Source organism: Citrobacter amalonaticus (assembly GCF_037053465.1).
Taxonomy (GTDB): Bacteria; Pseudomonadota; Gammaproteobacteria; order Enterobacterales; family Enterobacteriaceae; genus Citrobacter_A; species Citrobacter_A amalonaticus_H.
In genome coordinates this window covers 57,672-98,328 of sequence record NZ_JBALIF010000015.1, presented here as the reverse complement: position 1 = coordinate 98,328, position 40,657 = coordinate 57,672, and the positions used below count along the sequence as shown (strand labels likewise).

At 52.4% G+C, this 40,657-nt stretch carries 37 protein-coding genes; 9 read left to right on the top strand and 28 right to left on the bottom strand.

The genetic code is table 11. The features are described from left to right. The first annotated feature begins 80 nt into the window (after nucleotides 1–80). Complete coding sequence (locus WB371_RS19870) at nucleotides 81–1,607, top strand: Ig-like domain-containing protein (RefSeq protein WP_336221767.1); 1,527 nt, start codon at nucleotides 81–83, stop codon at nucleotides 1,605–1,607. Between the two features lie 781 nt (nucleotides 1,608–2,388). Here the strand turns inward: WB371_RS19870 and WB371_RS19865 are convergent. After that, complete coding sequence (locus WB371_RS19865) at nucleotides 2,389–2,721, bottom strand: FaeA/PapI family transcriptional regulator (RefSeq protein WP_336221766.1); 333 nt, start codon at nucleotides 2,719–2,721, stop codon at nucleotides 2,389–2,391. A 166-nt stretch (nucleotides 2,722–2,887) separates the two neighbouring features. Here WB371_RS19865 and WB371_RS19860 point away from each other — a divergent pair, with 166 nt between their 5' ends. The 3 genes from WB371_RS19860 to WB371_RS19850 all read left to right on the top strand — a co-directional run bounded on the left by WB371_RS19860 (nucleotide 2,888) and on the right by WB371_RS19850 (nucleotide 5,300). After that, nucleotides 2,888–3,616 carry a winged helix-turn-helix domain-containing protein gene (locus WB371_RS19860; RefSeq protein WP_336221764.1) on the top strand — a complete coding sequence of 243 codons (729 nt, stop codon included), beginning with the start codon at nucleotides 2,888–2,890 and terminating at the stop codon, nucleotides 3,614–3,616. Next, nucleotides 3,609–4,076 carry a FidL-like protein gene (locus tag WB371_RS19855; RefSeq protein WP_336221763.1) on the top strand — a complete coding sequence of 156 codons (468 nt, stop codon included), beginning with the start codon at nucleotides 3,609–3,611 and terminating at the stop codon, nucleotides 4,074–4,076. Before WB371_RS19860 ends, WB371_RS19855 begins: the two co-directional genes overlap by 8 nt. Nucleotides 4,077–4,178: 102 nt before the next feature. After that, the gene (locus WB371_RS19850) at nucleotides 4,179–5,300 is read left to right on the top strand and encodes an HD domain-containing protein (protein ID WP_420704069.1); all 1,122 of its coding nucleotides are present in this window, start codon (nucleotides 4,179–4,181) and stop codon (nucleotides 5,298–5,300) included. Between the two features lie 40 nt (nucleotides 5,301–5,340). Here WB371_RS19850 and WB371_RS19845 read toward each other — a convergent pair whose 3' ends face one another. The 24 genes from WB371_RS19845 to WB371_RS19730 form a co-directional block, all read right to left on the bottom strand. Next, the gene (locus tag WB371_RS19845; protein ID WP_336221761.1) at nucleotides 5,341–6,078 is read right to left on the bottom strand and encodes an SDR family oxidoreductase; all 738 of its coding nucleotides are present in this window, start codon (nucleotides 6,076–6,078) and stop codon (nucleotides 5,341–5,343) included. Nucleotide 6,079: 1 nt separating this feature from the next. Next, nucleotides 6,080–6,331 carry an acyl carrier protein gene (locus tag WB371_RS19840; protein ID WP_336221760.1) on the bottom strand — a complete coding sequence of 84 codons (252 nt, stop codon included), beginning with the start codon at nucleotides 6,329–6,331 and terminating at the stop codon, nucleotides 6,080–6,082. Nucleotide 6,332: 1 nt separating this feature from the next. Then, nucleotides 6,333–7,121, bottom strand: a complete 789-nt coding sequence (locus WB371_RS19835; protein ID WP_336221759.1) for a protein dehydratase — start codon at nucleotides 7,119–7,121, stop codon at nucleotides 6,333–6,335. Then, nucleotides 7,118–8,371, bottom strand: coding sequence for a beta-ketoacyl-[acyl-carrier-protein] synthase family protein (locus WB371_RS19830; RefSeq protein ID WP_336221758.1), 1,254 nt, complete (start codon nucleotides 8,369–8,371; stop codon nucleotides 7,118–7,120). The genes WB371_RS19835 and WB371_RS19830 overlap by 4 nt, the downstream gene beginning before the upstream one ends. Next, nucleotides 8,358–9,737 (bottom strand): TolC family protein, encoded by a 1,380-nt coding sequence (locus WB371_RS19825; protein ID WP_336221757.1) that lies wholly within the window; start codon nucleotides 9,735–9,737, stop codon nucleotides 8,358–8,360. Before WB371_RS19825 ends, WB371_RS19830 begins: the two co-directional genes overlap by 14 nt. Beyond that, on the bottom strand, nucleotides 9,734–11,665 hold the full coding sequence (locus tag WB371_RS19820) for an ABC transporter permease (protein WP_336221756.1): 1,932 nt from the start codon (nucleotides 11,663–11,665) through the stop codon (nucleotides 9,734–9,736). Before WB371_RS19820 ends, WB371_RS19825 begins: the two co-directional genes overlap by 4 nt. A 3-nt stretch (nucleotides 11,666–11,668) precedes the next feature. Beyond that, nucleotides 11,669–12,820: an efflux RND transporter periplasmic adaptor subunit gene (locus WB371_RS19815; protein ID WP_420704068.1), complete on the bottom strand. Its 1,152-nt coding sequence runs from the start codon at nucleotides 12,818–12,820 to the stop codon at nucleotides 11,669–11,671. Further along, nucleotides 12,817–14,925 carry a peptidase domain-containing ABC transporter gene (locus tag WB371_RS19810; protein WP_336221755.1) on the bottom strand — a complete coding sequence of 703 codons (2,109 nt, stop codon included), beginning with the start codon at nucleotides 14,923–14,925 and terminating at the stop codon, nucleotides 12,817–12,819. Before WB371_RS19810 ends, WB371_RS19815 begins: the two co-directional genes overlap by 4 nt. Nucleotides 14,926–14,933: 8 nt before the next feature. Beyond that, nucleotides 14,934–15,884 (bottom strand): ABC transporter, encoded by a 951-nt coding sequence (locus tag WB371_RS19805; protein ID WP_336221754.1) that lies wholly within the window; start codon nucleotides 15,882–15,884, stop codon nucleotides 14,934–14,936. A gap of 5 nt (nucleotides 15,885–15,889) precedes the next feature. Beyond that, nucleotides 15,890–16,561 carry a DsbA family protein gene (locus WB371_RS19800; RefSeq protein WP_336221753.1) on the bottom strand — a complete coding sequence of 224 codons (672 nt, stop codon included), beginning with the start codon at nucleotides 16,559–16,561 and terminating at the stop codon, nucleotides 15,890–15,892. Between the two features lie 60 nt (nucleotides 16,562–16,621). Next, nucleotides 16,622–16,822, bottom strand: coding sequence for a DUF4762 family protein (locus WB371_RS19795; RefSeq protein ID WP_336221752.1), 201 nt, complete (start codon nucleotides 16,820–16,822; stop codon nucleotides 16,622–16,624). Nucleotides 16,823–16,912: 90 nt separating this feature from the next. After that, entirely contained in the window at nucleotides 16,913–17,572 is a 660-nt protein-coding gene (locus WB371_RS19790; RefSeq protein WP_336221751.1) for a DNA-binding response regulator, read from the bottom strand. A 23-nt stretch (nucleotides 17,573–17,595) separates the two neighbouring features. Continuing rightward, nucleotides 17,596–18,144: a fimbrial protein gene (locus WB371_RS19785; RefSeq protein WP_336221750.1), complete on the bottom strand. Its 549-nt coding sequence runs from the start codon at nucleotides 18,142–18,144 to the stop codon at nucleotides 17,596–17,598. A gap of 10 nt (nucleotides 18,145–18,154) precedes the next feature. Next, a complete protein-coding gene (locus WB371_RS19780) occupies nucleotides 18,155–19,210 on the bottom strand; it encodes a fimbrial protein (protein ID WP_336221749.1) in 1,056 nt (351 codons plus the stop codon). Then, nucleotides 19,210–19,833 (bottom strand): fimbrial protein, encoded by a 624-nt coding sequence (locus tag WB371_RS19775; RefSeq protein WP_336221748.1) that lies wholly within the window; start codon nucleotides 19,831–19,833, stop codon nucleotides 19,210–19,212. Before WB371_RS19775 ends, WB371_RS19780 begins: the two co-directional genes overlap by 1 nt. Nucleotides 19,834–19,851: 18 nt before the next feature. Further along, nucleotides 19,852–20,595, bottom strand: coding sequence for a molecular chaperone (locus tag WB371_RS19770; protein ID WP_420704067.1), 744 nt, complete (start codon nucleotides 20,593–20,595; stop codon nucleotides 19,852–19,854). Nucleotides 20,596–20,638: 43 nt separating this feature from the next. Then, the gene (locus tag WB371_RS19765; RefSeq protein WP_336221747.1) at nucleotides 20,639–23,113 is read right to left on the bottom strand and encodes a fimbria/pilus outer membrane usher protein; all 2,475 of its coding nucleotides are present in this window, start codon (nucleotides 23,111–23,113) and stop codon (nucleotides 20,639–20,641) included. 61 nt (nucleotides 23,114–23,174) lie between these two features. Then, the gene (locus WB371_RS19760) at nucleotides 23,175–23,723 is read right to left on the bottom strand and encodes a fimbrial protein (protein ID WP_336221746.1); all 549 of its coding nucleotides are present in this window, start codon (nucleotides 23,721–23,723) and stop codon (nucleotides 23,175–23,177) included. 74 nt (nucleotides 23,724–23,797) lie between these two features. Beyond that, nucleotides 23,798–24,328, bottom strand: a complete 531-nt coding sequence (locus tag WB371_RS19755) for a fimbrial protein (protein WP_336221745.1) — start codon at nucleotides 24,326–24,328, stop codon at nucleotides 23,798–23,800. Nucleotides 24,329–24,794: 466 nt separating this feature from the next. Then, nucleotides 24,795–25,346, bottom strand: a complete 552-nt coding sequence (gene napF / locus WB371_RS19750) for a ferredoxin-type protein NapF (RefSeq protein WP_336221744.1) — start codon at nucleotides 25,344–25,346, stop codon at nucleotides 24,795–24,797. Next, nucleotides 25,343–25,939 (bottom strand): molecular chaperone, encoded by a 597-nt coding sequence (locus tag WB371_RS19745; protein ID WP_336221743.1) that lies wholly within the window; start codon nucleotides 25,937–25,939, stop codon nucleotides 25,343–25,345. Before WB371_RS19745 ends, napF begins: the two co-directional genes overlap by 4 nt. A gap of 44 nt (nucleotides 25,940–25,983) precedes the next feature. Next, a complete protein-coding gene (locus WB371_RS19740) occupies nucleotides 25,984–26,757 on the bottom strand; it encodes a dimethyl sulfoxide reductase anchor subunit family protein (RefSeq protein ID WP_336221742.1) in 774 nt (257 codons plus the stop codon). Beyond that, complete coding sequence (locus WB371_RS19735; RefSeq protein ID WP_336221741.1) at nucleotides 26,750–27,376, bottom strand: DMSO/selenate family reductase complex B subunit; 627 nt, start codon at nucleotides 27,374–27,376, stop codon at nucleotides 26,750–26,752. The genes WB371_RS19740 and WB371_RS19735 overlap by 8 nt, the downstream gene beginning before the upstream one ends. A gap of 11 nt (nucleotides 27,377–27,387) precedes the next feature. After that, complete coding sequence (locus tag WB371_RS19730; RefSeq protein ID WP_336221740.1) at nucleotides 27,388–29,820, bottom strand: DMSO/selenate family reductase complex A subunit; 2,433 nt, start codon at nucleotides 29,818–29,820, stop codon at nucleotides 27,388–27,390. A 272-nt stretch (nucleotides 29,821–30,092) separates the two neighbouring features. On the opposite strand from WB371_RS19730, the gene WB371_RS19725 reads away from it, so the two are divergent. The 4 genes from WB371_RS19725 (at nucleotide 30,093) to fumA (ending at nucleotide 36,142) form a co-directional block, all read left to right on the top strand. Next, complete coding sequence (locus tag WB371_RS19725; RefSeq protein WP_336221739.1) at nucleotides 30,093–31,724, top strand: sensor histidine kinase; 1,632 nt, start codon at nucleotides 30,093–30,095, stop codon at nucleotides 31,722–31,724. Further along, a complete protein-coding gene (dcuR, locus tag WB371_RS19720; RefSeq protein WP_336221738.1) occupies nucleotides 31,721–32,440 on the top strand; it encodes a two-component system response regulator DcuR in 720 nt (239 codons plus the stop codon). The genes WB371_RS19725 and dcuR overlap by 4 nt, the downstream gene beginning before the upstream one ends. 638 nt (nucleotides 32,441–33,078) lie before the next feature. Then, nucleotides 33,079–34,419, top strand: a complete 1,341-nt coding sequence (dcuB, locus tag WB371_RS19715; protein ID WP_336221737.1) for an anaerobic C4-dicarboxylate transporter DcuB — start codon at nucleotides 33,079–33,081, stop codon at nucleotides 34,417–34,419. A gap of 76 nt (nucleotides 34,420–34,495) precedes the next feature. Next, nucleotides 34,496–36,142 (top strand): class I fumarate hydratase FumA, encoded by a 1,647-nt coding sequence (gene fumA, locus WB371_RS19710; protein WP_336221736.1) that lies wholly within the window; start codon nucleotides 34,496–34,498, stop codon nucleotides 36,140–36,142. Between the two features lie 89 nt (nucleotides 36,143–36,231). Here fumA and WB371_RS19705 read toward each other — a convergent pair whose 3' ends face one another. The 3 genes from WB371_RS19705 to melA all read right to left on the bottom strand — a co-directional run bounded on the left by WB371_RS19705 (nucleotide 36,232) and on the right by melA (nucleotide 39,364). Then, a complete protein-coding gene (locus WB371_RS19705; protein WP_336221735.1) occupies nucleotides 36,232–36,489 on the bottom strand; it encodes a SemiSWEET transporter in 258 nt (85 codons plus the stop codon). Nucleotides 36,490–36,491: 2 nt separating this feature from the next. Then, nucleotides 36,492–37,922, bottom strand: a complete 1,431-nt coding sequence (gene melB, locus WB371_RS19700; RefSeq protein ID WP_336221734.1) for a melibiose:sodium transporter MelB — start codon at nucleotides 37,920–37,922, stop codon at nucleotides 36,492–36,494. 86 nt (nucleotides 37,923–38,008) lie between these two features. Further along, entirely contained in the window at nucleotides 38,009–39,364 is a 1,356-nt protein-coding gene (melA, locus tag WB371_RS19695; RefSeq protein ID WP_336221733.1) for an alpha-galactosidase, read from the bottom strand. A gap of 268 nt (nucleotides 39,365–39,632) precedes the next feature. Here melA and melR point away from each other — a divergent pair, with 268 nt between their 5' ends. Next, nucleotides 39,633–40,565, top strand: coding sequence for a transcriptional regulator MelR (gene melR, locus WB371_RS19690; RefSeq protein WP_336221732.1), 933 nt, complete (start codon nucleotides 39,633–39,635; stop codon nucleotides 40,563–40,565). Nucleotides 40,566–40,657: the final 92 nt, after the last annotated feature.

The window sequence follows — 40,657 nt, the reverse complement described above, 5'->3', positions numbered from 1 at the left end:
TCAGGTGCATATGTCACCCAGTCGTTGTCCTTTGTTGCGCCTTTTGGTGCTTCACTTTAAATGCAAATCAGGAAAATACTATGTCAAAGCAGAATATGGCTACCGGAAGCCTGATTTTTTACACCGGAAAGAACTACGCTGGCACTCCTGCTCAGGTTGTACACGGTAGTACTGGCCAACTGGCTTCACAGACTGGCGAATGGTATTACCAGTCCGTTGCCACTTCCGGGATGCATGCTTTTATCCAGAGCCAAGTAAACACCGCTGTCAGTAGTACCAGCTATCTTTCCCATGTGGAGGATATCATCAGCGCAAATATTTCCGATCTGAGTGCGCTCTATCCTTCCGTTCAGTACCCCATGCAGTATCTGGGCATTGACCCCGCGATTGTCGTTCCAGTCTGGCTGGAAATAGATGCCAACCAGACGGCACCGAATGCTGTAGCGGCGACTTCTCTGGTGGGGGCAAGTCATGAAAATATAACCTCTCTGGCCCTTCCTGGCCGTCAGGGAGTTCTCGGATTCGTTTCGCTGGACAATGGTAGTTCAGTGGTGGCTAATTGCCGCTATGGCGATTACTCCTCATCTGATGGAACTGTAAACTGGAACGGTAATGGTACGGTAACGCTGGAATACCTGAGCGGAGCAATCCAGATTGTCAGCACCGCCGGTTTCCCGGCTGACTGGCGTTTTGGGACACCACAGATACAGAGCGACGGAAGCTGGAAAGTAGACCTGAACGGCGGTTCTTCATCAACCAATGTCATCAGCGCGCTGACGTCAGACAAGGCCAGTATTGTTGACGATGGAACAGATACAGCCAGACTGACGGCAACGGTGATTAACAGCGTCAACAGTCAGCCCGTCAGTGGAGTAACGGTCAGTTGGACGACATCTTTAGGTAATCTAAGTGTTGCTTCATCAGTAACGGACAGTAATGGACAGGCGATGGTATTGTTAACGGACGCCGGACAACCAGGCACAGCCACAGTGATCGCAAGTATCAGTGGGGACAGCGAATCAGTGAATATCGGCGTCGGGGAAAATGCAGGATTTAAGATGTATTGTACGACCGGTGCGCCGACAACCGCTCTGCAGCCGAACGCTGTCAACCCGGTAGGATTGCATGGTACGCCAGGGCAATCCATTCGAGTAAGCGTATCAGGTTCAGCGGTGATTTATGGCGTCAATCCGGTAGTACTTGATCAATCCGGATACGGTCGGCTGGACATTGCTAATGCAATTGCAGAGCAAGTGACCGTCACTGCACAGACAGACGACGCTCAGGAAACTGGCGTGATGTATTTTGTTCCTGAGTACGCTTATCCAGTGTTTAGTTATGCCTATCAATTAACCCAAAATGCGCCGGCAGACGGAAAGACGCCGAATATGATCTATTGCCAGAGTACTCATGGTATTAGCGGTTGGTTATCATTAAGTGGTAATGCGAAATTCAAAAACGGTTCAAATAGTTACCAGTTTAATTCTGCCACTGATCTGGCCGTCGAGGTATATGACTATTACCCTGAGACAGTTATGTTACAGGATAGTACTGTTACAGTAGGAAATATCGCATTTGCACCTGTAGTGAACGCTACTTTAGATTAATTTATCATCACAAAGAGACACTCCAATAATAATAAAAACCCTGAAAGTTATTTTTAATAAGTAAGGGTTTATTGCTCTCTCTATAGAGAGGGAATCAAAAATTAAATTCCATACAAATAAGTAGTCACTATGAACTGTTCCTCGTTAATTATCACACCGCGATGTGAGTAATACCCTCATCACTCACGAGAGTGATATGGCTCTCGCATGCTTTCGTGAGTTTATCAATTGACCCCTTCCTTTTTTACATTGGGTTAATGCTCAATGATGACAAATATCAATCGTTACTCCATAGCAAGAACATATTTATGCTACAGGCAATGTAAAACGGGGATGATAGTGGGTAAATCCGGAAGGCGAAGATACGCGAACTGGCGTTCGATATTCCAGTGGTACGAAGGTCTGCAAATGACCGGTTGCGAGGAGTTATACGTAACGGACATACCAGTTCTTATAAAGAGAGTGAATAACAAAATGATTGCCCGTGGAAATCATAAATCATGATCATGCAATAAGACCATTTATTAGAAAAAGTAATACGCAGTGTAAAATTGTATCACACTGTTCTTGCTTCAGTGACGAAGCATGAATTATAACACTCTTCCTGGACCGAACTTAAACAACACAGACAGAAGGCAATAGCCAAAATGCCGGAGCATAAAATTTTTATTGGGAATTTTCCGAACATTCTGCGAGATAATAATTATCCTTTTTCATGTTTTTAGGTTTATCCAATTGATTTTACTAGCATTATTGCAAACAAAAATACTCCTTGTTAGAATCAAGAATTAATTTCTATGGATTCCTTTGACAAAAACCATTGATGGTGCTTTTGCATTTTATCTCGTATAACTTGACCATATTTTTCCAGCGGAAGAAGCAAGTGTCTAACTTTATAAATGGATATGCCACATAGATCGGCAAGTTCTCTGGTCGACAGGCCGTGCGTACTGTGATCTTTTAATAGATTGAGAATAAACACTTGCTCCGGAACCCTGATCATCGCCAGACCACTTATCCCCATTTCCGCCGCTAACAACTGCAGATTGTCATGAGGTAAGTTGTAGCCTGGGTGTACTGCATCCGGGTTGTATGAATACAGTGAGAATTTCATTGCAGACTCCTGGATTTCAAAAGTGGTCGTAGTATGAAATCCAGTGCGTCACCCAGCAACATTAACTTTAGATGAGTGTAAAAACAGTATTTTTATCTAACATTCACTTTCTTTTATCAAAAACAGTCTGTGTTAGAGAAAAGCAGGACTTAGGATGGAGATGAACATGAGGTTCGACATTGAGGGATTTATCACTTTTGATACCGAGGATGCGTCTCTCGTTAACCTACTGACCGGGGATTGTATTGAATTATCCCAGACCTCTACACGCCTGCTGGCGGAATTGCTCAATCATCGTGGCGATATCCTTTCGCGGAACGAAATCTTTCAGTCTGTGTTTGATAAATATGGCGCCAGGGCATCGAACAGTAATCTGAATCAATATATTTCCACATTGCGCAGAAACCTGAGCGATCTGGGCATACAGAAAGAAATTATTTCTACTGTTCCTCGTATCGGTTTCAAAATAGCGGAAGATGCCATTATCCATAACGATCGTGAGTATCGCCCCCCCTTTCTTGAAGAAAAAGAGGCTGAACCGACGCCCGATGCACCACACTCGTTCTTTTTTCAGCACGTTGCTCGTGCTATCGCTCTGGCGAGCGCCTTTATTCTGCTTCTAATAAAACCAGAGGTCTTCAAACCCGACGCAGATATACATAGGGTTGTTAAGGATCAATGTGTCATTTTTATGCCTCCATCGCTGTCATTGCTGGATGTAAAAAAAAGCTTTGATTTTACCCCCCTCAAATTCGACTGCTCACAGGCAAAGGAGTTGTACGTCTACAAAAAGCAGGTAAAAGGAACCCTGGGTAATATTATGCAATTGTTACTCATTGAGTGTGATAAGGGTAGCTGCGTAAGCTTTTCTTACCGAGAAAAGAATAATGCCTAAACAAGCCCTTTTTCTTTTGATCTGCATCGGATTGATGTTGGCTGGCGCGTTTTACTGTTTTGCCAGAACCCCCGCGTTCTCCTGCGAGTCGCAATTTTCTGTCGTCCAGAGCATCAACAACGATAACATTCATGCGGAAGGGGTAATTTTCGTCAACATGGTGGATGACAATCTTCTTATCAATATTGATGGTTTTCTCACCCATAACGATCAAAAATTTTTAATCTCGCGTACGCTTAAGCTAAAATATAAAGCATACAATGCTGATGAACATCTGTATAAAATAACAAATAGCAAAACCACGCGTGACAATACTGACAATGTTGATGATAAGATTTCTGATGATTTGTTATTTGGCAAAAATCTGGACGGAAAGATAATTTTCCTTAAAAAATTCAATAATAATGCAATACTATTTGGTAACCACGCATTCCCGCAGTATGGTTGCAAACAACATTAATTTGTGTGGTTTTCTTTAACAAAGCACAGCGTAAGTTAGATTTTCACTATCATGAATATAAACTTAATAGAATTACTGGTTTGCATCTCAAAAATAATAGATATGATCAACCCACGCCTTAATCTGCATCATGTCAGAACGGCATTCATTGCCTGGCATCTGGCGCGGGAGTCTCAGTTCACACCTGCGCAATGTCGGAAAACCCTGCTGGCGGCTTTGCTCCATGATATCGGTGGATTGAATGAAGAGTCGCGTCTTCTGCCTTTAAGCTATTACGATAATGAACTCAACAACCACGCCGCGGTCGGTGCAGAATTGCTGGCAAGCGTTCCTTTACTGAACCCATTAAGCCCTATTGTGCGTTATCATCATACTCATTGGGATAATGGTAAAGGCGCAATTGTTAATGGTGAAAAAGTTCCCAAAGAAAGTCATGTTATCTATCTGGCAGATCGTCTGGATGTTTTAATCGCCCTCTACCGCACCAGCGATATAACATCGGTAAAAGATGAAATTAGTAATATAATAGTTGGTGGGGAGCACCTTCTGTATAAACCAGAATATATCGATGCTTTCAGAAAAGTATCCAACGGCGAACATTTCTGGCAAAGCATTACATCCATAGAATTTGATAATTATATAAAAGAAATCCCCCGTATTCATAACGACTCCGTCTCTTTGCACAATTTTCGTGACATCGCCAGAATGTTGGCCTTTATTATTGATGGATTCAGCCAGCACGGCGTTCAGCACTCTCTGGTGGTTGGCCGCATCTCAGGATATCTCGCCAGAGAGATGGGCGTTGACCCGATACAATGCCTGAAAATTGAAATTGGTGGCTTGTTACATAACCTTCCGTCACTGGCGCGGTGCGTCGCACCGGCACATACCGGTGACAGCAATGCGGTCTGGAATGAACTCTATCCCATTGAAGCAATAAGAGATATTTCTGGCTGGTGTCAAATTCAAAAATCAGTTGCCGCCAAATCCACCTATCCGCCGGAGGTAACGATCCTGAAAGCCAGCATCTGGCTGGCATCGTTACTAAAGGGGGACACATTGTCATCAGAATTTAAAGCACGCGTCGGAGAAACCGCAGAAATCGCTCCGGAGCTGGCGGGCATTGTGCAACAACACAGTGCTGTATTACTGCAGATCTTTCAGGAATCCGTCAAAGAACGACGCGCCCTGGTACAACGTATTAACCAACTTAGCCTGTCGTAAACCGCGAGAAATCTCTTCTCGCGGTTGCTTTTATCAGGCATCAGGCAGATAAGCCACCGTCCAGTACCAGCGTCTGCCCGGTGAGATAACGACTTTCTTCCCCAACCAGAAACGCAACGGCCTGCGCAACATCCTGCATACTCCCCAGCCGACGTAAAGGAATATTCTGCCGCATCGCTTTCAAGCGGGCTTCAGGAATCGCCTGGACCATGTCACCGTCAATCAGGCCAGGCGCCAGGCAGTTCACCCGGATACCGAAACGCCCCACTTCCCGCGTGAGTGAAAGCGTCAAACCCATCATTGCTGCCTTACTGGCAGCATAGGCTGTCTGGCCGCTGTTCCCCTTAATCGCCGTCACGGACGACATAAATACCATCGATCCGCTCCCTTGCGTCATCATGGCTGGCAGCAAAATCCGGTTCCAGTTAACGACAGAAACCAGATTATTCCCCAGCACCTCCTGCCAGTCGCTGGCGCTCTGGTGAATATGCAGGGCGTCGTTGGTCATTCCGGCATTATGGACAATGGCGGCTGGCGCGCCAAACTCATCAAGCAGAGATGTCGCGACCTGCCCGACACGTTCCTCATCGCTACCATCGCAGCGAACCCCCTTCACCCAGGTCGATGAACACTGGCTTTGCGCAGCTTCCAGCGTGCTCACAATACCCGCCTCGCTCCGGCCGGTAAAAACGATGTTCCATTCTGGCAGCAGGTGGCTCACCAGCGCCTGTCCAATTCCCCGACTACCGCCAGTGATCAGCATCCATTTCCGGGTCATATTAACCTGCCATTTCCTGCGCAATACATTTGCTTAATTCACCCAGCGTCATGTGAGGATTTTTCATAAACATTTCAGGTTTTAGCGTCACGTTAAATTCACGTTTCGCCAGTACCATCAGTTCGACGTAATCGAGGCTGTCCAGCTCCAGTTCCGGCAGCGTCGTCTCAGGCGTCAATGCCTGGGGGGGCAGATCTTTCGCGTCACAGATCATTTCACTGATTTTTTCGTAGATGATTTCATGCTGGCTCATTTTATTTTCCTTTTGTCAGCGCGCCGATTTTGAGCGTCACGGCGTTACTAATGGAGTGGTGTTGAAAACAGGTTCGTGCCGCAATGCGTACCACCGCGCCACGGGTGAGATCGCCCACAACAAGCGCGGGCAATGTCTCGATGACAAGATTTTCTGGCAATAACTCTGCCTGCCACGGAGCCAGCAGATGGCTGTCGAAAATAACTTCCTGATGCGTTTGCACGACAGGGAATTGAGAAAAAAGTGCGTCAAGCGAACGGCATTGCGGCAACATGTCGGCAATAACAGGCTGGCGTAACAACGCGGAGTCCTGCAAAAGGTGGCGAAAAAGCAGCGCATCAAGAAAATGCCATTGTTGCGCATCGGGAAGCAGCGGTAGAAATAGCTGATGCAACGTTGCGATCGCCGACGTCTCAAGCATCTGCTGACTCTCTGCGTCGGCAGAATCAAAATGGGTCTCCGGCGTGAGCTGACAGGAAAGGCAGGTCTCTTCCGTGGACAGTTCACGCACCGAGGCCGCAACACGCGAACTCGTATTGCGCATCAGGCGGTAGGCGGTGTCCCGCCACAGCGGTCTGCGCAAACGTACCGTGCATTTCATAAATGGCGAGCGTTCGGTTGGCGGACTGATAAAACGTTTCACATCCAGCAATGTGCGCATGCCATGAACGCTAAGCCTGTTGCCGCCCTGCGCGGTCACCCACGCTTCGTCGAAATGCACCGGATTGTAATCCCCGGAAAACGCGGCCCAGCGCCGGGCATCCTGATGACTGTAATGCAGCGGCATCATGCGTGCTTCTCCAGAATCAGCGCCGCATTCGCCCCACCAAAACCAAAGCTCAGGTTCAGTGTGCGTCGGATCTGGCCGGCACGATGGCCTTCGACGATATAATCGAGATCGCAGCGTTCATCCGCCTGTTGGAAATTGGCCGTTGCGGGCATAATTCCGCTGGCGATGGCCTGTAAACAGACGATGCTCTCAAAGGAGCCTGCGGCGGAAATTAAGTGTCCGGAGTAGGATTTCGTGCTGGAAACGGGCACCGAGTACGCCGCCTCCCCCAGCGCCATTTTTAGCGACTGTGTTTCATTGATATCGTTAAGGGGTGTCGACGTCCCGTGCGCGTTGATGTAATCCAGTTGTTCGGGTTCCAGCTTCGCCTGCTGTAGCGCGCAGATAATGGTCTGCACGCGGGCAAGACAATCTTCCGCAGGCGAGGTGAAATCCCAGGCGTCAGAGAAATTGGCGTAGCCGGTAATTTCCCCCAGAATCGTTGCGCCACGCGCCAGCGCCCCCTCGCGCTCTTCCAGACACAACACCGCCGCCCCTTCCGACAGCACAAACCCGCTACGGTGGGCGCTGAACGGACAACTGGCGCGTTGCGGATCGGATGCCTCTTTGCTTAAAGCGCCCAGCACATCAATGTTCCAGACCGCGCAATGACTGGTGAGAGACTCCCCTGCACCAGCCAGCATCATCTGCGCGCGGCCACTGCGGATCGCTTCGTATGCATCGCCAATGGCGATCGTCCCTGTCGCGCAGGCGGCAATAACCGTGTTCTGATAGCCATTCAGTCCCCAGAACTGGCTACAGGCAGCGGTGGTCACACTCGGCATCGAGTAAAAACAGTTAAACGGAGAGGCTACACCTGTCGCCGCAAACTCACTTTGCGCATCATAGCTTTCGTCCAGTCCCGCCCAGCCCGTGCCCATGATCACGCCACAATCGAGCGGGTTATAAAACTCCTGCGGCGGCTTATCACCAAAAGCCATTGCCATCGCCTGACGCGCCGCGCCGAGCGTGAGCCGGGCGAAACGAGGCAGGCGACGTCGAATGGCGGCCGGCACCCCAGCCAGGCTCGGCTCGTTATCCACCAGCCCAAGAAAATGGGTTTTAATATTCACAGCGGTTTTATCAACGTAGCGATAACCCAGCCGGTAATCCATGATCGCCTGCCAGCTCTCGTTCGCTGTCGCGCCAAGGGGAGTTACGGCACCATACCCGGTAACGACGACCCGCTTAAACTCATTATTCAACTTCATGTTTCATCATCCTGTATTGCGTTTCGCCACCCCCTTGCGCCAGCCAGTGTTGCATCGTGGCGTAGAGATAGTCGTATTGGGTTTGTGCGAGGGAATTCTCCAGAGTCAACAGATCGTCCTGGGCATTCAGCAAGGTCTGAAAATCCACTGCGCCCGCGCGGTAGCGACTCTCCGTCAGGGTTAAACGGCGCTGGCTGAGGGCCAGTGACTGGTGAAGCCTGGCGCGCTGCTCCTCGGCGCTCATCCGGTTTTCCATGGCGTCATCCACTTCAGCAAGTGCTTTATAAGCGGTGGTGCGAAAGGCGATCGCCGCCTGTTTTATCGCTAAATCCGCCTGCTCAACGGTGAGCTGCCGGGTGTTCCACTGGATAAACGGCAACGCCAACGTGCTGCCAACCGAGCGGATCGGCTCGCTAAACCATTGGCTAAACACCTGGCTGCCGGCATTGAGCGACGCATCCAGAGAAAGCGCGGGATAAAACTGCAACCGGGCGGCATCAAAGCCTGCGAGCACCGCACGCAAGCGAGACTCCGCCGCCTGAATATCAGGTCGATGGGCAATCACCCGCAGCGGTGTTTTTTGCGCGAGGGGCACCTGCTGGTTCACATCCAGCGCGGGAGATTCATCGGCATGTTGCTCGGCCGGTCTGTTGAGTAATAGCGCCAGCGCATTGCGCGCGCTCTGGCGTTGTTGAACCAACATTCGCAGTTGGTTTTGTCGCTCCAGCAAAGCCTGCTGCGACTGCAGTACATCAAGCTGGCCGACCTTTCCGGCGTTAAACCACGACACCACCTGCTGTACGGTCTGTTCGGAGATCGCCAGACCGTCACGTTGATTTCGAATCTGCTGGTTATACAGCGCAATACGCCAGTAAAGCTGGGCCGTTGTGCCGATAGTGGAGAGTACCGTCGCATAATAATCCTGCTCGCTCGCCACAGCCTGCCACTCACTTTGCTCACGGGTGCGCGCCAGTTTTCCCCACAGATCCAGCTCCCAGGCAATCGCGATGCTGCTGCTGTAGTTTTCCTGTGATGGCGTCCCGCGACGCACATTTTTGCTGTTACTGGCGGAACCGCTGACCGTCACGTCTGGAGTCATATTGGTATTGGTCAACCCCGCGGTAACCCGAGCCTGCTGCAACGTGATGGCGGCGGCAGCAAGATCGTTATTGCTTTCCAGTACCTGCTCAATCACTCGCGACAGACGGGGATCGCCGAAACGCTGCCAGCCATATTCCGCCGCCTCGTCCGTCGCAGACGGCCACTGGGTGGGCAACGACAGCAGCGGGCGCTGGTAGTCGCTGCGGGTCAGTGGGCTACACCCTGCCAGCAAAAGAAGGACGAAGAGAAAAAGATGTCTTTTCATTCGCGAGCCAGCGCCTCTGTCGGGTTGAGGCGAGCCGCTCTGCGCGCCGGGAAATAGCCAAACGTCAGGCCAGTCAGGGCGGCAAATCCGCAGGCCATCAGCAACGGGAAAGCGGTAAACACCATCCTGAACGCATCGGTGGCGAAAGCGAAAAGTTGTCCGATGCCCCACGAACCTAGCACCCCAATCAAACCGCCAAGAGCGCAGATCATCACCGCTTCAATCAGAAACTGGTTCATGATGTCCGAGGGACGCGCGCCAACGGATAAGCGAATCCCAATCTCATGCGTCCGCTCCGTCACCGAAACCAGCATGATGTTCATCACCCCAACGCCGCCCACCAGCAAGGAGATCGCAGCAATCGCCGTGATCAGCAGCGACATCGAATCAGAGGTTTTCTGCAGGGCATTCGCCAGTTGGTCGTCAGTCTGAATGAAAAAATCTTTCTGTCCGTGTTCCCGCAGCAGATGACGCTCCACACGTTGCGCCGCCTCATGCGGTTCCAGCGGAGGTTGAAAACGCAGGATCAACGATTCCAGGGGCTTTTCCCCTGTGAGCCGCTGTTGCAATGCGGTATGCGGAACCCACGCCGCCATAAATCCCCCGACCACTTTTGGACCCGGCCGGGAGGCCACGCCGATCACCCGCCACGGCGCGCCGGCAATCTGCACGATCTCGCCAAGCGGGTTTTCACCGCCAGGGAATAGCGTGTCGCGCCCGGTTTCATCAAGGATCAGCACAGGTTCACCCTCCGCCACATCGCGCGCTGTAAAGCCATTTCCCTGCACAAAGCGCAGCCCTTGCAGGGCGAAAAAATCCTGCGATACGCCGGACAGCATCATTGAAGAGTCCAGCCCCTTGCGTACCGCGAGCGTAGTGCTGCTGATAACGGGCGAAACGCCCATGATCCACGGCTGCGCCTGTAAGCTGCGCACATCATCCATTGACAGGGCGCGCTCCATATCCGGACGCTTACTGCCCCAACCGGTTCCCGGACGGATCTCCAGCGTCGTATTACCCAGCTTGCCGATCTCACTCATGATCGCCTGACGTGCCCCTTCCCCTACCGCCATTGAGGAGACCACCGACGCAATGCCGATGATGATCCCTAACATGGAGAGAAACGCGCGCATCCGGTGTCCGAGCAACGAACGCCAGGCCATGCGGACCGATTCACGAAGACTACGCCCCAACGAAGCGCGTCCATTATCCTGCTCCGGCAATGCCATCGGGCGACGCGCGGTGATGTGCTGCACATCGCTGAGGATGCGGCCGTCGCTGATTTCAATGATTCGCTGCGCCTGTCGGGCGACGTCACGATCGTGGGTAACGATGATGACCGTGTGCCCTGCCGCATGCAGTTGATGCAGGACATCCATCAGCGCTTTGCCGCTGACGCTGTCCAGCGCGCCGGTCGGTTCATCCGCAAGGATGATATGCGCGCCGTTGATCAAGGCCCGGCAAATACTCACGCGCTGCTGTTGACCGCCCGAAAGCTGTGACGGGCGGTGCTGCAACCGGTTTTCCAGCCCAAGCTGGCGTGCAAGACGCTGCATACGCGTTTTACGTTCCTGCTCCGACATGGCGGTGTATAGCGCAGGAATGGCAATATTCTCTTCCGCAGTCAGATAGGGCATCAGGTGATAGCGCTGGAAAATGAACCCCAGATAGCGACTGCGCAGATCGGCAAGGTGCAAAGCGTCGGCGTTATGCACCGGCGTACCATCAATCAACACTTCTCCCGAAGAAGGCTTATCCAGACAACCGATGATGTTCATCAGCGTTGATTTCCCCGAGCCGGAGGCCCCCACAATCGCCACCATTTCACCGCGTTGAATGGTCAGGGAGATATCGCTCAATACCGCCAGCGTTTGTGTCCCCGCGCTAAATGCCCGGCAGACCCGCCGTAAAACGATAATCGGTTCCATCCGTTATCCCCGCACCATGTCCTGTGCCAACACGACGCGATCGCCCGCCTTCAGGCCGTCCAGTACTTCAGCGTACTGGCGATCGTTAATCCCAATGCGGATCGTGCGGGACTGTGTTTTCCCGTTCTCAATGAGGGTTATCTTGTAGCGTTCGGTATCCAGCGCTTGTCCGAGTGCGGCGACCGGAACACGCAGCACATTTTTGGCTTCGGCAATCTGAATAAATACCTGCGCCGTCATCGACGTTTTGAGTTCACGCTCCACGTTAGGCACTTCAAAGGTGCCGGTGTAGTAAACCGCCGTCGCCTGTTGATTACCGCCCATGCTTTTTTCACTGGATGCCTCCAGCGCGTCCTGCGGCGCGGGTTGCACAAACCCCATGGTGCTGGTGTAGCGTTTATTCGGATTGGCAATGACATAGAAATGCAGCGGTTGACCGGGGCGGATTTTTTGCACGTCCGCCTCAGAGATACGGGTTTGTACCTGCATAGTATCGAGATTCGCCAGCACCAGAATGGTGGGGGCCATTTGGGAAGAGACGATGGTCTGCCCTTCGCGAGTCACAATGCCCAGCACCTCGCCGTCGATAGGGGCAACAATGCGGGTATAGCTCAGGTTGGCCTGCGCGGCTTTTACCGCCATTTCGGCCTGCACAATCTGTGCGTCACTCACTTCAATCTGTTGCACCTGCGCATCGTACTGCGCCTGGGCCTGTTCGAATTCGCTGCGCACGCCGGAGCCGTCGTGCAACATCATGCGCTGGCGGTTCAGCTCCTGGCGATAACGGAGCAGTGTCGCCTGCGCCGACAGTTTTTGCGCTTTGGCGCTGGCCAGTTGCGCGCGCGTATTATTCAGATCCGACTCCTGCAGCGTCGGGTCAATCTCCGCCAGTAGTTGCCCTTTCCGGACCTTCTCGCCCTGGCTAACATACAATTTACGCAACTGTCCGTTGACCTGCGCGCCGACGTTCACCTGCACCGCCGGTTTCAGGACACCCGTCACCAGTACGACTTTTTCGATGTCGCCAGTACCGATGGTCTCCAGCGGTAAATCAGCCTGTGGCGAAGGCGAAGCCATTATCACCCACGCGCCAGTGACCAGGGCGGCGAGGACCAGAAAACCGCCTGCCATGCGCCAACGCAATTTCTGCGTCATACGCTGACCTCCAGCGGGCTGAGCGTGCCCTCAACCAGTTGATAAACCCGCTGGAACCGCGACAGTACCTGGTCACTGTGGGTAACCACAATCAGCGACTTGCCGTTTTCCTGGCAATGCGCATGAATGGCCGCCATCACGATTGCCGCAGTGTCGTCGTCAAGATTGGCGGTCGGCTCGTCGAGCAGCAGCACCGGACGCGAACTGTAGAGCGCGCGAGCCAGCAGCAAACGCTGGCGCTGGCCAAGCGAAAGCGCCGCATGGCTTTCACGTATTAGGGCATCAATTCCCCCCGGCAAACCACGCACCACATCGCCCAGCGCGAGGGAATCCAGTAACGCCTCAATCCGTGCGCGATCGCGTTCACGGTAGTGCGCGTCAAACAAAGTAATGTTTTCGCGCACCGAGGTATTAAACAAAATGTCCTCCTGGCTTTGCAGGCAGACAAATTGCGCCAGGTGCTGCGCGTGAAGTTCCGTGTCGGCGGCATAACAGCCCCCCGCCTGCGGTAAGAACAACCCGGCAATCAGCCGCAATAAGGTACTTTTCCCTGCACCGGATTCACCAACAATCGCAATCTGCTCACCCGCGGCCAGCGACAACGAGACGGACGACAACACGGGCTTCACCGGATCGTAGCCGTAGCAGACCCCTTCAAACGTCAGATCCGGCACCGTATCAGCAGGCGGTAGCACCGCCAGCGATGCGGCTGCCGCCTCTTCATCGGGAGCAAATAGCGCATGGGCCCGGGTGTCGATCACGTTCAACTGCGATTTCTGAATAATGGCGTAGAAGATACGCGTGACGTAGGAGGTGAAGATTTGCCGCAGGAAGCTATAGGCAAAAAAATCGCCCAGTGAGATAAGCTTGCCATGGACCATCGGCAGAACGACCAGCATAAAGACCACCATTTCCAGGCTTCCGGTAAGCTGATACAGCCCCTCTTTTACCTGCTGATAGACTTTCTGGCGTTGCATACACGAAAACAGATCGCGACTGAATGTGGCAAACTGTCCTTGTCGTTGACCTTCCAGCCCGGCGGTTTTTACCGTCAAAATACCCTGAAGGGTCTCCATGAAGAAATCGTTCAACGTGGCGCTTTTCAACTGTAATTGTTGAGTGAACCAGCGATCGCGGATCACCGCCCAGATGCTGATGCCCCCCATTACGGTGACGCCAACGGCAGAGATCGCCGCCAGTACAGGGGCGATCCAGAACATAATCCCCAGCGCGATCGCACAGATCACCCAGTCGGATCGCAGACCGTTATCCAGCTCAATCTTTTGCAGCAAGCCCATCTGCCAGGCCGTAAAACGGCTGAAAATTTCACCCGGCGCGCGTTTTTCAAAAAAACGCAGCGGGTTATGAAGCAGGCGGGAAAATCCCACGCCGCTGTGAATCAACACAAAACGCTTAATAAAACGCTCGCTAATCACCCGTACGCCCAGCGCTATCAGGGACGACGCCACAAACGCCAGGATAAACCAGCCATACGGAAAGTCGCTGTTTTCCACGCTGGAGAAGGCCTGATTGATGGCGTTACTCACCATTGTTGGCATCAGAAACAGCGTGAGTGACACAAGGAAGGTCAACAGCATCAGCCGATAAATACCCGGTACTGCCGCCGTCTCCTGCATACTCATCATCTGCGGCGCACTCTGTGTTTTCGTCGCTAACGGTAAGTCTGGATCGGCTTCCAGAGCCTGCTCAGGTTCAACGATCAGCGCATAACCGCTGATCTCCTGCTTAAGCGCGGCAACTGGCAGCCATTGCTCGCCAATCGCCGGATTCATCACGCACACGTGGTTGCCTTTGCGCCAGGCCAGTAAAACATAGTGACTCGCGCCATAGTGCAAAATGGCGGGTAGCGGCAGATCGTTCAGTTCATGGTGATCAAACAGCACCGGCGTTGTCGCAATGCCCATTCGCGCCAGAATGGTCATTAACGTGTCCAGCGACGTGCCGTGATCGGAGGCCGGAAAAATCTCGCGCAGAGTGTCCAGAGAGACGCTCTGTCCCTGCGTTTGTGCCAGCATCGCGACACACGCCAGGCCGCACTCGTTAGTCTCTTCCTGAAAGATCAGATTCGGGATCGTGGTTTTCATTTTTATCATTAGTGGTTAATAAAGAAGAGCGAATGGCTGTGCCACAGGAGCCACTCCTGTGGGTGCGCCCGCAGTGTGGATTCAATAATGTCAGGTAGCGCGGTGGCGACGTTTTTGCTGCTCACCGGCGGGTGAATATGGATGCACAGCCCCCCGTCGTAGCTGAGGTGATAAAACACCACCTGCGCGCCAATCACCCCGGAAAGGCGAACCACACCATTGTGCAACTTCGCGCTGCGACCGAATAAACGACAGGACAGTTTTGCCGCCAGCGCCCCTTCCGCCTGCAGGGTATAGTCAGGTGAGATATCGGGAAAAATAATCATGTTCTGCTGCCCGACAGCGACATCGGTGATGAGTCCCATCAGGCTATTCGCCAGCGTTTTGCTCTCCTGATGAATGGAGCAGTAAGAGAGCGCAATGCCGCCAAGCGCACGGGTGTGGGCGTTATAAAGCTCCGCGCTGGAGGAGACCACCACGCTGGCGTTGCCGGGCGTGACGCAGGCACCGACCATCGCGGCCAGCACGTCCGAGACGGTATGTAGCGGCGCCAGGATGTAAGGCACTTTCTGTTGATGCAGCGGCGCGACCACCGCGTCCAGTTGTGCCGCACAGGCACGGATTTGCCAGAGCAGCGTCGGATTTTGCCCCCAGGTGGCGGCCTCTTCCAGCAGACGACGACGCATGGCAACCCAGGTCGCGTTCAACCGCCCTTTCTGTCCCGTCAGGCAACGATAGTTTTCATTTGCCACCGCCTGTTGTAAGCGAAACGATCGCCCCAGCAGCCGCATTGTGCAGAGCCCTTTCGTTACCAGCAACAGCAGAGAAAGTGGCACATAGCGCACGATTTTCCGCAGGAGTGACCCTCTTACCTGCGAAAGTAAACGCTTCACGTCAGCGAACCATTCCACGCTGTTTTTAAAACTAAACACGCTCCAGATAATAAAAAACCTGACCACTGGACTTATTTATCCTCTTTCAGCAATTGCAGCATGCGCTGCGCAAATTGAGGAAATTCGCTGTCCTGAGCGACAACATAACGTTTATTAATAATAAACACCGGCGTGGCGTTAATATTATAATGCGCCGTAATTGCCGCCATTTCGCTAAGGCGATCTTTTACTGCATCGCTCTGGCGTAATGTATTAAATTTAGTGACATCGATATTATTTTTTATCAGCCATTTTTTCAGCACATTATCATCGGTCAGATCAATATTTCGCGTAATGATGGCATTATAGGCGCTGTCGCGAACATTCTTTTCAATGCCCATCTCTTCCAGGGTGGCAAAAATCGGCGCATAAGCGGCAAGGCCATTATTTTCGCTGGTAATATGAACAGAGGTGAATGTAATGCCCGGCGGCAGGCTTTGAGAAAACTCAGCAAGATTTTCTTCGTTTGCAGCGCAATAATGACACGCGTAAGACATCACTTCGATAATACTGTGATCTTCCTTTATCGGGCTATTCGCTACTTGTTCAGCGCTGACTTCACGGAAAGCCTGGGTTTTTGAATCATCTGCGGCAAAGGTATTAAAGACAAAAATATGGTAACAAAGCACCGTCATCAGCGAAGAGATAACGATCAGGAACAATGAATAGCTAATAATGGTTATGCGTTTAAACTTAGTCGCCATAGTATTCTCACAGGGAAAAAGAAAAACCTGGAGGTGCGGACACCTCCAGGCCAGGGCCGATTAATAGCGGTTCGGGATCCCACCACATTGGCTGAAATCAGCATTTCTCATCGTGGTTGTGGTCCCGTATTTGTCAGTACAGGTCGTCACCTCTTTACAGGAGGTTACGCCACCAACGGTGACTTTCTGATACGAGATTACGCAGGTTTTACAAGTTCCACCTACAACGTTAGCAGCGTCGACAGCAGTCAGTTTTTTCATTTCTGTTTTCCTTACTTAGGTTTGAATGAGGTGCAATCATTTGCACCAATAGATCGGCGAACACATTCACCGAAAACACTTCCCGCGGGTTCAGGGCATAATTCTTCTGAACACCGCGAATAATGCAATATTGTTTTTGATATTGAGTCTTTTCATTAAATTGCGTTTGATATAACTCAGGCGGCGGATGTCAACATTCACCTCCCCGGAAATTTGCGACAACGATTTCCCTTTGAATATTTCTTCCATTAGCCACCACTCATGACCAGAAATCGTATAATCCGATTCCCGGTTACAGAGTTTTCGCCGCGTATAGTTCACCAGCGAGGTGCTAAAGCGACCGCCCTTGCGTCGTTGCGCCAATAAATCCTGAAAAAAAAAGGTAATATCCTCAATGTTTTCTTTTTTCAATAACCAGTGTGCCGTAGGCAATAATGAATAAAACGCAAAAAACAGCGGCATGTTGTGCTCGTTTAATAAAATAACCAGATTTTTATTTTCATGCTCATAGAAATCCTTCATTAACTGCATCGCATGAAACCGCTCCTGAGGCAGGCTGTCCAAATCACAGAGTATCCACCGACAACAACCGTCATTAACGCGGGTTTGTAGCTGTGTAATAAGCTGCGCATAATCATCTGTTAAGGAATATAAAAATTCCGTTTTCTCCGCCAATAAACCACTAATGACCGTTTTAATACCTTGCGAAAAAAAATAATCTTTACCGTAAAGGAAACACTGATACATCATGCCTCAATTTCCTGTTGATGCCGCTACTGATAGTTCAATGTGTAATTTGCGGTGGCGGTAAATGGCCCGGTGCTTATGGTTCCGTTTGCTAATGCCTGCGGTTCTGCTTCCACAAATGCCTGGAAATTAAGTTGCAAAACGGTGTCGTTGACAGGCGTGGGCGTGGTCGCCACGTTCAGCCGCACAGGCGTATTATCCGCCTCCAACAGACCAACCCCTACTCCACCCGCATTGCCCGGTGTAGTAGGTTTGATGGCCAGTCGGTCCGGCAGATTGCCGTTGGCCTCTCCACTAAACGTTACCGTCACGGTGCTAAAGACGCCCGGCGTACAATCCTGCAATGTGATGGTGAACGGAACTGGCGTCGTTTTCCCATTGATATACATGGATTTTGTCGATATTTTGCCAAAATCGACCGGTACCTGCTCTGACTCTGGCGCAATGCTGCACGGGTAAGCTATCACCATGCCTTTAAAGCTGAGATCGCCGCCAATCAGCTCTCCCTGTGCCCAGGATGGTGACACAGCGAAAATCGTCAGCAAACAGGCGAGGATAACCGTCATACGATGCATAATTCCCTCCTTACTGGAATTCAGCCACAACCGTTGCCGAGGCGTGGAATTCACCTTCCGGGATCATCGAAGTGACGCTTTTTGCCACCGGCGCGGCAGTCAGGTTCCAGTCGCCTTCGTTATTGGCAAATCCCGGCACGGTATAGAACGTGTTTGGCACCACAGGGCTACCGTGGGTATCACGTAGCGCGATGCCCAGCTCTGAACGGTCAGTTGTGCCCTGAGTACTCAGGTACTTACCGTCGACAAATGCCGGATTCGCCTGCTGGATCCCCAGTTTGATATTGAGCTCGCCCTGGGCAAAACTGCCGCCTTCGCACTTCACATGAATCGGTACGTTTTGGCTGTAGTTAACGCCGTTCAGTTGGCTCCCCGTTCCTGGAATATTGCCAAAGTCGACAACGATGGGCGTTCCCCGGTTGACGATACATTTATCCGGTACGGTGATGATGCCTGAGGCGATGGTGATCCGTGACAGCGGCGTCTGCCCCATTGCGCCAGGCCCGAGACGACCGTAGAGTTTGGCGATTTCAGACCCCTGTAAGTTCACCCCATTGATGATGGGTTTGGTGATCATAAAGGTCACCTTTCCTTTTGCACCGGAAGTAAACTGGTTGTCCAGCACCGTACTGGGCGGGTTACAGTTGTTCTGATTGACTTTGTTGGAGACGTTATCGAACGGCACGGTTACGTACTGTTGCAGTGCGCCGCCGATGTAGATCTCAATTTTGACATCCATGTAATCGTTGAGCTTAAGGTAACCCGGCGATGTACCTGACTGAGTTAACGTCGCCTGAGACATGTAGTAAACCGGCTGGTTTATCATCGGTTGCGAGCAGTACGCACGCCCCTGAAACATTCCGTCCAGATTGAATTCATCCGCTATCGTGGCGCCTGCCACGTTGTTGGTAATATCTTTATTAGCAATATTAATCAGATAATCGTAGGTGCCATTGACCGGCTCAATTTCACCGTCAACCACGGACCACGCGACACCCGGCTGTCCGAGTAAACACAGCGCCAACAGGACGGGCGATTGACGGCGTAACAGGTCTGACAGTTTCATTACAGATACTCCATCTTCAGGCGAACCAGACTGCTAAAACTCCCGGCGCTCACGTGCGGCCCCGTCGACTCCAGTGCGGCCATAAAATTGAGCTCGCTGTCACCAGGGTTGATAAGCCAGGGGGCGTGAGTCTGGCCGACATCCAGCGCGTTCCCGCTTTTATCGAGCAGACGTATCCCCGCCCCTTGAGTCGTTCCCGTGATGCGTAACAGTTGGGTGTTATTGATGTCGGATTCGCCGACAAACGTCAGTTGTACCGCTTGTTCCCCGGTACTGTAACCGCGCCAGTCATTGCCGGTGGTACGAGAGGCCAGGCTGCTCCGTGACTGAGACGCCCCTTTCAGGCAATCCTTCAGATACAGTTTGAAACGCACCGGTTGGCTGCGATCGCCGGCCTGGTGAAAGCGTCGGGCGCTGATCTCACCCATTTCAACGTCCTGAATACGCCCTTGCGTCATCAGGACGCAGGGAGAGGCAAACACCGAACCGTGAAACCGGACAATGCCGCTATCTTCACCGACATTTTCCTGAGCGAGATGTTGTGGCTGCACCGGTACATTCGCCCCACACTGAAACGTCATACCCATCACCAGCAGGGCAATATAAGGAAAAGGATTTTGCATTGTCAGGTTCCTTCCTGGTTAACCCTGCTGGGCAGGTGGTAATGCTTTACAGGTGTTGCCATCGCAACGATATTTCAGTTCCGGGTGTCCGCCATAATCGTTCACATACATCATGGAAAACTGGCTGACATTTGAGTTCGTTACCGCAAACTGCTGGCTCGACTTCGGCGCGATCATGATCCCAGGAAAACGGGTAATCTTCTGCCCTGCGCCTTCCGACAGCCCAAGGATCGTGACGTAGTAAGGCGTCGGATTCTCCACGGTCATCTGGCTACCGTTTTTATGGAACACTACCTGGTCCTGCCAGACTTCACCCTTCGTCTTCGGGATCACGGCTGCCGGGCGGTAAAACAGCTTGATGCGTGACTGCATCGCCAGTTGCAACGTGTTCGGTTTATCCGGCTTCGGCGGGATCTCCCTGACGTTGAGGTAGAACAGACTCTCTCTGTCCTGTGGCAGCTTTTCGATACCGGCCGTTTTGGTGACGCGCGCAATTCCTTTCTGGCCCCCGTTGATCCGCTGTAACGGCGGTAACACAAGCAGTGGCGACGTGATCTTGTTGCCTTTTTCATCCTCCACCCAGGACTGCGCGAGGAAAGGAATATCCGGGCTGGTGTTGGACAGGTTGGCACTCGAAGAAGCCTCTTTCTCCGTAATAATGACGCGGGTCCGATCCAAAGAGACCCCTGCCTGCGCGTAGCCGCCAGCCATACTCAGCACCCACGCCGCCATCAGATATCCGCTATGTGTTTTCTTGCTCATTTTTGGCCTTTTATTACAGTGAGATAACTCGTTCTTTCGGCAATTAACGGCACGGCAGAAGCATGTCCGAACGGCCGTCGTTTGCGTCTGGCGGTATGGTGATCTTGCATTGCTGTTTCCCGCCCCACATCACATTCAGTACTTCGTCGTCATTAACGCCCGCCAGCCAGGCTTTCCCGTCTTCCAGCACCATCGCGACGCTCACACCATCGGTGTTGTAAACTTCCGCGCCAAAGGGCGGGAAGCTGTTATCCGCGAGGCGCAGCGTGCCCATCATCTTCATCCCCTTCGCCATGCCGAAGGCCTGATAGCCAATGGCTCCTTCCGTCAGGGTGGTGGTGCTAATGGCTTTTGATGGTTCGATATCACTGTCCATCGCATCGACATCAACACGGGTATCAAAGCTGTTGTAGCTCACCACATCAGGCACCACGGCGATGCCGAAGCTGTTTGTCCGTGACTTCTCGCCGTTGAGTGGAACGCCGCCAATACCATTGGTATCGACCATGACGCGCGCCGTGTTCATTGTGGCGCCGCTGTTATGCATCGCTGCACCGTGTCGGGTCGCGGTGAAGCCGCCACGCAGGGTCGTACTCAGCGACATATACTCGTTTTGCTGGTAGCTGGCGTTAGTATTGATTTCCGCCAGTTGCGTACGACGCTGGTAATAGCCATCCATGCTGGCGTTACCGCTCTGGCTGGCGCCTGCGCGAATTCGCCACAAATTGTTGTAATCGCTGTTGTCGGTGTAAGACGCCATCGGGCTGGTTTTGCCGTTATTGGTCTGAACATCCAGTCCCGCCCATTTGTTGTCGCCAACGGGTACTGACACCGAGAAAGAGATCGAATCGTCTTTGCTCCCTTCGTAATCAGTACGATAGGCGGAGAGGTTAGCGGTAATACCGCTTATATTGCCGATGCGGAACGAACGTCCTACCGACAGGCCATACCGGTCCTGACTACGCTGGTCCCAGTAGTTCTGGTGCGTCCAGGTCAGAAATACGGTGGTCGCCTTGCTCGGGTCATCTGCCCAGAACGTTTTATTACCGGTGATGGTGTAAAGCTGTTTCTCGCGCCCGATATGGTCATATCCCTGATAACGCTCATCGAGGTATTGCGCCATAGAGCGGAAGTCTTCCTCCGTGAAACGGTATCCCGCGAAGGTAATTGCGCTGCTGTACTCATCGAAGGTTTTGGCGTAGCTCAGCTTGTACGAGGTTCCCTTCAGGCGATCGCCTTCAGGCGTGCGGCTCCACGATTCCGTGGCATCGAAGGAAATGGCGCCTAACGCACTGAGATCGCGGCCGATACCTACAGAGGTCGCGGTATATTCTTCACCCGATGACTGCAAGCCGCCGTAAAGCGACCATGCGTTACTCACCCCCCATGAGAAGTCGCCGGAGAGGAACGTGGGGCCTTGCAGCTTATGGTTATAAAGGGACGGCGTCCCCCCTGAGATGTTATACCGGACATAGCCCGGACGCGTGAGATACGGAATATTGGCGGTGTTGACCTGGAAACTGGAAACCGAGCCATCCTGCTCTTCGACGCGAACATCGAGCGTACCACGCACGGAACTGCGTAAATCCTGAATGTTGAACGGTCCCGCGGGCACGGTGGTTTCATAGATAACGCGCCCACTCTGGCTGACGGTCACTTTGGCGTTCGTGCGGGCAATACCGTGGATCTCAGGAGCATACCCCTGCAATGCCGGAGGCAACATTCGCTCATCGCTGGCGATATTGATCCCGGTAAAGCGCACGGTATCGAAAACCTGCGAGTTCAGATAGATCTCACCCAACGTCATTTTCGCCGCCATCATCGGCAACGGTCGGTAGGCGTAGATCTGATTCCAGTCGAAATCAAACTGGTGGTCCTGGCTATAGTAGCTGGTCTGATATTCACCGCGCAGACGCCAGCCGCCAATGTTCGCGCCCGCCTGGCCGTAACCCGAAAGCGAACTGTAGTTATCGTGATTGTCAAACTGGCGGGTAAGCTGTCCGTTAAGACTGTAGTCAAAAATCAGCCCCGGAATCCCTGCATCCCAGCGTTCAGGCGGCGTCCAACTGGGATCGTTGTACTTCATCCACGCCTGCGGCACGGAGATTTCAAGCACACCGGCGTAGTTACTTAACTTCGTTCCTGGCAGACTTTGCAATGCGTAGCAGTTCTCATAGAGTTGAGTGACCTTTGCACGCGCGTCTTCTTTCAACGCCAGTTTGTCCAGCAGATCCCCGCTGATACACGGCAATGTGCGCTTACCTTCAGGAGCTTCGATATAACGAATTTTCTCCTGATCGACCTGCTGACCATTAACCCGGATATCCAGCAAATAATCGCCAGGCGTGACATAGTTGTCCGTCGCGAAACGCGAAAGATCAATACGGGTACGATCCGAAGCGTCCAAAACATCGGTATTAAACTCAACGCTCTTATCTGCACTGTTTGTTGCTGAATAACAGCAATTCATCACCAGAAAAGCAATTATCGTTAGATTAGTTTTTAATTTTACCGACATAATCCCCGTCTCGCATATCATCCGTTAAAAACGTACTGCGTTCCGCCACGTTATTATTTTATTAGTTATAATCCATGAAGAATTGCACAACGGCTGTAAACTCGCCTGCTTTAATATATTTTTCCACCGGCACCAGCGAAGCGGAAAATTTTAAAACATTGTTGGTGCCGCTCAGTTCATATTCTGGAGATGGCTGGCCCAACGTTAATATTTCACCCTGACTATCGCGCAGACGAATGCCAAATCCATCCGCCTTGCCGCTGACCAATAATGTGGTAGGGTCTGATGCTGCCGCATTGCCAATAAACGTGATGGAAGCATAGGGATAAAGCGCTCCATCATTACCCCGAGTCACCACTGAACATCCCGTCAAGCGAACCAGCAGTGGTCGCGTAATACTGCTTTCATCATTATGATGAATCAGGCTGGCGGAAACCTCGCCAAACTCAACTTCAATATCCCGACTGTTCGGATCAAGACCGCATGCCGATTCGATCAGCTCTCCACTCATCGCTAATTTTCCTGGCGTGACGGTAACTCCCCAAACAGAGGCTGACCCCACCAGAGCACACAAATAAAGCGATTGTAAGAACACAGTGCTTATTTTCATTTTGTCCCTCCCTGGTACGATCCCTGCCTGAATAAAGTGCGGGAGAACCTCCCGCACTCAGAACGTCTGTCGGATTACTGGTAAGCAATCTCAAAGTTAACGGTTGACTGGAAGGTACCCGCAGATACCGTCGCGGTTGCGCTTTCAGCTTTCAAATAGGCTACAAACGGGATGGTGTTGGTGCCGTTAACCAGTTGTACAGGCGTTGTCGCCGTACCCCAGACTACTTCCTGGCTTGCGCTGTCACGCAGGCCGATACCCGCGCCAGATGCGGTGCCAGAGGTGAAAGCAGCCAGAGATGTATCCGTTGGGTTAATGCTGGTTGGGGAGTAAGTCACTACCGCGGTTTTTGCTACGGTGGTGTCACAATCCTGCAGTTCGATGTTCTTTTGTACGTTTCCAGCGCGCGCGCCGTTAGCCAGTGCAGAAACAGGAATCTGACCAAATTCTACGGAAACCGGGCTTGAATTGGGTGCCAGACCACAGGCGGTATTCACCAGTTCACCCTGGAATTCAATTTTACCGTTTGTCGTGTCAGCTAAAACAGACATAGAGCCCAGAGCAGCGGTGAAAGCAACAGCCATAGCAACTTTATTCATTTTCATAACAATATCCTGTTTGTACCAATATCCTAAGAAATAAAGAGTCGTTACGTCGCGATCTTATTTCGCACTGTTGTAATCAACTCTTGGTTTTGTTCCGGAATGTCCTGACAATAATTAACACTGTAATGATTCAATACTAATTACTGCCCTCCTGTGAACTGCTGCGCATGCTACCAAATGCAAATTTCGCTACAAAGCATTACATTTACTATGGAATATATACGCATTATTAACTCGCAAAGATTCGAAACATGGAATTAAATCTCGCGAGACATTATGATTAATCTTAAAAACGAGAGGGTTTTGGAGAGAAAGATAGTCTGGGAAGCAGTTAAGATATTAAGATATTTCACAAAATACCAGAAATAAAATATTCATTTTGTAAATGAATGGGAATTCTGTCTGAAACGTATTCGATATATTGTTCTGCCAGAAAAGAAGTGAGCCTATTCCCGGAATAGCCGCCTCACATCGCCCGCTGGAGCGACTTCAAACTGATAGCATCAACAGCGCACTGTACCCGGCATTCGCCGCAGCCGTTACAGCGTTCGCTGTCCAGTTGGGGAAGCCCCTTCTCATCCACGGTGCAGGCCTGTTGAGGGCAAGCCTCAATACACTGATTACACGGGCGTATCGGGTTAACACAGACATTGCTGAACGCCGGGCGCAGCCCGGTATCAAAGCGCAACGGCGGCTGCAACGCGTGGGTAGAACAGGCGGCGATACACAGGCCGCAGCCGTCGCAACTGGCATATTCAATTTCCAGTTGCGGGTAGCCGTCCGCATGCCGGTTCAGGATCCCCATCGGGCAGGCCTGAATGCATTGGTCGCATCGTGTACATTGCGCGACAAACTGCGCATCGGGCAGCGCGCCGGGCGGCAGGGGGTGTGTCAGGCGGGCAGAAGGGACGTCCGGCGCGGTGTGTTTTGCCGCACTGACGAACGCGCGGAACAGCCCGCGCCGACTGACGTGACGGTGCGTCATCAGCGCCTGATAATATTTCTCTGACTTGTTCATCCGAAGTACAGCCGTTTTACGGCAGGTTGCAGCGCCCGTTGCTGCTGTACTTCCTGCAAATAGTACGTCGTCACCACGGCAAGTCGGGCATAGAACGGGCTCACCTCACAGGCCTGCAACCGGTCAAGATAGCGATATCCCCAGGGCAACAAATGCTCTGCAAAAAGCGTATTAACCGCGTCGTCTTTTCCTGCATCCAGCAGGGCGCTACTGGCTAAAAGCATCAATCCAAATTGATCTTCCGGTTCGTTATGACGCGAGTCGAACGCCATGCCCTGTGACTGCAAAAACGCCCGGTACGCCGCCGTGGTGTCGCCCATTAGCAGGTTATCACGCTCCAGCCAGACGGAACCCCAGGGCGGCGCGGGCATTTCGCCCTGCCCTTCAAACAGCACAGAGAATTGCCACGCCAGTTCGTTCTCATCCGGTAACGGCCAGTCCTCACACAGTGCGGCAACCTGCGCCGGATCGCGCCACGGATAGAGCTCCGACAACGTGGGCAGGCAGGTGAAAAGCGCTTTTACCTCCGGCCGTTGGGGAGAGTAATAAAACAGTGCGCCGAGGATCCTCGGTAATATCGCTTCGGGGGACATCTCTGACTCCTCCTGAAAACAGAGCGGCCGAAGCCGCTCACAGGTTACATCGGCAACGTCCACAAATTGTAGAACGCAATCCTGCCCACCAGCTCCGCCACGATAACCACCAGCGCTGTCATCGCCAGTACGGTGACGTTGGATTTGAGTTTCACCCAGGCCACCACGCCAACAATACCAACCGCCAGCAATACGGCCTGCGCGGTAAACCAACTGGTTTGCGCCGCGGTTAACGCGCTATCAGCACTCATCAGCGACGCCATATAGCCCGGGCGCAGGCAGAAGCTGAGCAGAATAGCCAGCACGCTCACCAGCAGTCCCAGACGCAAACCAAACAGACCCGCCAGGATACCGCCGCCAATCAACGGCGTCAGCACCATCATTGCCGTGGTGTAAGACGATTGCCAGGTCACCACCGTCGGCAACTGGTAAATTTGCGGGACCGCCATGATAAAGACCACACCCACTACCGCCGCCAGCCATACCAGCGCTTTGCACAGTGCGATCGCCCCCCGGTTGAGCAGTAGCCCCAGCGCACCAAGACCACCCAGTGTGGCAAACACCGCTGACAGGACAATTTCATTGCTCATTGGCGAATGACCAACACGTATCAGCATGTTCAACGCTCGTAACGGCTGGCCAACGTGGAAGATCCCGAGTAGCACCCCTGCGCCAAAAAGACACATCACGGAAAACAGGCCAATGGCCATGCGCCGCGCCTCAATCTGTCCCAGCGTGCCGCCAATCAGCAACAGAATAAACGCGCCGACCGCGCTCTGGGTAAAGACGGTAAAAAAGACCAGCGGTAACTCATGCATGGCGTACCTCCCCGAGATTCACGATAGCGCCTTCCTTATCTCCCGTCGGACGGGCCTTTGGATGCGGCTTAATAATGAGGTTAGGATGAGTAAAGGACGCGGCGGGTAGCGGCGCGATTTCGTTCTCAGTGCCGTACTTCGCCCGCAGCTCGTCGATCGGCCCGAAATCCAGCGCCCGCTGCGGGCAAGAATCCACACAGATTGGGCGCAGGTTTTTCTCCAGCCGATCCAGACAGCCATCGCACTTACGCATGACTTTGGCTTTCGCATCGAACTGTGGCGAGCCGTACGGGCAGCGCATTTCGCAATAACGGCAGCCGACACAGACATCATCATTGACCAGTACCAGTCCGTCCTCTTCACGTTTGTGCATCGCACCGGTAGGACACCCGGAAACACAAACCGGCTCATCGCAGTGGTTACAGGCAATTGAGAGATAGTAGGTAAAGGTGTCGTTGTGCCAGCTTTCGCCTTCTTTCACCCAGCTTCCGCCGCCATATTCGTAAACCCGACGGAATTTCGGCCCCACGTCCAGATCTTTATTATCCTTGCAGCTCACCTGGCAGGTTTTACAGCCGGAGCAGCGCGAGGAGTCAACATAAAAGCCATACTGTTTCATTGCGTCACTCCTTATGCGCGTTTGATTTCAACCAGGTTGGTATGCTGTGGGTTGCCTTTCGCCAGCGGTGACGGCAGGTGGCAGGTCAGCGTGTTAATGCATCCGCCCACATCTACACCGTTGCTGTCCAGCCGGGTCCACGCGCCTTGTGGCATCGCCACGACGCCCGGGAGAATGCGCTGCGTCACTTTGCAAGGGATCGCCACAACGCCGCGATCGTTAAACACATGAACCAGATCGCCTGTTTTCAGTTGACGCGCGCTGGCGTCGATCGGGTTGATCCACACCTGATCCGGTACCGCTTCATGCAGCATCAGCACGTTGGTATAGGTTGAGTGGGTATGGCCTTTGGTGTGAAAACCGCTCAACTGCAGCGGGTATTTGCGGGTTAACGCTTTATTCAGGTGCGACTCTTTCACCTCGCAAAACTCCGGTACTGCCGGGATGCGATCGCCTTCCGGCAAGGTCCACGCTTTAGCGAGATCCGCCAGCGCCTGCGAATAAATTTCAATCTTGCCCGACGGCGTCGTCAGCGGATTAGCCTGGGCATCTGCGCGGAAATCGGCAAACGCGAGGCTCTGTTTATCCGTGGCGATACGCTGGTCAATAACCCCCATCTCTTTCGCCACCGACCATTCCGGCAGGTACGGACGTTTTTCACGGATTTGCTGGTAGTGCATTTCCGCCCACTGCGCCTGGGTGCGCCCTTCGGTATATTGCTCACGCAACCCCAGGTGTCCGGCAATATCGGCACAGATATCATAGGTGCTACGCACTTCCCACATCGGAGTGACGGTTTTCTGCAACGCAATCATGTAGTTGTGAGAACCCGCCGCGTAGGAGCTATCCACCAGATCTTCCGCTTCAAGGTAGCTGGTTTCGGGCAGCAGGAGATCGGCGTACTTCGCGCTCGGCGTCATATGGTTTTCAATGACAATGATGGTTTCACACAGGCTCTCATCCGCCAGAATTTTACGCGTCCGGTTGGTTTCACCGTGCTGGTTTAACAAGGTGTTACCGGCCTGGTTGAAAAACAGCTTGATACCGGTTTTCAGTTTATCTGCACCCTTCACCCCCATGGTGGTCGCCGTCATCTTTTCCGGACTTTGAATGGCATCGGTCCAGAGATAGCACGGAATAGAGGTTTTGACTGGATTAGTCAAAACCGGCAACAGGGGCACGCCGTACGGTGTGCCGTAAGGCCAGTTTCCGTTGTTGGTTCCGGGTAGGCCGAAATGACCGGTCAACGCCGGTAGCGTCTGGATCGCGCGGACGGTTTGTTCACCGTTGGCATGACGCTGCGGTCCCCAGCCCTGGCAAATGTAGCAGGCACGTGCCGAGGCGATTTCGCGTGCCAGTTGACGGATACGCACTGCCGGAATACCGGTGATCTCTGCAGCCCACTCCGGCGTTTTGGCAATACCGTCGTCGCCCGTTCCCAGGACGTAATCTTTGTAGCTGGCATTTGGCGCGGCGCCTTCCGGTAGGGTGCTGCTGTCATAACCCACGCAATATTTGTTGACCTGTTCTTCATCAATGAGTTGTTCAGTAATCAGGGTGTGGGCAATCCCCGCCACCAGCGCGGCATCGGTCGTCGGGCGAATCGGTAACCACTCGGCATGCTCCGTTACCACCGAGTCGGTGTAACGCGGATCGATAATAATCACCCGTGCCTTCGACGTTTCCAGCGCACGGCGCAACTCCTCCACCTGTCCGCCGCCAGACATGCGCGTCTCAGACAAGTTGAGGCCAAACAGCACCACCAGATCGGAATGGGCAATTTGCGTAAAGTGACTGCCGACATAGACGCCGTGAGTGTACGGCGTCGCCGTGGCAATTTGCGCCGTGGAGTAAGTGTTATGGTAGTTGAGATACCCCCCGGTGAGGTTCAACAGGCGTTTCCAGGCGGGGGTTCCCTGGGTGTGATAATACGCGCCGGACTGATAGTTATAATAAATGGCTTCACGGCCATATTTTTCCGTCACGCGTTTTAATTCCGCAGCAACAAAGGCCGTCGCCTCGTCCCAGGAGATACGTTTAAATTTCCCTTCACCGCGTTTACCCACGCGCTTCATCGGATATTTGATGCGGTCCGGACTGTATACCCGCCAGCGACTGGAGCGCCCACGTAAACAGGGACGGATCTGGTGTTCGCCAAATACCGCGTCATCTTTTGCGTCTTCCGGTTCGATACGCACAATCCGGTCATCTTTGACGATCACTTTCAGCGGGCAGCGACTGCCGCAGTTCACCAGACAGGCGCTATGCCGGACGGTTTCGCCGTCACCGGTTGGCGCTGGGGTCGAGGTGGTTTCTGCGTGTGCTACGGTCGAGAAAGGTAATGTTATTGCATTGCTGAGCGCAACGGCGGCCCCTATCTTTGCGGTGCCCGCGACGGCATCCCGTCGGGACAGGGTTGTGTTAAGCCACTTTTTTAGTTCCATGTTTCATTTCCCACATTGCATCCATCGTTATTATTTATATGTATTCATTCATCATCATAAAGGAGTATATGTTTTAGACAGTTGACTATGATCAAGCGAAAAATCTCAGGATCAATGATCTCATTTTTTGATTTACAACGACCGGCAACGAGATAACGCCGGTCAAGAAAATTGACCGGGATGACCTGCCCTGAGGCTAATTTCCCTGCCACCTTTGAATTACGCGGCTCAATAGGGATAATACCCACACGAAAAGTGAACCCGGGACCACCATGAGACACTCCCTGCCCTGCCGCAAGCTGCGTAAACAGCCGATGAAACTCGGTACGACGGTGATATTGATGGTCAGCGCCGTGCTGTTTTCTGTGCTACTGGTGGTACACCTCATCTACTTTTCCCAAATCAGCCAGATGACCCGGGACGCGCTGGCGGACAAGGCGCTGGCGGTTGCCCGCACGCTGGCGGATTCGCCGGAGATCCGCCAGGGATTGATGAAAAAGCCCGAGGAGAGTGGCATTCAGGCCATTGCCGAGGCGGTCCGTAAGCGTAACGATATGCTGTTCATCGTCGTCACCGATATGAAAAGCCTGCGCTATTCGCATCCTGAGGCCCAGCGCATAGGGCAACCGTTTAAAGGTGACGATATTTTGCTGGCGCTGGATGGCAAAGAGAATGTCGCCATCAACCGGGGCTTTCTCGCCAAGGCGCTGCGCGTCTTTACCCCCATTTATGATGAAAATCACCGGCAAATTGGCGTGGTGGCCATCGGCCAGGAACTGAGCCGGGTTACCGAGCAAATCAACGACAGCCGTGGCAGCATCATCTGGTCAGTGTTATTTGGCGTGCTGGTCGGTCTTCTGGGCACCTGGGTGCTGGTAAAAGTGCTCAAACGCATCCTGTTTGGCCTGGAACCGTACGAAATCTCCACCTTATTTGAGCAGCGCCAGGCGATGTTGCAGTCGATCAAAGAAGGGGTGATTGCCGTTGACGCCAGCGGTGAAGTGACGCTTATCAACGAGGCTGCGCAGAACCTGCTCGACTACCGTAAATTGCAGGACGATGCAAAACTCTCCACGCTCAGTCATGCCTGGTCACAGGTAGTAGATCTCAGTGAAGTGCTGCGCGACGGCACATCGCATCGCGATGAGGAGATCAACGTTAAAGATCGGCTGCTGCTGATTAACACCGTTCCGGTGCGCAGCAATGGCAAGATTATTGGCGCTATCTCCACCTTCAGGGATAAAACGGAAGTTCGCCAGTTGATGCAGCGTCTTGATGGCATGGTGAACTATGCCGACTCACTCCGTGAACGATCCCACGAATTCATGAATAAATTACATGTGATTCTGGGATTGTTACATCTGAAGAGTTATAAGCAACTTGAAGAGTATATTATTAAGACGGCTAACAACTATCAGGAAGAGATCGGCTCGTTACTGGGTAAAATAAAATCGCCGGTCATTGCAGGCTTTTTACTCAGTAAGATTAATCGCACGTCCGATTCAGGCCACAAACTGCTGATTAGCCACGACAGCCAATTACCGGATAGCGGTAATGAAGATCAAATTGCAGCATTGATAACCATACTTGGGAATTTGATAGAAAATGCAATCGACGCGTTAGAGGGGCAGTCCGAAGGTGAAATTAGCGTCTCCTTATTTTATCGCAATGGCTGGCTACACTGTGAAGTCAATGACGATGGCCCAGGAATAGAACCGGACCGTATTGACTCGATATTTGAAAAAGGCGTCTCGTCGAAGGGAACTGAGCGAGGCGTTGGTTTAGCGCTTGTAAAACAACAAGTTGAAACTCTTGGCGGCAATATTTTCGTGGAATCCGAACCCGGCGTTTTCACACAATTTTTTGTACAAATACCCTGGGATGGGGAGAGGGCCAGCACATGATCAATGTCTTTATTATCGATGACGATGCAATGGTAGCGGAGTTAAACCGCCGCTATGTCGCGCAAATCCCCGGTTTTCAGTGTTGTGGAACGGCTTCTACGCTGGAAAAAGCCAAAGAGGTTATCTTTCACGGCGATATCCAGATTGACCTCATCCTGCTGGATATTTATATGCAGAAAGAAAACGGGCTGGACTTGCTTCCTCTCCTGCATGCCGCCGGATGCAAAAGCGACGTCATTGTTATCTCTTCAGCCGCGGATGCCATAACCATCAAAGACTCACTGCACTTCGGGGTCGTTGATTATTTAATCAAACCTTTCCAGGCCTCGCGTTTTGAAGAAGCGCTCACCAACTGGTTGCAAAAAAGAAGAGATATGGAAAAGCACCAGTATTTCGAACAGTCAGAGTTGGATCAGTTGATTCATGGCAATGCCGCCAGCGAGCAGGACACGCGCCGTCTGCCAAAAGGCTTAACGCCGCAAACGCTGCGTACGCTGTGCCAATGGATTGACGCTCATCAGGATTATGAATTTTCAACCGATGAACTGGCGAATGCCGTGAATATTTCTCGCGTCTCCTGCCGCAAATACCTTATCTGGCTGGTGAACTGCCATATTCTGGTTACCAGTATCCATTATGGCGTAACGGGAAGACCGGTTTACCGCTACCGAATTCAAGCAGAACATTATTCTTTACTTAAGCAATATTGCCAGTAGAAGATAAAACCTGTTCCAGGATTATTTCGTTATATATTGGTAACAATTATTACAATAATGAAAAATTAAAAAGGTTAAGGTTATCATGTGAAAATTAAGAAATTGTGTCAGATCAAACATACCTGCAAAATAGTTTCTCTTTCAGCAGGTTATTATTGTCAGCCGTCACATTGTTTTTAATTTCAAAAACGGTAACAAAAGTTAATAAAGTATTCTCCGCCCTGGAGAATGTGTATTTTTAATCACAAAGGAGTAGTCTGATAATATTCAGACGGATTATAAAAACCATAAACAGTAGCAACGGAGAAGATGCTCCACCTTAGGGAAAAGCACATTCTGTGAGCAGATGAGATGTTCATATTTTTCATAAAGATATAACAACAAAGCATCGAACCTGTCTCTGTTCCCCGCTGTCAAAATACCCCATCGCCAGGGAGTCCAGCTCTCTGAAAGCAGCCTGAAAAGACGGACAGGCGTATTCATGAATCTGATGAAAGACGCCTGTTCAAAGTTTAGAAATCATACACATTTTCAAACAAAACGAATATTAGCCAGGCTCTGAGCCCACTTCACAAAAAACAGAAAATGGCTGTGATCCATTTATCAAAATTGACTGGTTTTATCGCGAGGGTAAATAAATGCTATTTAGTATACAACTTCTCATAATATTAATATGTTTGTTTTATGGGGCCAGAAAGGGCGGTATCGCGCTGGGTTTGTTAGGCGGCATCGGCCTGGTCATTCTGGTCTTCGTTTTCCACCTCCAGCCGGGTAAACCGCCCGTTGACGTGATGCTGGTCATCATCGCGGTGGTCGCTGCCTCCGCAACGCTACAGGCCTCCGGAGGTCTGGATGTTATGTTGCAGATTGCAGAGAAACTGCTGCGTCGCAACCCAAAATACGTCTCCATCGTGGCGCCGTTTGTTACCTGTACACTGACTATCCTTTGCGGTACCGGTCACGTGGTCTACACGATTTTGCCGATCATTTACGACGTCGCGATCAAAAACAACATTCGCCCGGAACGTCCAATGGCTGCCAGCTCCATCGGCGCGCAAATGGGGATTATCGCAAGCCCGGTGTCCGTTGCGGTGGTTTCTCTGGTTGCCATGTTGGGTAACGTGACGTTTGAAGGTAAGCACCTCGAATTCCTCGACCTGCTGTCCATCACAATTCCGTCAACGCTGTTGGGTATCCTGGCGATCGGTATTTTCAGCTGGTTCCGCGGTAAAGATCTGGATAAAGATGAAGATTTCCAGAAATTCATCTCTGTACCGGAAAACTATCACTATGTGTATGGCGACACCGCTACCCTGCTGGACAAAAAGCTGCCGAAAAGCAACTGGCTGGCGATGTGGATCTTCCTTGCCGCGATTGCTGTCGTCGCAATTCTGGGCGCCTTCTCTGAACTGCGTCCTACTTTCGGCGGCAAAGCGCTGTCCATGGTGCTGGTTATCCAGATGTTCATGCTGTTGACCGGCGCACTGATTATTATCCTGACCAAAACCAATCCAGCCTCCATCTCGAAAAACGAAGTATTCCGTTCCGGGATGATCGCGATTGTGGCGGTGTATGGTATCGCCTGGATGGCGGAAACCATGTTCGGCGCGCACATGGCTGAAATCGAAGGTGTGCTGGGTAACATGGTGAAAGAGTATCCCTGGGCCTACGCGATCGTGCTGCTTCTGGTATCCAAGTTCGTTAACTCCCAGGCCGCGGCACTGGCAGCCATCGTTCCGGTCGCTCTGGCTATCGGTGTGGATCCGGCTTATATCGTGGCCTCTGCCCCGGCATGTTACGGCTACTACATTCTGCCGACCTACCCGAGCGATCTGGCGGCGATTCAGTTCGACCGTTCTGGTACCACCCGCATTGGTCGCTTCGTCATTAACCACAGCTTTATTCTGCCGGGTTTGATTGGCGTGAGCGTATCCTGCGTCTTTGGCTGGGTCTTTGCCGCCATGTACGGATTCCTGTAAGGGTCTCCCGCGTGCCGCTCAGTACCGGGCGGCACGACACTGATAATACATAAATAAATCAACAGGCTGGAAGCATATGTCAAATAAAGCGTTCTTCTACCAGGCTCCTTTCCCGATGGGGAAAGAGCAAACAGAGTACTACCTGCTCACGTCAGACTACGTCAGCGTGAGTGAGTTTGAAGGAGAATCGATACTGAAGGTTGAGCCGCAAGCCCTGACGCTACTGGCACAGCAAGCCTTTCACGATGCCTCCTTTATGCTCCGCCCGGAACATCAGCAACAAGTCGCCTCCATACTCCATGATCCCGAAGCCAGCGAAAACGACAAATACGTGGCGCTGCAATTCCTGAGAAACTCCGAAATCGCCGCCAAAGGCGTTCTGCCGACCTGCCAGGATACCGGTACGGCCATTATCATGGGTAAAAAGGGCCAGCGCGTCTGGACCGGCGGCGGTGATGAAGCGGCGCTGTCCAAAGGGGTTTACAACACCTATATCGAAGACAACCTGCGCTATTCGCAAAACGCCGCGCTGGACATGTACAAAGAGGTGAACACCGGCACCAACCTGCCCGCGCAGATTGACCTCTACAGCGTGGACGGCGATGAGTATAAATTCCTCTGCGTCGCAAAAGGCGGCGGCTCCGCTAACAAAACGTATCTCTATCAGGAAACCAAAGCGCTGCTCACCCCGGGCAAACTGAAAAACTTCCTTGTGGAGAAAATGCGTACGCTCGGCACTGCGGCCTGTCCGCCCTACCATATCGCGTTTGTGATTGGCGGCACCTCTGCGGAAAGCACCCTGAAAACGGTGAAACTCGCCAGCACCCACTATTACGACACGCTGCCCACCGAAGGCAACGAACACGGTCAGGCATTCCGCGATACGCAACTGGAACAGGAACTGCTGGAAGAGGCGCAGCAACTCGGTCTGGGCGCACAGTTTGGCGGTAAATATTTCGCTCACGATATCCGCGTGATCCGTCTGCCGCGTCACGGCGCTTCCTGCCCGGTTGGTATGGGCGTCTCCTGTTCGGCGGACCGTAACATCAAGGCGAAAATCAACCGCAAAGGGATCTGGATCGAAAAACTGGAACACAATCCGGGCCAGTACATCCCGGAGGAACTTCGTCAGGCCGGTGAAGGCGATGTGGTCAAGGTTGACCTCAACCGCCCGATGAAAGAGATCCTCGCACAATTGTCGCAATACCCGGTTTCCACTCGCCTGTCGCTGACCGGCACAATCATCGTCGGTCGCGATATCGCGCACGCGAAGCTGAAAGAGCGCATTGAGTCTGGCGAAGGGTTGCCGCAGTACATCAAAGACCATCCGATTTATTACGCGGGTCCGGCGAAAACACCGGCGGGCTATCCATCCGGTTCGTTAGGGCCAACCACCGCAGGCCGAATGGATTCCTATGTTGACCTGCTGCAATCACACGGCGGCAGCATGATTATGCTGGCGAAAGGCAACCGCAGCCAGCAGGTGACCGACGCCTGTCACAAACACGGGGGCTTCTATCTGGGCAGCATTGGCGGCCCGGCAGCGGTTCTGGCGCAGCAGAGCATCAAGCATCTGGAATGTGTTGAGTACCCTGAACTGGGTATGGAAGCCATCTGGAAAATTGAAGTGGAAGATTTCCCGGCGTTTATCCTGGTGGATGACAAAGGTAACGATTTCTTCCAGCAGATAGTGAGCAAGCAGTGCGCTAACTGCGCGAAATAACATCCACAGACATGCCGGATGGCGCTGCGTCTTATTCTGTCTATACTCCCCTGCGTAGACCGAATAAGCACAGCGTCCTCCGGCAATTTCTACTCCGCCTTACGAAATTTAATCACCAGAATCGGCAACGCGAACACCAGCGTCAGGAAGTTCGCCATACTGACCGCAGTATCCTCAATGAGTAATCCGTAAATCAGCCACATCACCAGGCCACACACAAACATCACGTACATCAGGCCGGAGATCCCTTGGGTGTTGCCCGTGGTAATGACTTTGATCGCCTGCGGCAAAAAAGAGAGCGTGGTCAGGCTCGCCGCCAGATAGCCAATCAGCGAAATCCACTCCATGATTACGCCTTTGCCTCGTCAATCGCGCTCACCGGTCGTGTCGGCATTTCCGGCTGCGGATGAAATTGCGGGACCTTACGGTATTTATCCAGCAGATGGATATGGATCTTACGCAACATATCACCGTTCAGACGGTAGTAACGGAAGTAGAGAACCAGCGTCACGATGAAAAACAGTGCTGGTAACGCAATCATGATGAACTGCATCCCTTGCAGCGTTTGCACGGATTGCGCAACGTTCGGGGTATAACCGATGATTCCCAGCACCACGGCGATGAAGAACGCGGCAAAGGCGGATCCCCCTTTCACCACCATCGTCTGTACGGAATAAGCAATACTTTCGCAGCGCACGTTGAGTTTAAACTCTCCGTAGTCAACCGTATCCGCCACCATAATCACCTGCAGCACCCAGAAAAGTGCGGTCCCGACATTAAAGAAAATCCCTGCGATCACAATCAGTGGCGCGTTGTAATAACCCGCCAGCGCCATGGCAAACAGCCCCGCACAGCTCACCACAGGCAATATCGACGCGCCGGCCCACAAAATGCGACGTGACAACATCTTCACCAGCCGCGGGAAGAAAATCAGTGTCAGCAGATTCGCGGCGCCGGCGTAAGACAGGTAATACGGGAAAAGATCGGCATCGCCGATCACATAAGTGAAGTAATAGATGGCAAAACCATTGATGATGTTGGAGGCAATGTTATAAGCCAGCGCCATTCCCAGCAGACAGGAAAGCTGATCATTTTTATAGATCAGTCCGACAATCGATTTCAGCGTCAGGCGCGAGCTGTCCGAAGCCGTATGACTGTCGGAGGAGAACACCTCATGCACATTGCGCAATGTCACGATCGTGGAGGCAATAAAGAACGCAATCAGCACCAGCGTAAACATCTGAAACCCGAAACCACGATCTTCACCGCCAACATAATTCACAAACGGCAGCGTCACGCCAGCGGTGACAAACCCCGCCAGACTGGCGAAGAAACGCGGAAAGGGCACCAGTTGCTCACGTTCACGTTTATCCAGCGTGATGGTCGGTACCAGCGACCAGAATGGAATATCCATAATGGTATAGGTCATGCCCCACAGAATGTAGGTCACGCAGACAAAGACCACCTGTGTCGTGCCCTCAAAAAGGTGGGCGCTGAACAGCAGGAACAACACCACGGAGTTCGCCAGCGTACCGATTAATATCCAGGGTTTGAATTTTCCCCACCGCGAGCGGGTGGCATTCACAATCCAGCCCATGATGGGATCGTTTATCGCATCCCAGACGCGCGCCACCAGAAACAAGGTCCCCACAATGCCAACCGATAACCCCACCACATCGGTGTAGTAGTACATCAGGTACATATAGACGATGCCGATGGCGAAATCTTTACCAAACGCACCAAATCCGTAACTCAGTTTTGTTGTCAGAGAGATGCTCATAGGGTACCGGGTCGCTGTTACCAGCGCCCGCCTTCTGTTATTAGAGAGGGTACACGCCGGACCTGCTGATCCGGCGACGTCAACGCTTAACGGTGTAACCAGGCCGGTAGCCAATTGCCATGCGCGGCAATCAGGTCATCCACCAGCGCGTAAATCTCCTCAATGCCCAGCACTGCCGCCGTGTGCGGGTCCATCATCGCCGCGTGATAAACGCGATCGCGGTTTTCCGTCAGGATGGCCTCCGTCAGCAGCGTCTGGACGTTAATATTGGTCTGCATCATTGCCGCCAGATGCGAGGGGATCGTGCCCACTTTGGTAGGCTGAATGCCATTTGCATCCACCAGACAGGCCACCTCCACGCAACTGCCCTGCGGCAGGTTATCGATCAGCCCGTCGTTGCGCACGTTGCCATAAATCACGCTTGGCTCTCCGGTCCAGATGGCGTTCATGATGGTGCTGGCATATTCCCGCGAAGGTTTAATATCGATTCGCTCGGCGGTTTTGTACTCTTCCAGCTCTTTATGCCAGTTCGCCAGTTGCTCCACGCAGCGTTTCGGGTACTCATCCAGTGGCACTTTATAGCGTTCAATCAGGTCATCTCGGCCTGGCTTAATAAACCACGGCGTATATTCGGCAAAATGCTCCGAGGACTCCGTGACGAAATAGCCCAGCTTTTTGAACATCTCGTAGCGCACAATATTCTGACAGCGCGCGTTACCGTGGATGTTTGGTTTTGGCGCGTGTCCGGCGTCATACGCCGCCAGCAGCTCGGGATAGAGATCGACATACGTGCCATCCGCGGTTTTACGCTCCAGCGCCAGATAAAACGCCATATGGTTAATCCCGGCACAGCGATAGCGCAACGTAGCCGGATCAATATCCAAATCACGCGCCAGTTCCTCTGCGGTTCCCTGCACTGAATGACACAGCCCCACCTGCTTAATGTGCGGGTAGCGGGCATACATTGCCCAGGTATTCATCGCCATCGGATTGACGTAATTCAGCATCGTGGCATCCGGGCACACCTGGGTCATGTCTTCGCAGATCTGCCATAAATGCGGGATGGTGCGCAGCGCGCGCATGATACCGCCCGGACCGAGCGTGTCGGCAATCGTCTGCTCCAGACCATGACGCTTACAGACGTCAAAATCGGTCACCGTGCAGGGTTCATAACCGCCAATCTGGAAAGCGACCACCACGAAATCAGCGTCCTGCAGCGCGGCTTTTTGATCGGTATGGCAGGTAATGTGGCCGGACGCGCCAGCAGAATCCATCAGCTTACGTACCACAACGTGCGACTCTTCGAGGCGCGTTTCATCAATATCCATCAGCGCGATATGTGCCGATTTCAGCGCCTCGCGATGAAAGACATCACCGAGGATATTTTTCACGAAAATCGTCGAACCGGCGCCGATAAAGGTAATTTTGGGTGCTGCCATCATGACTCTCCAAAACAATAGTGAACAGATTCATGGTGGCACGCGATCTGCGGGAAAACCTCCGTCTTCCCGAACGAGCATTCCCGGAAACTCAGATCTTATGCGAATCGCGCGGCGATCTGAGTTTTTGGGAGAAAATAGCGTAAAAAGCAGAGTATCCGGGCGTTTTTTCCGTCTACGCTCAGCAATAACGCTTAATTTTGTGCCCGAATTCCCGGTTCCAGTAGCATAAAGCTGGCATGATTCTGATAATTCAGGAAATGGAGTGACGATGAGTACGCAGCCAATCCCCTTTCTCCCGCCCGATCCGCATATGTGTAATGGCGATGAAAAACAGACGCGCAGTCCGCTGTCGCTCTATTCCGAATACCAGCGGATGGATATTGAGCTGCGTCCACCGCATGCGATGGCTGCCAGCCACTGGCATGGTCAGGTTGAGGTGAATGTTCCTTTCGACGGCGATGTGGAGTACCTGATTAACAATGAGGTGGTGCAGATAAAACAAGGGCACATCACGATGTTCTGGGCCTGCACGCCGCATCAGCTCACCCGGCCCGGCCACTGCCAACAGATGGCGATTTTCAGTCTGCCGATGCACCTGTTTCTCTCCTGGCCGCTGGACAGAGAGCTTGTCAACCACGTCACCCACGGCATGGTGATTAAATCCCTCGCCACTCAGCAGCTCAGTACCTTTGAGGTATTGCGCTGGCAACAGGAGATGAACAGCCCGAATGAGCAAATTCGCCAACTGGCAATCGATGAAATCGGCCTGATGCTCAAGCGTTTTAGTCTTTCCGGTTGGCAGCCGATTTTACTCAACAAAACCTCACGCACGCATAAGAACAGCGTTTCGCGCCACGCACAGTTTTACGTCAGCCAGATGCTGGGGTTTATCGCCGATAATTACGATCAGGCGTTGACCATCAATGACGTCGCAGACCATGTGAAGCTCAATGCCAACTACGCGATGGGGATATTTCAGCGCGTGATGCAACTGACCCTGAAGCAATACATTACCGCCATGCGCATTAATCACGTCCGCGCCCTGCTCAGCGATACGGACAAAACCATTCTCGACGTGGCGCTGACGGCAGGCTTCCGCTCCAGTAGCCGTTTTTACAGCACGTTCAGCAAATATGTCGGCATGTCGCCGCAACAATACCGGAAGTTGAGTCAACAACGGCGGCAACTCTTTGAGGGGTAACCGCCAATATCATTATCAGCTCTAAAAATAATTCAGCTGTCGATAAACCAGCCTGAAAAACAGCGTCATAATAAATATAACTCATTGTTTAA

What these genes read in the sequence shown, in the direction of transcription:
- WB371_RS19870 (WP_336221767.1), top strand. Translation starts at nt 81, where the DNA reads ATGTCAAAGCAGAATATGGCTACCGGAAGCCTGATTTTTTACACCGGA.
- WB371_RS19865 (WP_336221766.1), bottom strand. Translation starts at nt 2,721, where the DNA reads ATGAAATTCTCACTGTATTCATACAACCCGGATGCAGTACACCCAGGC.
- WB371_RS19860 (WP_336221764.1), top strand. Translation starts at nt 2,888, where the DNA reads ATGAGGTTCGACATTGAGGGATTTATCACTTTTGATACCGAGGATGCG.
- WB371_RS19855 (WP_336221763.1), top strand. Translation starts at nt 3,609, where the DNA reads ATGCCTAAACAAGCCCTTTTTCTTTTGATCTGCATCGGATTGATGTTG.
- WB371_RS19850 (WP_420704069.1), top strand. Translation starts at nt 4,179, where the DNA reads ATGATCAACCCACGCCTTAATCTGCATCATGTCAGAACGGCATTCATT.
- WB371_RS19845 (WP_336221761.1), bottom strand. Translation starts at nt 6,078, where the DNA reads ATGACCCGGAAATGGATGCTGATCACTGGCGGTAGTCGGGGAATTGGA.
- WB371_RS19840 (WP_336221760.1), bottom strand. Translation starts at nt 6,331, where the DNA reads ATGAGCCAGCATGAAATCATCTACGAAAAAATCAGTGAAATGATCTGT.
- WB371_RS19835 (WP_336221759.1), bottom strand. Translation starts at nt 7,121, where the DNA reads ATGATGCCGCTGCATTACAGTCATCAGGATGCCCGGCGCTGGGCCGCG.
- WB371_RS19830 (WP_336221758.1), bottom strand. Translation starts at nt 8,371, where the DNA reads ATGAAGTTGAATAATGAGTTTAAGCGGGTCGTCGTTACCGGGTATGGT.
- WB371_RS19825 (WP_336221757.1), bottom strand. Translation starts at nt 9,737, where the DNA reads ATGAAAAGACATCTTTTTCTCTTCGTCCTTCTTTTGCTGGCAGGGTGT.
- WB371_RS19820 (WP_336221756.1), bottom strand. Translation starts at nt 11,665, where the DNA reads ATGGAACCGATTATCGTTTTACGGCGGGTCTGCCGGGCATTTAGCGCG.
- WB371_RS19815 (WP_420704068.1), bottom strand. Translation starts at nt 12,820, where the DNA reads ATGACGCAGAAATTGCGTTGGCGCATGGCAGGCGGTTTTCTGGTCCTC.
- WB371_RS19810 (WP_336221755.1), bottom strand. Translation starts at nt 14,925, where the DNA reads ATGAAAACCACGATCCCGAATCTGATCTTTCAGGAAGAGACTAACGAG.
- WB371_RS19800 (WP_336221753.1), bottom strand. Translation starts at nt 16,561, where the DNA reads ATGGCGACTAAGTTTAAACGCATAACCATTATTAGCTATTCATTGTTC.
- WB371_RS19795 (WP_336221752.1), bottom strand. Translation starts at nt 16,822, where the DNA reads ATGAAAAAACTGACTGCTGTCGACGCTGCTAACGTTGTAGGTGGAACT.
- WB371_RS19790 (WP_336221751.1), bottom strand. Translation starts at nt 17,572, where the DNA reads ATGATGTATCAGTGTTTCCTTTACGGTAAAGATTATTTTTTTTCGCAA.
- WB371_RS19785 (WP_336221750.1), bottom strand. Translation starts at nt 18,144, where the DNA reads ATGCATCGTATGACGGTTATCCTCGCCTGTTTGCTGACGATTTTCGCT.
- WB371_RS19780 (WP_336221749.1), bottom strand. Translation starts at nt 19,210, where the DNA reads ATGAAACTGTCAGACCTGTTACGCCGTCAATCGCCCGTCCTGTTGGCG.
- WB371_RS19775 (WP_336221748.1), bottom strand. Translation starts at nt 19,833, where the DNA reads ATGCAAAATCCTTTTCCTTATATTGCCCTGCTGGTGATGGGTATGACG.
- WB371_RS19770 (WP_420704067.1), bottom strand. Translation starts at nt 20,595, where the DNA reads ATGAGCAAGAAAACACATAGCGGATATCTGATGGCGGCGTGGGTGCTG.
- WB371_RS19765 (WP_336221747.1), bottom strand. Translation starts at nt 23,113, where the DNA reads ATGTCGGTAAAATTAAAAACTAATCTAACGATAATTGCTTTTCTGGTG.
- WB371_RS19760 (WP_336221746.1), bottom strand. Translation starts at nt 23,723, where the DNA reads ATGAAAATAAGCACTGTGTTCTTACAATCGCTTTATTTGTGTGCTCTG.
- WB371_RS19755 (WP_336221745.1), bottom strand. Translation starts at nt 24,328, where the DNA reads ATGAAAATGAATAAAGTTGCTATGGCTGTTGCTTTCACCGCTGCTCTG.
- napF (WP_336221744.1), bottom strand. Translation starts at nt 25,346, where the DNA reads ATGAACAAGTCAGAGAAATATTATCAGGCGCTGATGACGCACCGTCAC.
- WB371_RS19745 (WP_336221743.1), bottom strand. Translation starts at nt 25,939, where the DNA reads ATGTCCCCCGAAGCGATATTACCGAGGATCCTCGGCGCACTGTTTTAT.
- WB371_RS19740 (WP_336221742.1), bottom strand. Translation starts at nt 26,757, where the DNA reads ATGCATGAGTTACCGCTGGTCTTTTTTACCGTCTTTACCCAGAGCGCG.
- WB371_RS19735 (WP_336221741.1), bottom strand. Translation starts at nt 27,376, where the DNA reads ATGAAACAGTATGGCTTTTATGTTGACTCCTCGCGCTGCTCCGGCTGT.
- WB371_RS19730 (WP_336221740.1), bottom strand. Translation starts at nt 29,820, where the DNA reads ATGGAACTAAAAAAGTGGCTTAACACAACCCTGTCCCGACGGGATGCC.
- WB371_RS19725 (WP_336221739.1), top strand. Translation starts at nt 30,093, where the DNA reads ATGAGACACTCCCTGCCCTGCCGCAAGCTGCGTAAACAGCCGATGAAA.
- dcuR (WP_336221738.1), top strand. Translation starts at nt 31,721, where the DNA reads ATGATCAATGTCTTTATTATCGATGACGATGCAATGGTAGCGGAGTTA.
- dcuB (WP_336221737.1), top strand. Translation starts at nt 33,079, where the DNA reads ATGCTATTTAGTATACAACTTCTCATAATATTAATATGTTTGTTTTAT.
- fumA (WP_336221736.1), top strand. Translation starts at nt 34,496, where the DNA reads ATGTCAAATAAAGCGTTCTTCTACCAGGCTCCTTTCCCGATGGGGAAA.
- WB371_RS19705 (WP_336221735.1), bottom strand. Translation starts at nt 36,489, where the DNA reads ATGGAGTGGATTTCGCTGATTGGCTATCTGGCGGCGAGCCTGACCACG.
- melB (WP_336221734.1), bottom strand. Translation starts at nt 37,922, where the DNA reads ATGAGCATCTCTCTGACAACAAAACTGAGTTACGGATTTGGTGCGTTT.
- melA (WP_336221733.1), bottom strand. Translation starts at nt 39,364, where the DNA reads ATGATGGCAGCACCCAAAATTACCTTTATCGGCGCCGGTTCGACGATT.
- melR (WP_336221732.1), top strand. Translation starts at nt 39,633, where the DNA reads ATGAGTACGCAGCCAATCCCCTTTCTCCCGCCCGATCCGCATATGTGT.